At 44.2% G+C, this 57,671-nt stretch carries 50 protein-coding genes (1 of these 50 running past the window's edge); 6 read left to right on the top strand and 44 right to left on the bottom strand.

Annotated elements, in window-relative coordinates; genetic code table 11:
* Nucleotides 1–485 precede the first annotated feature (485 nt).
* From whiA to FFM80_RS02915, 12 genes are all read right to left on the bottom strand, one after another.
* Nucleotides 486–1,424 carry a DNA-binding protein WhiA gene (gene whiA / locus FFM80_RS02860; protein WP_137639423.1) on the bottom strand — a complete coding sequence of 313 codons (939 nt, stop codon included), beginning with the start codon at nt 1,422–1,424 and terminating at the stop codon, nt 486–488.
* A gap of 11 nt (nt 1,425–1,435) precedes the next feature.
* The gene (locus FFM80_RS02865; protein WP_137639424.1) at nt 1,436–2,437 is read right to left on the bottom strand and encodes a gluconeogenesis factor YvcK family protein; all 1,002 of its coding nucleotides are present in this window, start codon (nt 2,435–2,437) and stop codon (nt 1,436–1,438) included.
* Nucleotides 2,434–3,318, bottom strand: coding sequence for an RNase adapter RapZ (rapZ, locus tag FFM80_RS02870; protein ID WP_137639425.1), 885 nt, complete (start codon nt 3,316–3,318; stop codon nt 2,434–2,436). The genes FFM80_RS02865 and rapZ overlap by 4 nt, the downstream gene beginning before the upstream one ends.
* A 159-nt stretch (nt 3,319–3,477) precedes the next feature.
* Entirely contained in the window at nt 3,478–4,014 is a 537-nt protein-coding gene (locus FFM80_RS02875) for an HdeD family acid-resistance protein (RefSeq protein WP_137639426.1), read from the bottom strand.
* A gap of 104 nt (nt 4,015–4,118) precedes the next feature.
* Nucleotides 4,119–4,439, bottom strand: coding sequence for a heavy metal-binding domain-containing protein (locus tag FFM80_RS02880; RefSeq protein ID WP_137639427.1), 321 nt, complete (start codon nt 4,437–4,439; stop codon nt 4,119–4,121).
* Between the two features lie 251 nt (nt 4,440–4,690).
* Complete coding sequence (argH, locus tag FFM80_RS02885) at nt 4,691–6,097, bottom strand: argininosuccinate lyase (RefSeq protein ID WP_137639428.1); 1,407 nt, start codon at nt 6,095–6,097, stop codon at nt 4,691–4,693.
* Nucleotides 6,097–7,332, bottom strand: coding sequence for an argininosuccinate synthase (locus FFM80_RS02890; RefSeq protein WP_137639429.1), 1,236 nt, complete (start codon nt 7,330–7,332; stop codon nt 6,097–6,099). Before FFM80_RS02890 ends, argH begins: the two co-directional genes overlap by 1 nt.
* Before the next feature lie 244 nt (nt 7,333–7,576).
* Nucleotides 7,577–8,053 (bottom strand): S-ribosylhomocysteine lyase, encoded by a 477-nt coding sequence (locus tag FFM80_RS02895; RefSeq protein WP_137639430.1) that lies wholly within the window; start codon nt 8,051–8,053, stop codon nt 7,577–7,579.
* A gap of 62 nt (nt 8,054–8,115) precedes the next feature.
* Complete coding sequence (gene uvrA, locus FFM80_RS02900; protein ID WP_137639431.1) at nt 8,116–10,965, bottom strand: excinuclease ABC subunit UvrA; 2,850 nt, start codon at nt 10,963–10,965, stop codon at nt 8,116–8,118.
* A gap of 11 nt (nt 10,966–10,976) precedes the next feature.
* Nucleotides 10,977–12,980, bottom strand: a complete 2,004-nt coding sequence (gene uvrB / locus FFM80_RS02905) for an excinuclease ABC subunit UvrB (RefSeq protein WP_137639432.1) — start codon at nt 12,978–12,980, stop codon at nt 10,977–10,979.
* Nucleotides 12,981–13,226: 246 nt separating this feature from the next.
* Nucleotides 13,227–13,862, bottom strand: coding sequence for a YfbR-like 5'-deoxynucleotidase (locus tag FFM80_RS02910; protein ID WP_137639433.1), 636 nt, complete (start codon nt 13,860–13,862; stop codon nt 13,227–13,229).
* Nucleotides 13,863–13,967: 105 nt separating this feature from the next.
* Nucleotides 13,968–15,164 (bottom strand): MFS transporter, encoded by a 1,197-nt coding sequence (locus FFM80_RS02915; RefSeq protein ID WP_137639434.1) that lies wholly within the window; start codon nt 15,162–15,164, stop codon nt 13,968–13,970.
* A gap of 168 nt (nt 15,165–15,332) precedes the next feature.
* Between FFM80_RS02915 and FFM80_RS02920 the strand changes: the two genes are divergently transcribed.
* On the top strand, nt 15,333–15,890 hold the full coding sequence (locus FFM80_RS02920; protein WP_137639435.1) for a M15 family metallopeptidase: 558 nt from the start codon (nt 15,333–15,335) through the stop codon (nt 15,888–15,890).
* 51 nt (nt 15,891–15,941) lie between these two features.
* On the opposite strand, the gene FFM80_RS02925 is transcribed toward FFM80_RS02920, so the two are convergent.
* A complete protein-coding gene (locus tag FFM80_RS02925) occupies nt 15,942–17,669 on the bottom strand; it encodes a phospho-sugar mutase (protein WP_137639436.1) in 1,728 nt (575 codons plus the stop codon).
* A 217-nt stretch (nt 17,670–17,886) separates the two neighbouring features.
* Between FFM80_RS02925 and FFM80_RS02930 the strand changes: the two genes are divergently transcribed.
* The 3 genes from FFM80_RS02930 to FFM80_RS02940 all read left to right on the top strand — a co-directional run bounded on the left by FFM80_RS02930 (nt 17,887) and on the right by FFM80_RS02940 (nt 20,014).
* Nucleotides 17,887–18,339, top strand: a complete 453-nt coding sequence (locus tag FFM80_RS02930; protein ID WP_137639437.1) for a DUF3290 domain-containing protein — start codon at nt 17,887–17,889, stop codon at nt 18,337–18,339.
* A complete protein-coding gene (locus FFM80_RS02935) occupies nt 18,339–18,971 on the top strand; it encodes a DUF421 domain-containing protein (protein ID WP_137639438.1) in 633 nt (210 codons plus the stop codon). Before FFM80_RS02930 ends, FFM80_RS02935 begins: the two co-directional genes overlap by 1 nt.
* A 101-nt stretch (nt 18,972–19,072) precedes the next feature.
* Nucleotides 19,073–20,014, top strand: coding sequence for a glycosyltransferase family 2 protein (locus FFM80_RS02940; protein ID WP_137639439.1), 942 nt, complete (start codon nt 19,073–19,075; stop codon nt 20,012–20,014).
* A gap of 124 nt (nt 20,015–20,138) precedes the next feature.
* Here the strand turns inward: FFM80_RS02940 and trxB are convergent, their stop codons facing one another.
* The 8 genes from trxB to FFM80_RS02980 all read right to left on the bottom strand — a co-directional run bounded on the left by trxB (nt 20,139) and on the right by FFM80_RS02980 (nt 31,112).
* The gene (trxB, locus tag FFM80_RS02945) at nt 20,139–21,077 is read right to left on the bottom strand and encodes a thioredoxin-disulfide reductase (RefSeq protein ID WP_137639440.1); all 939 of its coding nucleotides are present in this window, start codon (nt 21,075–21,077) and stop codon (nt 20,139–20,141) included.
* 100 nt (nt 21,078–21,177) lie between these two features.
* Entirely contained in the window at nt 21,178–22,035 is an 858-nt protein-coding gene (locus tag FFM80_RS02950; protein ID WP_137639441.1) for a GGDEF domain-containing protein, read from the bottom strand.
* The gene (locus FFM80_RS02955) at nt 22,028–24,253 is read right to left on the bottom strand and encodes a cellulose biosynthesis cyclic di-GMP-binding regulatory protein BcsB (protein ID WP_223877285.1); all 2,226 of its coding nucleotides are present in this window, start codon (nt 24,251–24,253) and stop codon (nt 22,028–22,030) included. The genes FFM80_RS02950 and FFM80_RS02955 overlap by 8 nt, the downstream gene beginning before the upstream one ends.
* Nucleotides 24,177–25,430, bottom strand: coding sequence for a glycosyltransferase family 2 protein (locus FFM80_RS02960; RefSeq protein ID WP_137639442.1), 1,254 nt, complete (start codon nt 25,428–25,430; stop codon nt 24,177–24,179). Before FFM80_RS02960 ends, FFM80_RS02955 begins: the two co-directional genes overlap by 77 nt.
* A 28-nt stretch (nt 25,431–25,458) precedes the next feature.
* Nucleotides 25,459–27,036 (bottom strand): hypothetical protein, encoded by a 1,578-nt coding sequence (locus tag FFM80_RS02965; RefSeq protein ID WP_137639443.1) that lies wholly within the window; start codon nt 27,034–27,036, stop codon nt 25,459–25,461.
* Nucleotides 27,033–28,529 (bottom strand): glycan biosynthesis hexose transferase WsfD, encoded by a 1,497-nt coding sequence (gene wsfD / locus FFM80_RS02970; RefSeq protein WP_137639444.1) that lies wholly within the window; start codon nt 28,527–28,529, stop codon nt 27,033–27,035. Before wsfD ends, FFM80_RS02965 begins: the two co-directional genes overlap by 4 nt.
* A 19-nt stretch (nt 28,530–28,548) precedes the next feature.
* Nucleotides 28,549–29,679 (bottom strand): glycosyl hydrolase family 8, encoded by a 1,131-nt coding sequence (locus tag FFM80_RS02975; protein ID WP_137639445.1) that lies wholly within the window; start codon nt 29,677–29,679, stop codon nt 28,549–28,551.
* 20 nt (nt 29,680–29,699) lie between these two features.
* Complete coding sequence (locus tag FFM80_RS02980) at nt 29,700–31,112, bottom strand: FAD-dependent oxidoreductase (RefSeq protein WP_137639446.1); 1,413 nt, start codon at nt 31,110–31,112, stop codon at nt 29,700–29,702.
* 411 nt (nt 31,113–31,523) lie between these two features.
* Between FFM80_RS02980 and FFM80_RS02985 the strand changes: the two genes are divergently transcribed.
* Nucleotides 31,524–32,207: an EAL domain-containing protein gene (locus FFM80_RS02985; RefSeq protein WP_137639447.1), complete on the top strand. Its 684-nt coding sequence runs from the start codon at nt 31,524–31,526 to the stop codon at nt 32,205–32,207.
* 207 nt (nt 32,208–32,414) lie between these two features.
* Here FFM80_RS02985 and galU read toward each other — a convergent pair whose 3' ends face one another.
* The 20 genes from galU to FFM80_RS03085 form a co-directional block, all read right to left on the bottom strand.
* Nucleotides 32,415–33,332, bottom strand: coding sequence for a UTP--glucose-1-phosphate uridylyltransferase GalU (gene galU / locus FFM80_RS02990; RefSeq protein ID WP_137639448.1), 918 nt, complete (start codon nt 33,330–33,332; stop codon nt 32,415–32,417).
* A 39-nt stretch (nt 33,333–33,371) separates the two neighbouring features.
* Nucleotides 33,372–34,388, bottom strand: a complete 1,017-nt coding sequence (locus FFM80_RS02995) for an NAD(P)H-dependent glycerol-3-phosphate dehydrogenase (RefSeq protein ID WP_137639449.1) — start codon at nt 34,386–34,388, stop codon at nt 33,372–33,374.
* Between the two features lie 17 nt (nt 34,389–34,405).
* On the bottom strand, nt 34,406–35,254 hold the full coding sequence (lgt, locus tag FFM80_RS03000) for a prolipoprotein diacylglyceryl transferase (protein ID WP_137639450.1): 849 nt from the start codon (nt 35,252–35,254) through the stop codon (nt 34,406–34,408).
* A 15-nt stretch (nt 35,255–35,269) separates the two neighbouring features.
* Entirely contained in the window at nt 35,270–36,220 is a 951-nt protein-coding gene (gene hprK / locus FFM80_RS03005) for an HPr(Ser) kinase/phosphatase (RefSeq protein WP_137639451.1), read from the bottom strand.
* Nucleotides 36,221–36,379: 159 nt separating this feature from the next.
* A complete protein-coding gene (locus tag FFM80_RS03010) occupies nt 36,380–36,733 on the bottom strand; it encodes a phage holin family protein (RefSeq protein ID WP_137639452.1) in 354 nt (117 codons plus the stop codon).
* A 15-nt stretch (nt 36,734–36,748) separates the two neighbouring features.
* Nucleotides 36,749–37,078: a PspC domain-containing protein gene (locus tag FFM80_RS03015; RefSeq protein WP_137639453.1), complete on the bottom strand. Its 330-nt coding sequence runs from the start codon at nt 37,076–37,078 to the stop codon at nt 36,749–36,751.
* A 99-nt stretch (nt 37,079–37,177) separates the two neighbouring features.
* Nucleotides 37,178–37,852, bottom strand: a complete 675-nt coding sequence (gene phoU, locus FFM80_RS03020) for a phosphate signaling complex protein PhoU (protein ID WP_137639454.1) — start codon at nt 37,850–37,852, stop codon at nt 37,178–37,180.
* An 11-nt stretch (nt 37,853–37,863) separates the two neighbouring features.
* Nucleotides 37,864–38,619, bottom strand: coding sequence for a phosphate ABC transporter ATP-binding protein PstB (gene pstB / locus FFM80_RS03025; RefSeq protein WP_137639455.1), 756 nt, complete (start codon nt 38,617–38,619; stop codon nt 37,864–37,866).
* A gap of 11 nt (nt 38,620–38,630) precedes the next feature.
* Nucleotides 38,631–39,443, bottom strand: a complete 813-nt coding sequence (pstB, locus tag FFM80_RS03030; RefSeq protein WP_137639456.1) for a phosphate ABC transporter ATP-binding protein PstB — start codon at nt 39,441–39,443, stop codon at nt 38,631–38,633.
* A gap of 10 nt (nt 39,444–39,453) precedes the next feature.
* Entirely contained in the window at nt 39,454–40,338 is an 885-nt protein-coding gene (pstA, locus tag FFM80_RS03035) for a phosphate ABC transporter permease PstA (protein ID WP_137639457.1), read from the bottom strand.
* Nucleotides 40,328–41,257: a phosphate ABC transporter permease subunit PstC gene (gene pstC / locus FFM80_RS03040; protein WP_137639458.1), complete on the bottom strand. Its 930-nt coding sequence runs from the start codon at nt 41,255–41,257 to the stop codon at nt 40,328–40,330. Before pstC ends, pstA begins: the two co-directional genes overlap by 11 nt.
* Before the next feature lie 10 nt (nt 41,258–41,267).
* Complete coding sequence (locus FFM80_RS03045) at nt 41,268–42,143, bottom strand: phosphate ABC transporter substrate-binding protein PstS family protein (protein ID WP_137639459.1); 876 nt, start codon at nt 42,141–42,143, stop codon at nt 41,268–41,270.
* 518 nt (nt 42,144–42,661) lie between these two features.
* Nucleotides 42,662–44,056 (bottom strand): two-component system histidine kinase PnpS, encoded by a 1,395-nt coding sequence (gene pnpS, locus FFM80_RS03050; protein ID WP_137639460.1) that lies wholly within the window; start codon nt 44,054–44,056, stop codon nt 42,662–42,664.
* Nucleotides 44,049–44,771 (bottom strand): response regulator transcription factor, encoded by a 723-nt coding sequence (locus FFM80_RS03055; protein ID WP_137639461.1) that lies wholly within the window; start codon nt 44,769–44,771, stop codon nt 44,049–44,051. The genes pnpS and FFM80_RS03055 overlap by 8 nt, the downstream gene beginning before the upstream one ends.
* 5 nt (nt 44,772–44,776) lie before the next feature.
* Nucleotides 44,777–45,952: a PDZ domain-containing protein gene (locus FFM80_RS03060; protein WP_137639462.1), complete on the bottom strand. Its 1,176-nt coding sequence runs from the start codon at nt 45,950–45,952 to the stop codon at nt 44,777–44,779.
* 200 nt (nt 45,953–46,152) lie between these two features.
* Nucleotides 46,153–47,269 (bottom strand): peptide chain release factor 2 gene (prfB, locus tag FFM80_RS03065; RefSeq protein ID WP_137634746.1). Its coding sequence is split into 2 segments (ribosomal slippage): nt 46,153–47,196 and nt 47,198–47,269, totalling 1,116 coding nucleotides; the frame shifts between segments, so codons are not numbered across the junction.
* A 96-nt stretch (nt 47,270–47,365) separates the two neighbouring features.
* Nucleotides 47,366–49,729: a preprotein translocase subunit SecA gene (secA, locus tag FFM80_RS03070; protein ID WP_137639463.1), complete on the bottom strand. Its 2,364-nt coding sequence runs from the start codon at nt 49,727–49,729 to the stop codon at nt 47,366–47,368.
* A gap of 257 nt (nt 49,730–49,986) precedes the next feature.
* Nucleotides 49,987–50,553, bottom strand: a complete 567-nt coding sequence (hpf, locus tag FFM80_RS03075) for a ribosome hibernation-promoting factor, HPF/YfiA family (RefSeq protein WP_137634748.1) — start codon at nt 50,551–50,553, stop codon at nt 49,987–49,989.
* A 133-nt stretch (nt 50,554–50,686) separates the two neighbouring features.
* Entirely contained in the window at nt 50,687–51,352 is a 666-nt protein-coding gene (locus FFM80_RS03080) for a ComF family protein (protein ID WP_137639464.1), read from the bottom strand.
* Nucleotides 51,315–52,667, bottom strand: a complete 1,353-nt coding sequence (locus FFM80_RS03085) for an ATP-dependent helicase ComFA (protein ID WP_137639465.1) — start codon at nt 52,665–52,667, stop codon at nt 51,315–51,317. The genes FFM80_RS03080 and FFM80_RS03085 overlap by 38 nt, the downstream gene beginning before the upstream one ends.
* A 65-nt stretch (nt 52,668–52,732) precedes the next feature.
* Between FFM80_RS03085 and FFM80_RS03090 the strand changes: the two genes are divergently transcribed.
* Entirely contained in the window at nt 52,733–53,371 is a 639-nt protein-coding gene (locus FFM80_RS03090; protein ID WP_137639466.1) for a YigZ family protein, read from the top strand.
* Nucleotides 53,372–53,470: 99 nt separating this feature from the next.
* On the opposite strand, the gene FFM80_RS03095 is transcribed toward FFM80_RS03090, so the two are convergent.
* The 3 genes from FFM80_RS03095 to FFM80_RS03105 form a co-directional block, all read right to left on the bottom strand.
* Nucleotides 53,471–54,373: a phosphate ABC transporter substrate-binding protein PstS family protein gene (locus FFM80_RS03095; RefSeq protein ID WP_137639467.1), complete on the bottom strand. Its 903-nt coding sequence runs from the start codon at nt 54,371–54,373 to the stop codon at nt 53,471–53,473.
* A gap of 312 nt (nt 54,374–54,685) precedes the next feature.
* Nucleotides 54,686–55,783 (bottom strand): glycosyltransferase family 4 protein, encoded by a 1,098-nt coding sequence (locus FFM80_RS03100; protein WP_137639468.1) that lies wholly within the window; start codon nt 55,781–55,783, stop codon nt 54,686–54,688.
* Between the two features lie 171 nt (nt 55,784–55,954).
* Nucleotides 55,955–57,671 carry the 3' portion of an APC family permease gene (locus tag FFM80_RS03105; RefSeq protein ID WP_137639469.1) on the bottom strand. It continues 119 nt past the right edge of the window, so only the last 1,717 of its 1,836 coding nucleotides appear in the window; the start codon falls outside the window, past its right edge; it ends in the stop codon at nt 55,955–55,957.

Genomic DNA, 57,671 nt, shown 5'->3' on the forward strand with positions numbered 1-57,671 from the left:
CCTCCCCTGTAGATTGGATTTAGTATACCATATTTAGCTTTCTTGGGGAACGTACGTTTCGATAAAAACTATTAAATACTGGCATTCATCCCGCGATTAAAATCGCAGGTTTTCTGCTTGGTTTTTAATAAAAACCATTGGCTCAGTATTATTCTGGATGATCAAGTCAGCGATGCGGAACTCTTACAACGATTAGCAGTTAGTTACGACTTAGCTCATTAAGTTTAGTCAACTGTAATCGACAAAAAACGAGCCGGAGATTGCATTATCTCTGACTCGTTTTTTGATTTTAGCTGATGTATTTAACTAAAAATCGAAATTAATAGCTAAATTTTTTAACACACATATTAGCACTGGGCGGACTGGATAACGCTCAACGATGCAATTTCACTTGGCTGAGGAGTCCCTAGTAAAAGCTAAGCTTGCAAAATCACCACGTTTCAGCGTCAGTCCCGACTAACCGTAGCGACAAGTTACCCCAGATATTAAGCATCTTTACGCTGTTGTAAGCCCTCAGCGAATCGATTAATCTTGCGTAACCGGTGATTGATACCGGATTTAGAAATCGGGCCACCGGGGACTAAAGTTCCGAGTTCTTTCAAGCTAACTTCCCGATGTTCCAATCGCGTCACGGCCACTTCTTGTAACTTCGGTGGCAATTGCTTTAACCCAACCGTTGCATCAATCAACAAGATATTCTCAATCTGCCGACTAGACGCATTAGCGACTTTATCCATATTGGCATTTTCACAGTTCACTAATCGATTGACTGAATTGCGCATATCACGCATGATACGGACATCTTCAAACTTCAACATTCCTGTTGTGGCACCAATCAACGACAAAAAGTCCGCAATCTTTTCAGCTTCCTTGATGTACGTGATAAAGCCGCCCCGCCGATCGGTAGTTCGTGAGTTCAAGCCGTACTGATTCATCATTTCAGAAATCATCTTATTATGTTCTTCATATAGTGAATAGATTTCCAGATGATAACGTGACGTTTCCGGATTGTTTACTGAACCGCCAGCTAAAAAGGCGCCCCGTAAATAAGAACGTACGGCCGCATCGTCCGTTAAGACTTCGGTCGGCGCCACTTCAATAATTTGAAAATCCTTTAAAATACCTAGATCAGCTAAGACCATTTCAGTCCCAGTCTTGAGGCGCACGATGTACAGGTTATTTTTATTTAATTTCATTTTGCGACGCACGATTAACTCACTGGTCACATCATAAAATTGCTTTAATAACCGATAGATACGCCGCGCGATAGCTGGATTTTCGGTCTGGATATTCAAGATGAAATGATGATTAGCTAGACTAATCGTCCCGTTCATTCGAATCAAAGCCATCAGTTCGGCTTTAGCATTCTCGCGATGGACAGCGAGGTTGGTTAGTTCTTTTTTAACTTCACTGGCGTATGACATGGGTGTTCCTCCTAACGTAAAATATCGGAATGGCCGACCAGATTCATCAATTCGGCAACGACTTGATCGCCATTATGAAAGGCACCGTTGTCCCGTAACTTCAAAAAGTTCGATGAAATGACCTTGCAGCCTTGATCCCGTAATCCCCGGAAGTCATGACTGACTTGCCGTGAGACTTCATTGAACTTATGGAAATCCATATAATTATCCGGCACTTTTTCCGTATTCACTAACACGGTATTGATAAAGTTCTCACCTAAATGGCGGTTTAAGACCCGCACGTGATCGGCATCCGAAAAGTTATCGGTTTCCCCTTTTTGCGTCATGATATTACAAATATAAACGACTTCCGCATCCGATTCGCAGACGGCGCGCCCGATATTATCAATCGTCAAGTTCGGTAGGATACTAGTAAACAAACTTCCGGGGCCTAAGACAATCTGATCAGCCGCCATAATGGCATCAATCACTGGTTGGACGGCTACCGGACGCTGACCACTTTTATCCGTCACCCAAACACGATCAAGTGATTTATGAGCGGCAGTAATCTCCGCTTCACCAACCAACTCAGAACCATCCTTAAACTTACCATGCAACGTTAACGCTTCATTAGCCGCTGGATAGACATGCCCGTCAACGTCCATCATCCGCGACAATTCTTGGACCGCATCAAAGACCCCTGACTTCATCTCTGTCAGCGCCGCAATAATTAAATTGCCAATCGCATGCCCGGCAAAGAATTGATCATCGCCCTGGAAGCGGTATTGGAAAATGTCTTTGTAAAGATGTGGTAAATTCGACAAGGCCACCATGACATTTCGAATATCACCAGGTGGCACCACATTCACATAATTACGAATAATGCCTGAAGAACCCCCATCATCGGCCACCGTTACCACCGCAGTAATATCAACATCTTGCTTACGCAAGCCATTGAGGACGACTGGCAACCCAGTCCCCCCGCCAATCACTACGATTTTAGGCCGTTGGGTCTTAAACGTATATTTTCTCATGAGCGATTAACTGTTTCCTTCCGTTTTTCCACATCGCGGTGACTGATATGGACTTTATAGTCTTTAGCTAAAGCTTCACCAATTCGTTTGGTCAATGCAACTGAGCGGTGTTGACCACCGGTACATCCAATCGCAATCGTCAAACTGGTCTTACCTTCCTCTTCATAACCAGGCATAATACTTTGCAACATGCCTAAGAATTGTTGGTAGAACTTTTCCGTCGCTGGTTGTGACATCACATAATCGTAGACTGGTTTATCCAGCCCGGTTTGATACTTCAACTCGGGGATATAGTAAGGGTTGGGCAAGAAGCGCACATCCATGACGATATCCGCATCGATTGGCAACCCGTATTTAAAGCCGAATGACAACATCTCAATATGAAATGTCTCATCGGCGCTAGTTTCAAATTTATCAAAGATTGATTCACGTAATTCACGCGGCGTTAACGTCGTGGTATCAATGACGTAAGACGCGCGATCTTTTAATGGCGCTAACAAGTCGCGTTCTTTGCGAACCCCGTCCATAATACGACCTTCCATCGCTAATGGATGGGCGCGCCGCGTTTCTTTGTAGCGCGACACTAATTCTTCATTCGAAGCATCTAAAAAGATAATCTTCACGGATACAAAATCCGTATTGTCCAAGTTCGCTAACATATCGATAATTTCATCATAGAACGCGCGTGACCGTAAATCGATCACTAACGCGACTTTGTCGATTTTACCGGATTCTTCAACTAGCTCGGAGAATTTTGGCAACAAAGCCGGGGGCATATTATCGATACAAAAATAACCTAGGTCCTCAAAGCTCTGAACGGCGACGGTTTTTCCGGCCCCGCTCATGCCTGAAATAATGACCAATTGCAATGATTCTGCCATAGTTTTAGTTGCTCCTTTTGAACATATTGTTGGTAAGTATAGCATACCGGGTGTGTCTTTTCTAGTTTACGACTTATTTCCGCGTCGCTAAGCACTAAAAATGGACTAAAACCCATCAGTTCTAGTCCATCGTTAACTCATTAACTTAACTAAGCAACCTTAATCTCGCCGGGCAAACGCAATCAAGATCGCGTTGATACCAAAAACGGCAAAATAGAAACTGACTAACACATTGAATGAGAACGCCGCCACTAATGGGTTGAAGAGTAGCATGATTGCTAAAATCAAACTAACCACGTCTAAGATGACCGACAAAATGAAGTAGCCCATCCCAAAAGTTCGTAAGTGTGACGCCACTACCAAACGTTCAATGGAGTCAATCAAGAACCAAAAAGCAAAGATATAGCCTAAAACAACGATGCCAGTTGGCGCATGGAATAAGAACAGCAATCCCACTAGAATATCAATAATCGCAAAAACTAATGCAAAGTTGGCCCGTAAGCCGGTTTCACGTTGCAACTTGGTATAACCGCCAATCGTGGTAATCCCACTAATAATCGCGGCAATCGCGAATAGGAAAACCAAACTTAGCAACGCCGCTTGGGGTTGTTTGGCAACAAAGTATGCGGCAATCAGGAAGACGACCCCCGTCATAAACTCGGTCCAGTCAAATCCCCAACGATGATCATTAAACATAAACGACAACATCTCCAATTTTCTTTAACTCAATCATACCAGTAAATGAAAGAGTTTCCAATTTTTCCAAAATAACTTTTAGCCGATTGAAATTTCAATTAGCTTTAATCGAATTTAACGGCAGTTCCATAAGCGGCAACGGACTGAATATCCGTGCCAATCGAGCCAGAATCAAAACGCATCATCACCACTGCATCAGCGCCCATGGCCGTCGCATTCGTTTTGAGGCGTTCAATCGACGCTTGTCGCGCTTCATTTAACATCTTCGTATAGTCCTTGACTTCACCGCCAACAACATTTTTTAACGAAGCCCCAATATCACGAAAAACATTTTTAGACTGCGTGGTCACCCCAAAGACTTCCCCAATAATTGTATAGGTTTGGCCTGGAATATGTTCAGTTGTGGTTACTAACATCGCGATCATCCTCTTTTCAAATTAGTTTAACTTCTTAAATATACCGATGTTTCGACTTAACCGCAAGCGATTTCATTTTGATCTACCGCCCCCAAAAAACGGGGCACAAAAGGCGGCTGGTTCCTAATCATCGTCGAGAAGATCGAATGATTGGGGCCTGAAGCCGCACGTTTCAACTAGACCTATTCAACGCCACAAAAAAGAGCCTGGGCGGTTATCCCAGACTCCACAATATCAATGGTCAAATTGATAAACAAGTTTTAAGCTTCGCTGTTAAGCGACTGGTACTGCGCTAATTGTTGATTAGCCCGTTTGAGTTCGGCCTTGATCTGATCAAAACCCGTCCCGCCCAAGGAATGCCGCCGTTCAACGGCTACCTTAGCATCCAGATCATGATAGACATCTTCGTCAATTAATGGCGAGATTGCTTTGTATTCACTCAACGGAATATCCTGTAACGGCCGATTCTGCTTCAAGCCATCCAAGACCAGCTTACCCACAATCGCATGGGCTTGGCGGAATGGAATCCCCTTATTGGCTAAATAATCAGCCAATTCCGTGGCATTTGAGAAATCGTTTGTCGTGGCATTAGCCATGCGCTCTTCATTAACCGTTAACGTCGCCAACATCCCCGTAAAGACATGGAGACTAGTTAAAATCGTATTAACAGTATCAAAGGCGCCCTCTTTGTCTTCTTGTAGATCCTTGTTATAAGCTAACGGGATCGCCTTCATGACTGTCAATAAGCCCATCAAGTTTCCGTAGACCCGCCCAGATTTACCACGAATTAATTCCGCCATATCTGGATTCTTCTTTTGCGGCATAATTGAACTCCCAGTTGAGAATTGATCACTCAAACTCAAGTATTTGAATTCATAGCTACTCCAAGAAACAATCTCTTCACAAAACCGTGAGAGGTGCATCATTAAGATTGACGCATTACTCAAGAACTCTAAAACAAAGTCCCGGTCAGAAACGGCATCCAGACTATTATGGTAAACCTGACTAAAACCTAATAACTTAGCACTATATTCCCGGTCAATTGGGAAAGTCGTGCCGGCTAATGCTGCGGCCCCTAATGGCGAAATATCTGTATGTTGCTTATTGAATTCAAACCGTTCCATATCACGCTTAAACATCTGGTAGTAAGCCAACAAGTAATGGGCGTACGAAATCGGTTGCGCATGTTGCAAATGGGTATACCCTGGCATGATTGTTTCCACATTTTCGCTGGCTTTATTGACCAGCACCGTCTCCAAATCATGCAAACGATCTAAAACCTTAGGCAATTGGTGCTTCATATATAAATGGAAATCCGTTGCCACTTGGTCATTCCGCGAACGCGCCGTATGCAACTTCCCAGCAACGGGACCAATCTCATCGGTTAATAAGGCTTCAATATTCATATGAATATCTTCATTAACCGTTGAAAAATGCAACTCACCAGCTTTTAATTGTTGTTCTAACTTTTCCAAACCAGCCACGATTTGATCGACATCGGCAGCATCTAAAATACCGGTCTGCTTTAACATCTTAACGTGCGCTAATGAACCCGTGATATCTTCCGCAGCTAGTAATTGGTCAAACCCAATTGAAGCCCCAAATTCATCAACGTACTTGGCACCGGTCTCGGTGAACCGGCCACCCCATAATTTGCCCGTACTCATTAGGCATGTTCCTTGGTTGACTTAGCTTCGGCTTGAGCCTTAGCTTGCACTTGGGCGTTAACTTGAGTTGGTAAGCCCCAAAGCTTGATAAACCCAACGGCAGCTTGTTGATCGAATTCGTCAGCGGCCGTGTAAGTGGCTAAGTTCTGGTCATATAAGGAGTTCGGTGACTTCCGACCTTCTGTAATGACATTGCCTTTGAAGAGTTGGACCCGAACCACACCGTTAACAACTTGTTGCGTCTGCTTCAAGAAGGCCAACATGGCGTCCATCAATGGTGAGAACCAGAGACCGTTATAAATCGTATCGGCTAATTTTTGTTCAATAATTGGCTTGAAATGCGCTAATTCCCGTTCGAATGTCAAATCTTCCAAATCTTTGTGCGCCTTTAATAAGACCGTTGCGGCTGGTGCTTCATAGACTTCCCGGGACTTGATACCGACTAACCGGTTTTCAATATGGTCGATCCGGCCAATCCCATGTTCACCAGCAATCTTATCCAACTTAATGATTAAGTCAGCTAAGTTCAGCTGTTCACCATCTAGCGCTACCGGTACTCCGGCTTCAAATGTAATTTGTAACGTGGTTGGCGTATCAGGCGTATCCGCTAAAGCTGCTGTCCGATCGAACGCATCGGCAGGGGCGCCTTCCCAAGGATCTTCTAAAATCCCACATTCGTTAGCCCGGCCCCATAAGTTTTCATCAATCGAGTAAGGGCTGTCCAAGTTAATCGGTACTGGAATATTATGCTTCTTAGCATAATCAATTTCTTCTTCACGTGACCAGTGCCAGTCACGAACTGGGGCTTCAATCTTAATATCTGGGGCTAAGGCATGAATGGCCACTTCAAAACGAACTTGGTCGTTACCTTTACCGGTACAACCGTGCGCAATCGCAACGGCGTGTTCTTGCTTCGCTAAGGTCACTAACTTCTTAGCAATCAAAGGCCGTGACAACGCCGATACTAATGGATATTCACCTTCATATAACGTATGCCCTTGTAAGGCAATTAAAGCATATTCTTCAGCGAATTCTTGCTTGGCATCGATCATGTATGACGCCACCGCCCCTAATTTCAAGGCCTTGGCTTTGATTGCATCCATATCTTTACCTTCACCAACATCAACGCCACAAGCAATAACGTCGTAACCTTTGTCAGCTAACCAACTAATTGCCACTGACGTATCTAAACCACCAGAATAAGCGAGAATAATTTTATCATTTTGTTTGACCATTGACTTGTACCTCCAAAATTTATTGTCGAATTTCTCAATGACAGTATCGTACCACCTGATTTAACTTTATGCAATGTTTTTCGAGTAATATTCGTATTTTTCAAAATATTCAGTCTTTTATTGCATTTTTATACATTTATACAGTATTTTTTGTATTTAGCGTCTCATTTTAGACCGCAAAAAAGCGTTATACCCGGTTGGATATAACGCTTTGATTAGTAATCTCTAATTTTTCAGTTGACCCTTATTCAACGACTTTCCGGACGAATGGATCGGAGGAAATGCCTTGAGACAAGATCAATTTAGCCCATTCTTTAGCTGAGAATAAGGAATGGTCTTTGTAATTCCCACAGCTATCGATGGTCGTTCCTTGCACATCAGACCACTTAGCTGGGCCAGCGATGAATTCTAAGGAAGACTTCAATGCTTTGGCCACTTCTTCCGTACTGTGTTCACCCCAAGTAATCAAATGGAACCCAGTCCGGCAGCCGAATGGTGAACAGTCAATCACGCCGTCCATCCGGTCACGCAATAAACCAGCCAACATATGTTCAATCGTATGCAAACCAGCCGTATCAATGGCAGTCTTGTTAGGTTGAACTAACCGTAAATCAAAGTTGGTGATGGCATCGCCCTGAGGACCATGTTCCACCGTGATTTTACGAACATAAGGTGCTAAAACTTTCGTATGATCTAATGTAAAACTTTCTACTTTAGCCATTCAAAAAACACTCCTCTATTTAGATAATCAGTTAACAAGTCTAGTGTAGCACAACTCCGACGTTATTTGGCAGCCGCCATGCGCGCCCGGTCCCGTTCTAGTACCGGCTTCAAATACTGCCCGGTATAACTTTCAGGCACTGCCGCAATGGCTTCGGGGGTCCCAGTTGCAATGACCGTTCCGCCACCAGCACCACCTTCTGGCCCTAAATCAATCAAATAATCGGCGGACTTCACAACATCTAAGTTATGTTCAATAATCAAAACGGTATTACCAGCATCGACTAAGCGTTCCAAAACGCCGATCAAGCGCCGAATATCTTCACTATGCAACCCAGTGGTGGGTTCATCCAAAATATAGAAGTTCTTCCCTGACTGTTGCTTATGCAATTCAGAAGCCAGCTTCATCCGTTGCGCTTCCCCACCAGAAAGGGTCGTAGCCGGTTGGCCTAGCTTGACGTAACCCAAGCCAACATCCACTAAAGTTTGTAATTTTCGCCGAATCTTAGGAATCGGTTCAAAGAATTTCAAGGCTTCGGAAGCCGTCATCTTTAAGACGTCCGCGATATTCTTGCCTTTATATTCAACTTCCAAGGTTTCAGAATTATATTGCTGACCATGACAGACTTCACACGGCACAAAAACATCTGGTAAGAAGTTCATTTCAATCTTCAAGATACCATCGCCATGGCAAGCTTCACAACGGCCGCCTTTGATGTTAAAGCTAAAGCGCCCCTTCTGATAGCCCCGTAGCTTGGCTTCATTGGTTTGGGCAAACAAGTCCCGAATATTGTCAAAGACGCCAGTATAGGTGGCTGGATTACTCCGGGGCGTACGCCCAATCGGACTTTGGTCAATATTAACTAACCGTTCGATATTCTTAACACCACTGATGGACTTGTACTTCCCTGGTTTTTCAGAATTATTATTGAGCTTTTGCGCTAAAGCGCGTTTCAAAATATCGTTAACTAATGTTGACTTACCAGAACCAGAAACCCCTGTCACCACGACGAATTCACCTAATGGAAAATCAACGTCAATCTGCTTGAGGTTATTTTCAGCTGCCCCAGTAATCCGAATCTTTTTTCCATTACCTTGACGCCGCTCCGTGGGTACCGGAATAAACCGTTTGCCAGCTAAATACTGGCCAGTTAACGATTTGCGTGACCGGGCCACTTGCTTAGGCGTCCCGGCAGCCATAACTTCACCACCGTTTTCACCCGCACCAGGACCGATATCAATAATATAATCAGCTGCCCGCATCGTATCTTCATCATGTTCAACGACAATCAGCGTATTCCCAAGGTCACGCATCTTCTTCAATGAGCTAATTAAGCGGTCATTATCACGTTGATGCAACCCAATTGACGGTTCGTCCAAAATGTACAATACCCCAGATAAGTTCGACCCAATCTGTGTCGCTAACCGAATCCGTTGTGCTTCCCCACCAGATAAGGTCCGAGCAGCTCGACTTAACGTTAAGTAAGCTAAGCCAACGTTTTGCAAGAACGTCAATCGGTCACGAATTTCTTTTAAGATTGGCTGGGCTATCACGAGGTCTTTTTCAGATAAAGTCAGCTTTTCAAAGAAGGCTAATTCATCACCAATCGCTTCATCAGAAACGGTCCCGATATGTTCACCGCCGACTTTAACGGCTAAAGCTTTGCGATTCAACCGGAAGCCATGGCAAGTCTGACATGTGAGTTCAGTCATGTATTTCCGCATCACATCCCGGGTAAAGTCACTGCTCGTTTCACGATAACGGCGGTCCACATTATTGATGACCCCTTCAAAGACGGCATCGACATCACGAACGCCGCCAAAATCATTTTGATAATGAAAATGGAATTGTTTGCCGTCAGAACCGTATAAAACCGTCTGTTGGTCAACCTTGGATAAATCTTCAAATGGAACATCTAACGGAATATCTAATTGTTCACAAGCTTGCTTGAGCATTTCTGGATAGTATTGCGAACTAATTGGATTCCATGGTGCTAACGCGCCTTCAGCTAAGGTTAAGCTCTTATCTGGAACTACTAAGTCTTCATCAACTTCCAACTTCATGCCGAGACCTTCACAGTCAGGACAAGCGCCTTGGGGGGCGTTGAATGAAAACAACCGTGGTTCTAGCTCACCAACTGTAAACCCACAAACTGGGCAAGCATAGTGTTCGGAGAAAAGAATCGGGTCGCCGCCAATCACATCAGCAATTGCGTAACCGCCACTCAAACGTAAAGCGGCTTCAAAAGAATCGAATAACCGTGACCGGTCACCAGGTTTAACCACAATCCGGTCAATCACAATCTCAATCGTATGCTGTTGATTCTTGTTGAGGTCAAAGCTTTCACCAATATCATGAATCTCGCCATCCACACGGACCCGGACGAACCCTTCACGCTTAATTTTTTCAAAAATCTTTTTGTGTTCACCTTTTTTTTGCCGCACAATCGGTGATAAGATTTGTAACTTCGTCCGTTCCGGCAATTGTTGCACCCGGTCAACCATTTGTTCAACCGTCTGGCTGGCAATTGGCGTCCCATCATTGGGACAAATCGGCTGGCCAACACGGGCCCACAACAAACGTAGATAATCATTGATTTCAGTCACCGTTCCGACCGTGGAACGCGGGTTCTTCGACGTTGTCTTTTGGTCAATCGAAATGGCCGGACTAAGCCCATCAATCGAATCAACATCAGGCTTTTGCATTTGGCCTAAGAATTGCCGAGCATAAGCTGACAAACTTTCAACATAACGCCGTTGCCCTTCCGCGTACAGCGTATCAAACGCCAACGAACTCTTGCCAGAACCGGACAAGCCGGTAATCACGACTAATTTATTACGGGGAATCGTGACATCAATATTTTTTAAGTTATGGGCGCGTGCGCCGTGAATGATAATTTTATCGTTCGCCAAAGAATTGCCTCCTAGCTAATCTGTGCTTTTAATTCCATGACCGTATCCCGTAAAGTAGCGGCTTGTTCAAAGTCGAGCTTCTTAGCAGCGGTCTTCATCTGTTCTTCTAACTTGCTGATCATATCTAATTGTTGTTCATGCGTCATATCATCAAAATCAGTTTCCAAGAAGTCATCTTTCTTACCCGCATCGTCGCTCACCTTCGTTGAGGCAATCAAGTCCGGAATGGCTTTCTTGATCGTATGTGGCGTTATATGATGATCCACATTGTACTTTTCCTGAATCTCACGCCGGCGAGCCGTTTCATCGATGGCCGCCTGCATGGAATCCGTGGTATGTTCCGCATACATAATGACGGCCCCGTGTTCATTACGGGCCGCACGACCAATCGTTTGAATCAACGACCGTTCATTCCGCAAGAAACCTTCCTTATCGGCATCCAGAATCGCCACTAAAGATACTTCGGGCACATCGATCCCTTCACGCAATAAGTTAATCCCAACTAACACATCAAACTTACCTAGCCGGAGATCACGAATAATCTTCGTTCGTTCCAACGTCTTAATATCACTATGCAAGTAACGAACTTTAATCCCTAAGTCCTTCATATAATCGGTTAAATCTTCGGCCATTTTCTTCGTCAACGTCGTCACAAAGACCCGTTCATTTCGCTCAATACGCAAGTTGATTTCGCCAACCAAATCATCAATCTGTCCCATAATTGGTCGCACTTCAATCGTTGGATCGAGTAAGCCCGTTGGTCGAATAATTTGTTGAACCACATGCTTGGTTCGATCCATTTCATAAGGCCCCGGCGTAGCTGACATATAGACCACTTGATGGATATGTTGTTCAACTTCAGCTAATTTCAAGGGCCGGTTATCTAGGGCACTTGGTAATCGGAACCCATAATCAACTAACATTTGTTTCCGCGCCCGGTCACCATTGTACATCCCGCGAACTTGTGGCATCGTGACATGCGATTCATCGACGACCATTAAGAAATCTTTCGGGAAGAAGTCCAATAACGTATACGGCGGTTCACCTGGTTTTCGACCATCCATAAACCGCGAATAGTTTTCAATTCCACTGGTGTAGCCCATCTCACGCATCATTTCAATATCATAAGTGGTCCGTTGCTTTAACCGCTGGGCCTCCAGCAACTTGCCATCGTCATTTAATTCTTTCAGCCGGGCATTCATTTCAGCTTCAATGCCATTAATAGCGTGTTCCATGGTGTCTTCATTAGTCATAAAGTGAGTCGCCGGGAAGATTGCCACATGATCGCGGTCACCGACAACTTCACCCGTCAACGCATCGATCTCACGAATCCGATCAATCTCATCACCGAAGAATTCCACCCGTAAAGCATGATCGTCACGAGAAGCCGGGAAGATTTCGACAATATCGCCGTGAACCCGGAACCGCCCCCGTTGAAAATCAATATCGTTACGATCAAATTGAATATCGACTAATTTCCGTAACAAGTCATTCCGATCGAGCTGCATGCCCACCCGTAAAGATACCACGTGATTCTTATATTCAGTCGGATCACCTAAACCGAAGATGCTGGATACGGAAGCAACCACAATCACATCGTTACGTTCGAGTAACGAACTAGTAGCTGAATGCCGCAATTTATCGATTTCATCATTAATGGCGGAGTCCTTCTCGATATACGTATCACTCGAAGGAACATACGCTTCCGGTTGATAATAATCGTAATAACTCACAAAGTATTCCACCGCATTATTCGGGAAGAACTTCTTAAATTCACCATATAGTTGACCTGCTAAGGTCTTATTATGCGACAAGATTAATGTCGGCTTGTTGACTTGGGCAATCACATTAGAAATCGTAAACGTCTTCCCAGTCCCGGTCGCCCCCATTAAAATCTGTTCTTTTTCGCCCGCATTAAGTCCAGCTGTGAGCTGTTTAATCGCTGCTGGCTGGTCCCCGGTTGGTTGATAGTCTGAAACTAAGTCAAACCGATTATTATCAATTCGATCGATCAAGGTGACTCCTCCTTTTTTATCTCGTTTGTTTTCCGAAACGTGTTCGTCAAAACTGGCAACTCCGCTTGCTACGTCTACGGGCCACAGCCAGGACCGCTGTCACCCGTAGACTAGGCAATGCTCATTGCCAACCCGTTTTGACTCACACTCTAGCACAAAAAATAGGCAAGCCACAGCCTCCCTATCAATTACAAAACCGCTATTCATTTTAGCACATCGAACATACTTTCGCCATTAAACAGGTTGCTAATCCGTCGTTAATATTTCATGCGTTAATGCTTGTAACTTATCCTGATTAGTAAACGGTTCCGCCAACATTTCTGGTAAAACGGCTTTTAAGAAATATTGCACACTGGCGAGTTGTTTAAAAGCCACAATCGTCTTTAAACTCTCTTGATAAATATCGGTAAAGACTGGTTCTGGATTGCCTTTTTGAATCTCGCCAAAGGATTCATACAGCAAATCGATTTTATCAGCGACTGATAAGATTTGACCTTCCAAGGTGTCATCCTTCCCCTCAGAGAGCCGCCGTGAATAAGCCGCTTGAAATTCGGTGGGAATTTCGTTTTGCACAAAGTTTTGGGACAACTTATGTTCCACATCTGCCAGCATCCCGCGTAACGATTTCGTGGCGTACTTAACTGGCGTCTTGATGTCGCCGATAAACCGTTCATTATAATCATGGTTCAAAGCTTTCTCATACAGTGACCGCCAATCAACCGGCTGGCCAGCATTTTCTTCGACGTCGCCTAAGAATTGTGCCGTTTCAGCCACTTTGAATGAATGCGCTGCTACCGAATGATTTTGATATTTAAAGAATCCCGGCGCGCGTTGAATCGTTTCCAAGTTACTTAAACTTTGTAAATATTGATGCATACCCATTAGTTATCGCTCCTTCTGAACTTAATTAAATTGCAACTAGTGTATCAGAGCTAGCTAATGGACGCAATGAAAAAGCAATGCTCAACCGAACATTGCTTTTTCAGCTTATTTGGGTGTTGCCATTTGACTCGGATGGCGCAACGTGAATGCCATGACATACGACACAATCAAAAAGACTGCGACCACGAGATAAGGATAATGATAATTCATATCCAACAACATCCCGGACATAATTGGTCCCACGATATTCCCCACACTCGTTAGTGACATGTTCAACCCATTGATTAGCCCCTGATTGGACTCACTCGCCTTCGTCAACAACGTCGTAATCGCTGGCCGTAATAAATCAAAAGCTGAGAAGACGACTAACGTGGCAATAATCACTTCCCACTTGGTATGCGCCTGCGTAATCCAAATCGTACAAATAGCGGCGGACGCAAAACACACGCGAATCACCCGACGTTCGCCAAAGCGTTGCACAAAGGTATCAAATAACGCGACTTGTAAGAATAATGAAATTAACCCATTAAGTGTTAAAACTAAGGCAATATTGCTTAAACTAAAATGAAAGACTTCATTCACATAAATACTATAGATGCTTTCAAACCCCTGTAGGCCAAATGATGAAACTAAAATCATCGTAAACAGGATGATAATCGGCACGGTCCAAAACGCCCGTGTCATTGGATGATTAGGGGCCGGTCGGTCAGTATTGGCCGGTTCCAAATCACTTTGCTTCACAATGTCACGGTCGTTCGGCAATTGAGTAATTAGAACAACCGCACTCAATAAGCCTAGTGTCCCAGCAACCCAGAACGGCGTCTTATAACTAATTCCAGCCAAAATGCCACCAATCCCAGGACCTAAGATTAACCCGCCACTAAAGGCCGCGGACAACCAGCCAATCACTTTGGCCCGTTGCCGCTTCGTTGTAATATCGGAAGCCATCGCCATCGCAGTCGGCACCACCATCGCCGCGGATAAGCCCCCAACGACCCGTGAGACGTTAAAGACCCATAGTTGATTAGTCAATGCAAATAAGACTTCGGAGACCATATATAAAAACAGGCCCGCAGTTAAAACGGGTTTACGGCCAATTTTATCCGACACCCGACCAATGATTGGTGACGCGACAAACTGTGCTAACGCAAATAACGCGTTCATAATTCCCATATCCGTAGCCGTCAAATGTAAGTCATTCTTAATGAATGGCATAACGGGAATCACTAAACTAATCCCCAAACAGACCAGAAACTCACTAAATATTAAAATAAAAATGGCTCGTTTAGTTTGACGTGTCATCGGTTGCACCTCACTTGATTTTTTTCACACAGTAAGGCTATCTTAACAAGTTTAACTAACAAAAGTCTAGTCACAGACCCTTTCGCATTGGTCTAATGCACCATCACAGACAAAACCCCCGTGATTACGTACAATAGAACTAAGATTAACTAAGGAGGTCCAGGCATCATGTCCCCAGAATTAAGCGGTTTCACAAATATTCAAAAACTCGATCCAAACATTATTGTTGAGTTACGTTATGCGACGACAAATAATTTTACCCACAAAAAAATTTATGACTTCAATACCGCCATCGTGCGCACCGGAACAGCCCACAAATTAGCCCGTGCAAGTGCCGCCGTTCAAGCCCAGGGCTATCGTTTAAAAATCTGGGATGCGTATCGCCCGGTCAGTGCGCAGCGACGCTTGTTCGAGGTTTATCCAGATCCTGACTTTGTCGCCAAACCCAATCCTAACTTTAGTCATCAAAAAGGCGTGACCCTAGATTTAACCTTAACCGATGCAGCCGGCCACGAGTGCCCGTTGCCAACCGCCTTTGATGACTTTACCCCACTGGCACACCGAGACGCCCCCCGAACCGCGATTCAAGATCAGTATTATCAACTCTTGAACACCGCGATGCTACAAGCTGGCTTTGTCGGCTATGTTAACGAATGGTGGGATTACCGTGATGCTGATATGGATGACTACCAGCCCTTACAAGCTGATCCTAATGATTATGCCTAACCAAAAACGCCGCCCACATCATTGTGGACGACGTTTTTGGTTAACACTCTTTTAGGCTTTAATAAAAGTTTGTAAAGCAGCTTCAAATTGATCAAGCTTTGTATTTGCTTGGTCTAATGAGTCGCCTAACGTACCAATGTAGAACTTGATCTTTGGTTCCGTCCCAGATGGGCGAATAGCAATCCAAGTACCATCGTTTAACTTATACTTCAACACATTCGCTTGCGGTAAGCTGATTGGTGCCTGGTGACCATCCGCAAAAGTTTCAACTTGGGACTGGAAGTCTTCAGTCGAGACCACGTCAAACCCATTAAAGGCTTTTGGCGCTTCTTCACGGAACTTCGTCATCAAAGCAGCAATCTTATCACTACCGCCGACACCATCAAACTCTTCAGAAGTCGTCTTTTCACGGAAGTACCCATATTCAGCAAACAATTCTTGTAAACCATCATACAAGTTCTTACCTTGATGCTTGTAATAAGCAGCCACTTCAGCCAATAAGACCGTCGTTTGAATGGCATCCTTATCGTGCACGAATGGCTTGATCAGATAGCCATAGCTTTCTTCAAAGCCAAACATATAAGTATGCTCGCCACTGGCTTCAAAGTGTTCGATCTGTTCCGCAATGTACTTGAACCCAGTCAAGACGTTGATCATGTCAACGTGATAAGAAGCCGCAATCTTAGTGGCAAACTCACTTGACACGATTGACTTAACGGCCGCCGCATTGGCTGGTAACGTCCCAGCATCTTGGTTGGCTTGTAAGATATAATGTAACAAGACGGCCGCAATTTGGTTCCCGGTCAACAAGACATAGTCACCATTAGGTTGCCGAACCGCCGTGCCTAACCGGTCAGCATCCGGATCAACCGCAATCAAGACATCCGCGTCTTCTTTTTTACCTAAATCAATCGCCATCTTAAAGGCTTCCGGAAATTCAGGGTTCGGGAACTTAACCGTTGAGAATTCAGGATCGGCAACAGCTTGTTCTTTAACCACACTAAAGTTCTTAAATCCTGCGTTCCGCAAGGCTTTTTCACCTAACATCCGCCCAGTCCCATGTAATGGCGTGAAGACTAACTTCATGTCTTTACCATCTTCATCGACTAATTTTTGATTGATCGTGACGGTCTTAACTTTAGCTAAGTAGGCTTGATCGACATCATCACCAATAATCATCATCGTCTTATCTGCTAATAGTTGGGCTTCATCGGCAACTTTAATTGCAAATAAATCCGTAACTTTACGAATATAAGACGTAATCAAATCTGATTCCTTGGGTGGCATTTGTCCACCATCTTCGCCATAGATCTTATAGCCATTGTATTGCTTAGGATTATGACTGGCGGTGATCATGATGCCGGCATACGTATGTAAATGCCGCACCGTAAAGGAAAGTTCTGGTGTTGGTCGTAAACTCTCAAACACATACGACTTAATCCCATGTTCACCTAAAACGCGGGCCGATTCATGGGCAAAATCCGTTGAATGGTGCCGTGAATCAAAACTAATCGCGACCCCGCGGGCTTTAACGCTGTCATCTAACGTATCCATAAAACGTGCTAACCCTTCAGTTGCTTGCCGAACGGTATAAATGTTCATCCGATTGATCCCAGGTCCTAAGACGCCCCGCATCCCGGCAGTCCCAAACTCCATTGGTTGATAGAACGCATCCTCCAATGTCGCATCGTCGCCTGCTAAGGCGTTTAATTCATTTTTAAGGCTTGGTTCAAGGTTTGCTTGATTATTCCAAGTTGCATAATTATCTTTCCAACTCAAATCGGCCATCCCCATTCAATATAGTTGTTAGTGCTTACAAAAACAGTATACAACATGTTATCGCTTTACCAAGTAAAATTTACTGAAAAAAGTCGGCTTTTCATTGGTTTCTTAGTAAAGTTTACGCTAGTTAGGCTACTCACCGAACAGAACTGTAGGTGTGATTAATTAATTCACTGGCCAAACTTGGTATAATATTTTTAATAGGAGGTTCATTATGACATTTTATTCTTACGCCTACTTAACCCACCAAAATAGCCATCACACCCTGTTACAGCTCACCGTGATTGGCATTATCGTTTTAATTATTGCTGGTTTAAGTTGGCTCTGGTATCGCCACAAAACTGATTTAAAGTATCGCGACCTATTCATCATCATGGTGTTAATTTTATTCTTACTAGTTGGCATTCAATATAATGAATTTCAAAGTTTGCGTTCAAGCTTTTCACAAAAGTCGCAAGTCACGCAAATTATGCAACGTGTCGCTGAAGAAAAAGGGGTTGCTACGACCGCCGTCTGGTCGAATACCGCCACTGTCAGCAGCGGTATGCTGATTGCCGTCCGACACCAGATCTACAATGTCACCCTTAATCCAGATGGCAACAGCTACACGTTGACTAACGCCACCCCGATTACCAAACCAATCAAATACGTGAAAGAAGGCCAATAATGTTTTCTTACTGGGATGTCACGATTAAGCTGGCTTTAGGCTTGCTAACGATTATTTTACAAATCAACTTATCAGGTAAAAGTAACCTGGCCCCCATCAGTGCGCTCGATCAAGTTCAAAACTATGTGCTTGGGGCGATTGTCGGCGGCATGATTTATAGTACCAGCGTAACGGTTTTGCAATATATTTTAGTGCTCTTAATTTGGACCATTCTAGTCTTAGTGTTGCGCTTCATGACGCATCACAATCGCTACCTCAAGAGTCTGATCGACGGTAAACCGCAATTGCTCATTAAAGATGGTGAATTAATGGTCGCGACGGCGCTCAAAAATGGGATGAGTGCGAATGACTTAGCCTTTCGCTTACGAACTGAAGGTATCACTGATATTCGCTACGTTAAACGCGCTGTTTTGGAACAAAATGGGCAACTAACGATTACCCAAGTCGGCGATGATACCATCAAGTATCCGCTCATTATTGATGGTCAGTTAAATGCCGACGCCCTGGCAACTAGCGACCATGATTTAGCTTGGCTGACCAGCCAACTCGACGCCAAGCATTATCAAATTAGCGATATCTATTTGGGGACCTATACGAATCATCAGTTATTACTCTTTCCTTATCAACATTAAACCCATGTTTAAAGCGGTAACACCTAAAAAATTGAACCACCGAATGACCGTTTATGGTAAGCTAAAGAAGTGTTCAAATCTATATTTAGGGGGCTTTAATCATGCCCAAAATCAGTTTAATCGTCCCTTGTTTTAATGAGGAACTGACTTTAGAAATTTTTTACAATGCTGTGGAAAAGGTCTTTAGTCAACATGCCACCACATTTAAAAATATCACTCATGAATATCGGTTTATTGATGATGGTTCCAGTGATCAAACCTTAGTTGAATTAAAAAAACTACAGACTCAGCATCCTGACACCGTTCATTACTTATCGTTTTCACGAAACTTCGGTAAAGAAGCAGGTTTAGCCGCTGGACTCCAGCACGCTGACGGGGATTACATCGCTGTCATGGATGTCGATCTCCAGGATCCGCCAGAGCTATTGCCCAAGATGCTGACGACGTTGCAACAAGGCAACTATGATTGTGTCGGAACGATGCGTTCTGACCGACGTGGTGAACCGGCGATTCGGTCATTTTTCTCGCGGGCTTTTTATTCAATTATTAATAAAATTTCAAAAGTACAAATTATTCCCAACGCCCGCGACTATCGTTTAATGACCCGCCAGATGGTTGACGCCATTTTAGAATTACCAGAATATAATCGTTTTTCTAAGGGAATCTTCAATTGGGTCGGCTTTAAAACCACCTATCTCACCTTCGAAAATGCCCCCCGTTCTGCCGGCGAGTCACATTGGTCCTTTTGGCAATTACTCAATTACTCCATTGAAGCGATTGTGGACTTTTCGGAAGTTCCGTTAAAAATTGCCACTTTTATTGGTGGCCTATTCGCCTTTCTATCGGTCGTCGGCATTATCTTTATTATTATTCGGAAGCTGATCTGGGGGAACAGTGTTGGTGGCTGGGCCTCATTAGTTTCCATCATGTTATTCATCGGTGGCATCCAGCTATTTTGTCTGGGAATCATTGGTAATTACATTGGCAAGATTTACTTAGAAAGTAAGCATCGGCCATTATATATCGTTAAAGAGCAAAAATAATCCGTCCGACACGCGATGCTAGCTGAATTAAACTGGTTATCGAACGTGGTGTCGTTGGTCACCATCTTTCAAAAAGCGAAACAAAAAAAGTCGACTGGAAAATTTTCCAATCGACTTTTTTAGGTTAAACGCGAGCTTTATCGCCTAACGCTGTAATATAATTATAAACTTGTTGGCCGGCAGTCCCGCCTTCACCGACAGCAGTTGCAACTTGACGTAAGTCTTTCTTACGAACATCGCCTACTGCAAAGATACCAGGGACTTTAGTCTCCATATGGTCGTTAGTTTCGATCCAACCATTTTCGTCCGTGATACCTAAGTCCGTGAAAGGTGCGGTAATTGGGTTAATCCCAACATAGATAAAGACACCATCAACCGCAATTTCGCTATCTTCACCGGTCTTATTATTGTTCACTTTAACTGCTGTAACCTTCTTATCGTCACCAACAATTTCAGTCACATTGCTATTCCAGACAAATTCCATCTTGTCATTGGCAAATGCCCGGTCTTGTAAAATCTTTTGTGCCCGTAATTGATCCCGACGGTGGATAACCGTTACTTTGTCGGCCAATTGCGTCAAATAAGTGCCTTCTTCAATGGCTGAATCGCCACCGCCAACGACGACCACGTGCTTATTGCGGAAGAAGGCGCCATCGCAGACCGCACAGTAAGAAACACCCCGGCCACCATAGGCATCTTCACCGGGAACACCTAGTTTACGATACTGTGACCCGGTTCCAATGATTAAGGCTTTCGTCTCAAAGGTATCAGAGTCGGTCTTCACAATCTTTAAATCGCCTTGGTCTTCGACTGAATCAACTGTCCCATACGCATATTCGGCGCCGAATTGTGTTGACGATTCATACATATCTTTCGCCAAGTCGGGACCTAATACGGATTTGAATCCTGGGTAATTTTCAATTGCGGCGGTGTTATTCATCTGACCACCGTAAATCCCGCGATCTAACATTAATACTGATAAGTTGGCGCGTGAAGCATAAAGGGCGGCGGTCATCCCAGCCGGACCCGCACCAATAATAATCACGTCGTAACGCTTTGCCATTTCTAAAAGACCCCTTTCACTAAAATACTATGTGCTTTAATATACCCTCAAAATTTACATTTGTCGACTATCTTGCTTGTACACAACGAAAAAGTTGGGTTTACCCCGCAACGTCATACTCTGTTTCTTTGATGCCAGTGTTCATGAAGTCATAGGGGCTCTTCATCTTATCGGGATCCCAACTCGCAATCCCGACCACCAGCAGAATTTCCAGAGAACTCAAGCTAACTGAATCGTTGAGTCGTTTTTCAAAAGCTGACTTAATCCGATTGGCCGCAATTTGAGCTCCGGGCGTATCAGAAAACAGTAAGATCGCCCAAGTCGGATTGTCTTGGTCCAACGAATACGTAATATCATTATCCCGTGTCGTCGCCGCAATTGTATCCGAAGTTAACCGCAAAAGGTCCGAAAACTGTTGATCATTCATCATCCGTTTAATTTCATTAAAATAACGAATCCGAATAATGACCGTTGTCACCGGTAACTGGAACCGCCGATTGGTTTCAATAAAGACCTGCGCATCTTGGATGTATGCTACCGTCGTCCGTAGATCGGTTCGCTCATCAAACGCGCCCCGCTTCATGATGTCACCGCGTAACTTAGCATTCGATGCTTGTAATAATGTTAGTCGCCGCGTCATCGCATAGAAAGTTGCTGACAATAATAACGGCATCACCAACCAAAAAATCATAATCATCGGAATCTCCGCGTGATGGGTCGAATTGATATAAATCATGACCACGGCCTGCACAAAAATAAACAATAGATTCGCCGTTAAACCGGTAACCGCTCCAAAAAAGTAAGTCATCAAGATCATGACCAGCGTGAGCCCTAAATAAATCGTATTCAACGTTAAGTTCGCCGTCAAGGTCATTAAGATGGCCGTGACACTGAAGAGTGCGAGAAACAGCAACAAGTAGACATCCGCTAAAACAGCCGACCGTTGATCATCACTCATGGTGCCGCCCCCTTTGCGCCATTAAACCGTTTTTGCGTAGAATGAGAAATGCCGCTAACGCCATCACCACGATCGCTGCCAAAGCAATCCCTAGATAGATTACCAATTGCGAATTACGCGTGATGACAGTCTTAATCGTCGTCCCGTCACCGACTGTTTTCTTCTTCTTAAATCGGTAGTCATAATGATGATTATCATGGTCAACCACAATCGCATCGCCCGTATATTGCTGAATATTACGTTGGAAATTAAGCTGCGTTGACGCTCGGTAAACATCAGCTGATTTACCCGCGGTCACCACTAGTAACCCAGAACGGACATTGTAAGGAGATCGTAGCAGTTGCGCCGTGCCAATATTTTGACCATATTGGTGTTCAATACTTAGCTTTTCATTCGACACAAAGCCATGGCCACCCTTGCCATATTGAAAATACAATTTTTTATTCAATTGCTTAATAAACGCATTTTGTTGTGGCGTCCCAAAGGCAATCACATTCTTGTTTTTTAAGACCGCCTTACTTGGCCGTTGTGTATAAAACTGCACATCCCCAGTATTACTCTGCGCATAATTTCCAATCAAATTAAAAATATTAGTTAATGTCTGGTAATCATATTTAGTCAATACTTTGGGCCGAACAACCGCAAGCTGATTGAACGTATCGTTTTTTAAAAATAAGTTAGGATAATTCGTAAACAATAAATCACTGACCGGCTTCGACTTAATATAAGCTTTCGAGTCGGATTCAATCGTGGCCCAAGGTGTCTGTGTATTATCAGAACTCGACTGGTCATGCATCTCCAAATCAAAAGCGACTCGAATCGTAAAGCTATGTCCTAAAGCTTGACCCTTCGGTAACGTGACCGTCAGACTGTCATTATCAGCATGTGCTGCACTCAACTTCTTACTCCCCAACGGGCTCCCGTTGAGATAAACCGTAGCGAGTGCCCGCTTGAAGTTCAAGTTTTTAGCATACCGAAAATGTATCCGGATTTGAGACCCATCCGCATTTGTACGGTCAACGGGTAAGCTGACAAAATACGTACTTGATTGATGTTGCGCCCCGGTCAGGGTATCATCACGACTCGTCAACTGATAACTGCCATCATACTGTAATTCCGAAGTTTCAGTCCGCGCCTGGTCACCAATATATTCCGTATGCGCCCGCGTTTCTTGCATTAATTCCTGATTAGCAATAAACCGACTGGCTTTTTTCAAGCGATTAGCCGTTAGCGCGGTCACAATCAAATAATGCTTATGGCCCGTATACATCGTCTTAATCACCGCTCGCTGCTTAAGCTTTGTCGCATCAATCACCCGCCGAAACCGGGCCGGTAAGTGCGCATAGATCGCCATCACTAATTGATAGTCCCCTTGCTTAGCTGCCGTATTATCAAAAGTCGTCACCTGAATCTGTGAGCTTTCGGTCGTAATCGTTCGAGCTTCTCCCGACAACGCATACATCGCTGCCGTCAGTTCACCATTGCTAGCTTGCTTGGGGGTCGTAATATAAGAATTCTGATACGCAATCGTGTCAGTCCCTGAGAAGTGGGCATAAAATGACTTAATTGCGTGCGTTGGCGGCTTTAACAAGTATTGAAAGTTCACATTAGCCCCATCATAAATCGTCAACCAATTAGCTGGTGTTTGCGCTAATTGTAACTTTCTAGACCCCGCTTGATTTAAAATCTGCCCGCTAATCTTTAATTGATTTTCACCTTGGACTAATCGCAATGGAACACTAATCGCCTTTGTTTGCAGACCGGTCCGCCGACTAGGTCGAAACGAATAAAACTTAGTCCCATTAAGTGACAACGTGATATCAGAAGTTGACCGTTGTGCTAATTGTGAAATCTGAAAATTCAAATTCAAGGTTACTTTTTTCAGTTGCCAATAGTCCATTTTAATAAAGTACATATTGGCTTCAACCGACTTACCAGACAGCGTTGTCGTCGCATTTTGAAACGGCTGCGTATAGGACTTCAACTGACTCTTTTTAGATTTGGATTTAGCTTTACGCTTAGTTTTAGCTTTAAATTGCTTCGCCTGCGCAGTCGTTTTAGCTTGACCCATCAGGCTAGGCATACTCAGCCCGCCACCGACCGCCATCAAAATAACCAATAAACTGATTAATAATCGCCAGTTACTGATACCGCTTGGTTTTATACCATTTTGCTTGTTGATGAAAGACTTGCTCACGAACATACCCCACCATTCCATGGGCTGCTACTGCTAACCACATCTGACTATAGACTAAGTACATAAAAATAATAATCATTAAATTGGCGAACGTCATCTCGCCTTTTTCAGTGGTAATCGTCACAAATGTACTTATCACGAAAGTTAACACCGCCATCAACCATAACACATTACTAAAACCCACTAAATCCGAATGGGCCACCCCGGCCACCGATAAGACAAACATTGTATCGGATAAAATAAGTGACGTCATTAATAAGAAATAAATGGATAAAAAGTAAAGTAAGTCAAAGCGAATCGGGCGGCCAGATTTCGTAAACAGTAACCGCGAATTTTTTAAAATCACATAAATATTACCTTTAACCCAACGTGTCCGCTGGTGAAACCAGACATCCAATGTCTGCGGTTCTTGTTCCCAAGTGACCGCTAACGGTTGAAAACGAATGCGATAGCCCATCCGGTAGACCCGAAAGCTAATTTCAGTATCTTCCGCTAAAGCTTTAACATCCCAACCGCCAATCTTTTCGAGAACATCCCGCCGAATGACGTAATTCGTGCCTGGAATTGTGCATAACTTAAATAACTTTTCGCGTCCCGCTTGCGCCATCCATTGAAAAGACAACGTTTCAATATTGATAAAGCGCGTCAACAACGACGCATTTTTATTCCGGGTTCGAAACTTGCCGATTACGGCTGCTAATCGATCATCGCCCATTAATTCAGCCACTAACAACCGCAATGCACTTGCTTGCGGCGTGTTATCAGCATCATAGATTGAGATCAATGACCCTTTTGCTTGCCGTAAACCGATATTTAAGGCATTCGATTTGCCCTTGCCACCAGTTTTTTTATCCGTATTGATGACCGTTAAGTTACGTTTTGGATACAAGGTTTGCATCCGCGACAACAACACTGCGGAATTATCATCAGAATTATCGTTAATCACAATAATCTCGTAACGGTCATGCGGATAATCGAAATTCAACAACGACTGCAACGTTTTAACAATCACGATGCCTTCATTGTGCGCCGGCACCATGATCGTCACAAACGGTACTTCTGCTGGCAACTGTGGCTCAGGGCGCCGAGCTTTTTGCAAATAATTTACATAGCCGGCAATCGTCAGAATGACATTTACGACTAAGATCCCCCAGATTGCCAGAATTGCAACGAATAAGAACCAATCTAAAACTGTGATTTGACTTCCCCCTTTAGCCTCGGTCCGATTAACGCTTAAACATGTTCAGATACAGGCGCCGTCCTAAGACAATAAACAACACGAAGACGATAAACGTGATACTGAAAAAGGCTAATAAAACCGTCCCTTGCGTTTTGAAGAACCGGTTTACCCAAGTCGTTTCCATCTTTACTGCAGCCAACTTTTTAGGCTGCGGCTGTGTATCGGTAATCGTCGTTGCCTGACCGTTCAAAAAATACGTCCCGTGTTGATAGCCAAATGAGACCGTACCGCTGGTGATCTTAGTCGGTGTGCCTTGAGTAGCGGGATTAAACCAGCGATAATTCAGCCGATCCAGCCGGCACATCAAATTCTGCAGACTACGCTGACTGTTGGGCATCGTAAACGTCACAGCCGTGGGAATTGGAAAATCAGTGGCCACTTTACCAAGCGTTGAACCCTGTGTCACCGTTTCCAGCGAAGCGGCATCCAAACCATAAAAACTTTGTTTAAAAGTCGTCGCGGTATTATCTTGCTTGGCATAGACCGGACTAGCCGGATTGGGCAACCACAACAAGTGGTCAGCTTTTTTAAGAGCATTTTGACGATAAATCACATCTTGATTCCAATAAGCTGACGCACTAATCCCAACTGGGTAGACTTGATTCTGCGCGAACTGAATCAGCTCATTATCGATCAACGTCGAGAGTCCTGGACCACTACTCGTTGTGACCCCACCAACTGCTGGCATCTTTAAGAACACCACGCCGCCACGATTCTCGACTAATCTCAAAACCCGGGCGAAGCGTTGAAACGCTTTAAAGTGCGCATGATTACCAACCGTAGTCGTACTAATAGCAAACGGGATGCCACGCTGGTACAACTTGAGGCTCAACCGCTCTAAAACGGCCATGTTCGTATAAGGCGTGACCTTCGTAATCGTGAGTAATGGCTGGTAATGCCCCGCCTGACTAAATAATGTGGCGATTGTTTGCGCCGCGAGCACAAAACTATAGCCACCAGTTGACAAGTAAGGCAGATAGCCTTGCTTCCCGACAATCGTGCCATATGGATAACGACGCTGATCAGCTGATTGTGACTTTAAATAACCAATCGTTTGCGCTTTAGCCGGTAATTGGGTTAGCGCCACCATCGTTTCACTGAACGCTAACAATTGATGCAAATACCCATTTTTATTTTGTAGCGTAAATTGCTGTTGATAAAGATTGGCACGTTTCGCGTGTAGTCCCGCTGCCTCATCAGCAGTCAGCCTGGGACCAATGTGCAACTTCATCCCGTTAAACCGGCGGCGGTCCCGTACAAATGCTGTATTATTCAGATCTGTTTGCGCCCAATTAATCATCGTGATGACCCCTTGATAGTGCCGTAAACTGCCCGCCTGATAATCTGCAGCAACTTCGGTCTTAACCCGGACTTGTATCCCGGTTAAAATCCGCTGCACCGCTGCCACTTTCCGTTGATCTTGCTGCGCCACATTTTGTGAATCATAAACTAATAAGACTTTTGGCGTGGTCACTTTGGCTTGCACCGGCAACTGCCATAACCAACCGCCAATTAGCAGGCCACTTATTAACCAACTGACCACGCGCCACCATTTAACTGTCATTCAGTGGTCGTCCCTTCTCGATAGGCATGCCACAAGCGATGGTTCAAAATATCTGAAATAAATAATAAGAATGTTAAATCCAAGCTCACCGGTACCATAAAGATATGCTTAGCCAAATCCGCATCGCCATCACCAACAATTGAGATGATGGGGACAAAGATAAAGATTGTCATGAGCCCTAAGACCAAGCAGAATCGAAGAACTCCTTCGATTTCATGCTGGCGCAAATCGTTATACATCCCGACAGCATAAACCATCACAAACGCGACAGCCAACAAACAATTAAAGGCAAATTTTTGCGGGAAGAAGGCCCCGGCGATCGCACTATACCCCGTAAAAAACGTCACTTGTTGTCCCGGGGAGGCTCCGGAAGCCTTAGTGTAGTCCCCAACTGCCTTAGTCTGTGTAATCATGACATCAGCAGCTGTTAAGTCCATCAGCTTGCCAAATTGTTTCAAGTGACCCATGTAATACTTCACAATCCAGACAAAGTTATACTTCGGTAACAAATTCTTCTCCACATAGCTTTGTGGTGGCTGAATCGCTGCGAACTGCTTGGCATAGTAATCTTGATCCTTCATCAGGGCATATTGCTCATCGATTCCATTTGTGGCAATTGCTTTGCTCGGATCACCAGTCTGGGTTAACACCCCATGTGAAAAGGCTTGATATTGATTGATACTCGTAAAGTTCTTCCCAATCAACGTGTAAGTCAAACCACCCGTGATTAGTAAAATCCCGATGCCAGCAAACAGGTACAATCGTTGCGCTTTAAAATGCGGTAAAAATAGCAATCCAAGCGCCACCACCGTGTAGCTTAAGGCTAGTGGTGCATTTTGCGATTTACTGGAAATCAGCAATAATGTACTCAACATAAAGACGAGTAACAACGGCCAACGCCGCCGATACCGTTGCCGCGCCAACAACATGATTGACGAGAACGAATATAAGGTCATACTCAACATCTGCGGTTCCGCGAAAAATGAATTGAAATACAACGTAAATGACGAATCCCCAAAAACAAAGACCACTAAGCCCGCAATCAGATAGTTACGCCAACGCTTCGATGGAAACGTCAACGCATCAGTCAGGAGATAAATACTACCGAGATACAGCCCATAATTGACTAAACCCATAAAGCGGATATCAAAAACCGTCCGACTATAAAACAATTTATTTAACCCAACCGCTAAGCGGACAAAGATTGGTTGGGACGAGAACGTTACAGAACGATACTCATTGTAGTATTTCATCAATCCAAAATGCTGGGTCACATAACCAAAGTAGTTATAGTGCGTTCCTAATAGCTTGTAAATACCATTACTGTACATCGCCCGATAAAAGTCCCCATTATCGGCTAACCCATTAATCGGCGGGATAAAAATTAAATAACCTGCTAATCCCGCACAGATCAGCATCGCCAACAACGGTGGTGGCATTAGTTTTTGAAAAACTCGCGCCACTTGTCCAAATCGTTGCTTTAAAATCGCCATCATTTGTCACACCTTAATCTCACTTATAAGCCGCATTCAGCGCCGTCAGATTATTGTACGAATAAGCCTGGTAAGTCGTTGCATCTCCAATACCACCAACAATTGCGGACTGCTTGGCCGTGACCTGCAGCCGCCAAACGGCCTGCATGGCTCGTTGATAATTTTTTTGATCATGCACCGCCGCAAAAATCATCGCCGCTAACGCGTAATTACCAGCAGATTCGCCCTTCACACTAACGGTTCCAGTAGTCGTATAGCCATTAGCCAAGTTATGTTGCACTAGGCGTTGGCTTAACCAGCGCCGACTCGTGGCCTTTAACTGCCCCATCTCCGCCAAATGTAACAAGGTCTCGAGCGCTTCCGACGTATTCAAGTTGGCGCTGCTATATTTACTAGTCGTCCATTGATAGCTAGCCGCATACAAGGGAAAAACATCGCCCAAGTAGCCGCTCTTAACGACGGTTAATTGCTTTTGGTACGCCGCACGTCCCTTTTTAGAACCTTGTTCAAAGTAGTGTAACGTCTTTAAATCAAAATACGCCAAACTCCCCGTCGTGGTCGCCTTTTTGGTTTGCATATCATAATAGTTCACCAAATGCCCCTGCTTCAGGCTCGTATTAACCAGCGTCTGATAACGTTGCGTTGCTTCATGTCGATACGTGGTCCGATGATGCATTTGATCATACGCTAAAAGGGCGCGGATGAGTCGCAAATCATCAAGCGTCGCATTAACGCGGTACCGTTTTTTAGTTCGTGGATCATACCGATAGCTGAACTGACCATGATCATCAAACGTCTTTTTAGTCGCCTGATAGAATGTTCGAAATTGAGCCCATTGATGCGTAGTCGCCAAATACTGCAACCACATCCCCGATGATTCACTCAATAATTCATGACCAGTCGCTGCTCCGGTGGTCCGCTGCTTGGTATCAACATAATTGGTATACAGCCCTTGCTTGGTTAGCAACCCTTGTCTGATAAAGGTTGCGACCTGTTGACCATGCTGATGATCAGCCGTGGTCGCCAGTCGGCTAGGCGTGGCAAATGCCGTGGGCTCTTGAGTTGGCGTTTTAACAGTGACTTGTTTTTGACAGCCGCTTAAACCGAATAGAACCGGTACAAGTAGCCAAGTTAACCATTGCCAACGCATGACTCTGCCTCACTTTCTAATTACTTTAACGTTTGGTCATTTTCTTTAGCCCAATCACCGACCGCACTGATTCGGGCTTTACCACGACCATTTTGCCGTTCTTGTTCGACGGCCATTTGACCGACTAAGTTCAAATAATTAAATGGATCATCAAAGTTTGGTGAGAATAACATATCCACAAAGGCCAAGTCATCGATCGTATTGCCATTTTGAATAGCAATTGACAACGCATTAGCTGATTGTGCAATTTCGTGTGGACTCCATAATTGGGCACCCAAGATTTTCCGGTTTTCAGGATTATAAACTAATTCAATCGTTAATGGCGCCGTCGACTGCATGTAAGCCGGCCGCCAGTTACCTTTGAAAACCACCCGTTCTGCTGGAATCTTACTTTGTTTCGCAATTTCATACGTTAACCCAGTAGTCGCCAACGTGTGATCAAAGAGTTGCATCGCTGAAGTCGCTTGCGTCCCCATATAACGTTGGATATTACCAAAGATATTCATGCCGGCTAACGTCCCTTGCCGCACCGCATTAGTGGCCAATGGCGTGTAAGCGGAACGCCCAGTTGGGTTAAAGTTAACCACGCATGAATCCCCAGCTGCGTAAATATCAGGATCAGAGGTTTGAACATAGTCATTGATAATGATAGCACCATGCTTATCCATCTTCACTTGACCACGTAATAATTCAGTGACCGGCACAAACCCAGTCCCAACAATGGCTAAGTCAGCTACAAAGTCACCCTGGTTTGTTTCAATAACTAACTCACCATTATCGTTACCAGTAAAGGCGGTTACACGATGATTCAACTCAACCTTGACGCCATGCTGCTTCAATAAAGCAACTGCCCGATCAGACATATCTTTACTAATGTAGTGATTTAGAATCTGATCATGTGACTGGAATAAGGTTACTTCATGGTTCGTATTGGCATAGCTTTCTGATAATTCAGTCCCAATATACCCGGCCCCGATAATGGCAATCCGCCGATTATCTTTAGCTGTCTTGTAAATTTCTTGAGCTTGTTCATAATTTTTGCAGAGCAACACTTTCGATTCATCAATCCCAAAGATTAGTGGCACTTTAACTGAAGATCCAGTTGTCATAATCAACTTATCATAGTGGTCATCAAAGACTTCCCCAGTCTCCATATTGGCAACTTGTAACGTCTTAGTTGCCGCATCAATTTTTAACACATTATGTTTGGTCTTGACCGTGGCGCCTTGTTTCTCGAGCTCAGCAGGTGAAGAATAAAACATATCTTCTAATCGACCCACTTTACCCCCTAAATATAAATAGATCCCACAAGACAAGAATGAAATATTATCGTTTCGTTCATAAACCGTTACTTCTGATTCGGGATGATCCTTTAAGACTTGAGCAGCTGCCGCCGTCCCAGCATGGGTACACCCAACAATGACAATTTTCATGATGAAGCCTCCCGCTATTTTGTTATCCACTGATGAATCCGTAAATAATTCGCTTTGCCTAACTGTCTCAAGATAAGGTTAGTCGTCAGTTAGACCTGCGTACTGCCGTGACCAACCATCAGCTAATCGCCACTGATTCAAAAGTGAAGTTCCTGTACACTTTAAAATATAAAAAAATAAATATCGTGTCACTTTCATTATACGTTAATTACCAGTCACTGGGTGTTTTTTCAATAAAATTCACCACACAACTTTCCAACAGCCCGCTAAAAAATAGTGACACTGATGATTCAGGACCGTAACCACTTTAAAAATTTTAAGGCTTAATCATTCCGCTTATGCGCAATTTAGGTTACTATGGTAGTTAGGGGTATTTTTCGTACACACAATCTAAACATGAGGGGCCAGTCTATGTATCGCTATTTTATTCAGCCACAATTAGATAAGTTCAATAATTCATTAATTGGCTATGAGATGTTAATTCGTTATCGTGCTACAGAAGAAGATCGTTGGACCTTGCCTGATAATTTTGAAGCCATTCCCATCGATGTTCAAATTGATTTACTAAAAGCCACTGCCAGCGAACTTTCACTGAAGATTGGCTCGGTTTCGATTAACTTTAACCGCAAGCAATTCTTAAATCCAGAAATTACCGCTGCCGTTATCGAAGCTCAAACTAAGCTATTCCCGACTAAGGTCATTGTCGAAGTTACTGAAGAACCTGGGGAAGATAACTACGCGTTAGCCGATATGCAAAAACAAATTGAGCTCATTAAATCACACGGGTTACAATTCAGCTTGGATGACGTTGGTACTGGGATTAACGTCTATGATCATATCAAGCCACTATTGGGTTATGCTGAAGAAATCAAATTCGCCATGCAAAACTTCCGCAACGAAGAACGGGCCGATGAAATTCCCAGCCAACTCAAATTCTGGCGCGACGTTGCTGAAAAGTATGACATGCGACTTATCCTTGAAGGCGTCGAGAATGATGAAGAAGATCAACTCGCTGATGATCTTGAAATTCCGCTGCGTCAAGGCTATTACTATGGGAAGCCACATCTATTCAAACTCAAAGCTGATCACCAATAACCAATCAACCTTACTGCTAATGTGGTAAGGTTTTTTAGTTCCAAAAATAAGACTGGGCTAGCGCACACCTGTGGTCTGGAGACAACAACCATTCCGGTATCGTCGCTAAGTGGCAGTTAGGCCCTTTTAAATCTTGATTTTCACAATTTGGGACAAAAAAATGCCCAGCTGATCAATAAATGATCGACTGGACATTAACTTTACGCTTTATTTTTTAGGACTTTTCTTAGGTGCGGCGGCATTGTCTTCTTTGGTCAACTTGCTACCCAGATCCTTAATATAGGCCCGTAAATCATCCTTAACATCTGGATGGGTTAACCCATATTCAATCGTCGTCTTCAAGTAACCAAACTTATAACCAACATCATGCCGGGTGCCCTTGAATTCATGTGCAAAGACACGTTGCGTCTTATTCAAGGTATCAATCGCATCAGTTAATTGAACCTCGCCACCCTTACCTGGTTTTTGATGTTCTAGAACATTAAAGATTTCAGGTGTTAGCAGGTACCGACCAATAATGGCTAAATCACTCGGTGCTTCTTCGGGAGTAGGCTTTTCAACAAAATTGTTCACATTGTACAAGCCGGGTTCTTTTTCACTTTCAGGATTGATGACGCCATATTTTGAAACTTCTTCATGTGGTACCTTCATCACTGCCAAAGTTGAGGCGTGGGTCTTATCATAGCTATTCATTAATTGCTTAGTCAATGGCACCTTATCTTCCATCAGGTCATCACCTAACATGACCACGAATGGTTCATCACCCACAAAGGCTTTAGCCGTTAAAACAGCGTCACCTAAGCCACGTGGATGCGATTGACGAATGAAATACAAGTTAATGTCAGTGGTTTCTTGAACCAACTTCAACATTTCTTCCTTGTGCTTAGCCCGCAAGTTATCTTCTAGTTCCGGATTAGAATCATAATAATCTTCAATACTACGTTTGCTCTTCCCAGTAACAATGACGATATCTTCGATGCCTGATTTTCGGGCTTCATCGACGATGAATTGAATCGTCGGTTTATCGACGATTGGGAGCATTTCTTTAGGCATTGCTTTCGTAGCAGGTAAAAAACGTGTTCCTAAACCGGCAGCTGGAATAACCGCCTTTCTAACTTTTGACATGTGCTGATCCTCCTAAGAATATAAAGTCTTAAATTCAGCCTACTGAATTTCTGGTTTACCTTCACGTTGCATCAATTGTGGAATCACTTGCTTAATATCCGCACCGTTGTATAACACATCATAAATAGCCTCTGTAATTGGCATCTCAATGTGTTGTTGTTGGGCCAATTCGTACGCGGCTTTGGTTGAAGGAATCCCTTCAATGACCATGCCCATCGTATCAATGACCGTCTTCAACGCTTGACCTTGGCCAAGTTCGTTCCCAGCACGCCAGTTACGTGAATGAACACTAGTGGCGGTTACGATTAAATCACCGACCCCGGATAACCCGATAAAGGTCAATGGTTGGGCACCCAACGCAACACCTAACCGACTGATTTCAGCTAAACCACGAGTCATTAACGCCGCCTTAGCGTCATCCCCATAGCCTAAGCCATGCAGTGCACCGGCCCCTAACGCAATGATGTTCTTTAATGCGGCACCTAATTCGACCCCAATAACATCATTGTTCGTATAGATCCGGAAATAGTCGTTCATGAATAATTGTTGTACGAACTTAGCCGCATCATTGTTAGCACTAGCTGCCGTAATTAACGTGATATCGCGTTTGGCAACTTCTTCAGCATGACTTGGACCAGATAAGACGACTACCGCTTGGCGTAAGTTAGCCGGAATTTCTTCTGACAAGACTTCAGATAAGCGTTTGTGAGTTTCCAATTCAAGCCCTTTGCTGGCATGAATAATAATTGGGTGATTGTCAGTTTGTTTTAAAACTTCAGTCACTTGCTTGGCAACAATCCGAATAGCCCCAGTTGGCACCACGAATAAGATTGCAGCGACACCATCTAGTGCAGCCTTTAAATCGGTATAAGCTTTTAAAGACTCTGAGTAATGAAAGTCATGAACATAATGTTCATTAGTGTGGTTTTCATTTAACTCCGCCACTTGTTTAGGATTGTTCGACCAAAGTCGCACATCATTTCCATTGCTATCTAATAAATTGGCTAATACGCTGCCCCATGAGCCAGCGCCTAAAACGGCAATTTTTTCTGCCATACAAATAACCCTCTAATCTAATTTTTTTCTGCAGCAAATTTCTGACCAGAACCGTCTAAATACCAGCGATTCGCAGTTAAATGTCGACGCCGCCAGATGATCAACCCAATACTACCGACGAATAAGACCACTGACAACATCTGTGACACGCGAATCACATTGAATAACATCAATGAATCCGTCCGCATCCCTTCAGTAAAGAAACGACCAAAGGAATACCAAGCCACGTAGGTCAAGAACACTTCACCTTGCTTGTATAAGCCAGCGCGATGGCGCGTGGTCATCAGCAAGATAAAGCCTAAAATATCCCAAACCGACTCATATAAGTAAGTTGGTTGACGATAAGCACCATTGATGTACATTTGCGAAATAATCCAATTTGGCAAATGTAACCCTTGCAAGAAGCTCAGGCTAGTGACGCGACCAAAAGCTTCCTGGTTCATAAAGTTACCCCAACGACCAATTCCTTGTCCCATAATCACAGTTGGTGCCGCAACATCGAGCATCAACCAGACCGGAATAAATCGTGAGCGACAGAATAAAATCACGACAATGGCGGCCCCAATCAGGCCCCCATAAATCGCAATCCCACCATCCCAAATCCGAATGATTTCGGCCGGATGCTGGCTGTAATAGGACCATTGAAAAATGACATAATATAGTCGTGCCGCAATTAATGTAAACGGTAACGCCCACAGAATCATATCATAGATATCATCAGCACGAATACCGCGCTGATTACCTTCACGTACGGCTAGTGCGACCGCAATCACCACGGCCGTTGCAATGATGACCCCGTACCAATGTACTTCGATCGGTCCTAAACGTAACGCAATCGGGTTTAACGCCCCCAAGACGGTTTTCACGCTGTTGCCATCTCCTTAATGCTTGTGAGAATCGTGAGCCGAATTTTCTTTGATCAGGGAGTTCAAATTATCATCAAAGACCTTCGTCGCATCATAGCCCATGCTTTCGGCACGGAAGTTCATCGCCGCCGCTTCAATAATAATTGCCAAGTTCCGCCCAGTCTTAACTGGAATGGAAATTTCTGGCACTTCCACATCAAAGAACTTTCGAGACTGTTCTCCATTCCCTAGTCTATCAAATTGCTTATCAGGCGTCCAATTCTCTAAGTGAACGATTAAATCGATATCTGTGTCCTGCCGCACCGCACCGGCACCAAATAGATTCATCACATCAATAATGCCAATGCCCCGAATTTCTAACAAGTGATTTAAAATCTTCGGTGCTTCACCAACTAAGGTTTGTTCATCTTGTTGATAAACATCGACCCGGTCATCGGCAATCAAGCGATGGCCCCGCTTTACTAATTCCAAGGCTGTTTCACTTTTACCAACCCCAGAATCACCGGTAATTAATACCCCAAGGCCATAAATATCTACTAAAACCCCGTGGACTGATTGCCGTTCCGCCAGTTTACCTTCCAAGTAGTTCGTCATGTTACTTAAAATTCGTGATGACGTCATCTTAGTGCCCAAAATTGGCACCTTGTTTTCTTCACCGGCTTGCACTAATTCTTCTGGTACGGGTAGTCCGGTTGACACAACAAATGCGGGTGTCGTCAACTGACACATTTTCCGAAAAATCATTAGCCGCTCATCATGACTCATATTCTTAGAATAAGCGGTTTCAGTTTTACCCAATAATTGAACCCGCTCGCGCGGATAATAATTGAAATAGCCGGTCAATGCCAACCCCGGCCGTGAAATATCACTAGTCGTTATCTCTTTTTCGTTTAATAGCTTGGCGCCATGATAAACATCCAAGCGGGTATTTTTCACTAAATCGGCAACGGTTACACTTCCTGCCAAGTTAATCCCTCCCAAATCATTTCCATTGTTCAAAGAAAGTACGGCCGGCATGTCCATGGTTACTATCATAACCAGTTATCAAGCCGACCGTACTTTCTTGACTGAAATGGAGCATTCCTATCTTTCAATCTTAGCACTTTAAAGCGCTTTATTCACCTATTACTCGCTCTTTGCAAAAAAATTAGAGACAATCACATTAGCTAATGACATCAAGACTGAGACCAGCATGGCCATCCCAAAACTGGAAAAGCCGAAGTTAGCTCGTCCCACAACGGCCGACGTTAATTGCAACATCAACCCATTAATCACAATACTAAACAATCCCAGTGTTAACAACGTAATCGGTAAAGACAGTAACACTAAGAATGGTTTGATCGCGGCATTCAAAATTGCCAGAATAAAACTGGCTATTAAAGCCATCCAAATACTAGCAATGTGAAAGTTACTTTGAAAAAAGCCTGCAATAGCAACAAAGAGAACAGTATTAATTAAAATTCGTTTCCAAAAACCCACGTCGTAATCACTCCATTAGTCTTGATGGTGCGGTTCATCTTCTTCATGCACGTTATGAATTTCTTTACGCCCACGCGACCGTCGAGCAGTTGGCTGTTCCGATCCGGTTTGGCCAGCTTGTCGCATTTGTTCAAAGAAACCAGCGTTGCCTGGCTTACTTGGCATAATTGTCATAAGTAGCAAATAAACTAAGATACCAGCGCCATGTGACGCTAAAGTCAGCAAGACAAAGAGCACTCTTAAAACAGTGGCATTCCATTGGAGATACTCCGCAATGCCGCCCAGCACCCCGGCAAAAACGCGGTCGTTAGATTTGGTTAATTTACGATTAGTTTTAGTTTTCATAATTAGACACCTCAATAAGTTTAATCTAATTATATTTTACCGATTATAAAAGCGAGTTGCAAACTTGCAGAACTCGCCATCGTCATTATTTAGGATTCCTTAAACTAAATTGGAACTTTCAGGATTTAATTCAATGATTTTACCCGTATTCAAATATACGATCCATTCACCGATATTAGTGACCAAAGCACCAATCCGTAATAAGTAGCTGGCAACATTCAAATAATCAGTTGACCCCACGACAGTTTCGGGATGGCGTTCCATCTTTGAAATCCCTTTTTCATTGATTTTGTCGTACATTTCGCCTACCTTAGTATCTTTGGCGGCAACGGCCCGAGCAGCTTGGTCATCATTCTTAACATAGGCTGACAACATCGCTTCAACCATCTTTCGAACGCGGTTACCCATCTCAGATAATTCAGCTTCAATTTCGGGTACCCGGACGTGGCCCTTTACTCGAATCGTTGCATGGGCAATATTACGCGCATAGTCCGCAATTCGTTCGAGTTCTGAGACCGCCTTTAAAATTGTGACAATCTCTCGTAAATCAGAAGTCACCGGCTGATATAACGCAATCATTTCAAATGATTTCTTCTCTAATTCAACTTCGCGCTCGTTGATTTTGGCATCATTATCAATGATTTCTTGTGCTAAATCCCGATCATGATCAATAAAGGCTTTAACCGCTTTACCAATCGCGTCACTAACCATCATACCCATTTCTGTGAAGTTCGCATCAATATCATTCAACTCATCATCAAATAATCGTCGCATCGTTCATCCTCCTAGCCAAATCGTCCTGAAATATAGTCATTGGTCTCTTGTCTAACCGGATTCATGAAGATCTGTTTCGTATCATTGGCCTCAATCAATTCACCATTCAAGAAAAAGGCTGTTCGATCAGAAATTCGTGAAGCCTGTTGCATATTATGTGTAACAGTTATGATAGTGTAATCGTGCCGCAAATTCAATAGGGTCATCTCAATCATGTGACTGGAAATCGGATCTAGCGCACTCGTGGCTTCATCGAGCAAGATAATATCCGGCTCAACGGCTAAAACACGTGCAATACAAACCCGTTGTTGCTGACCACCTGATAAGGCCAAAGCATTCACGTGCAAGCGATCCTTAACTTCATCCCAGATAGCTGCTTGTTTTAAACTTTTTTCAACGGCGGCATCTAACCGTTCCTTATCCCGGACCCCCGCTAAACGCAAGCCGTAAACAACATTTTCATAAATTGAAAACGGAAATGGATTCGGTTGTTGAAAGACCATGCCAATTTCCTTACGTAACTTAACAGTATCGGTTGTCGGCGCATAAATGTCAGCTTGGTTGAATTCAACCTTACCGGTGATCGTCACGCCAGGAATTAAATCATTCATCCGATTTAAGCAACGTAAAAAAGTCGATTTACCACAACCAGAAGGTCCAATCAACGCGGTAATCCCCGTCTTATCAAAACTCATATTAACGCCCTTTAAGGCTTCTTTCTTACCATAAAATAATGATAAGTTTTCAGTAGTTAAAATTGTACTCATCCGCGACCCTCCTAGCCAAAGTTTCCGGAAATGTAGTCATTGGTCAAATCTACTTTCGGATTGGTAAAAATATCGCCGGTTTCAGCGTACTCTAAGGCTTTACCAAGATTAAAGAAAGCCGTATAGTCGCTAATCCGTGACGCTTGTTGCATATTATGTGTCACGATAATGATCGTGTAATTTTGTTTTAATTCTAATAACGTATCTTCAATCTGACTGGTTGAAACTGGATCTAGCGCACTAGCCGGTTCATCCAACAATAAAATGTCGGGCTTAATGGCAATGGCACGAGCAATGCAAAGCCGTTGTTGTTGACCACCTGATAAGGCTAACGCACTCTTATTCAGATCATCTTTCACTTGGTCCCACATCGCAGCCTGCCGTAATGAACGTTCAACAATTTCATCTAAGTCTGCTTTTTTATTCATTCCCCGCTGACGCAAGGCAAAAGCGATATTCTCATAAATGGATTTGGCAAATGGGTTAGGCCGTTGAAAGACCATGCCAATATGCCGGCGCATCTCATAAACATCGATATCATTACTGTTGATATCTAAGCCTCGGTACATAATCTTACCTTTTACCGTGGCAATCCGATCATTCATTCGATTTAAAGACCGTAAGTAGGTAGATTTACCAGAACCAGAAGGCCCGATCAGCGCTGTAATTTTATAACGTTCAAACTGCAAATCACCTTCTGAAATAGCTTCCGAATTGCCATAGAAGACATGTAAGTCCTCTGTTGACAGCGCAATCTCATGTGCTTGCGGATCAAAGGTCATAATATTGCGTTGATCAGTGGTCATTGTCTTGTTATCAGCCATAGTTGCCCTCCTATTCTGCCGTTAAATGTTTATACAAGCGTTTACCCAGCCAACGTGCTAAGAAGTTAAAGAGTAGCACGGCAATAATTAAAACGGCTGAGGCACCAGCTGACACTGCTTTAGCATCCGGCATAATTCCTTCAGAATTAATCTTCCAAATATGCACTGCCAGCGTTTCGGCTGGTCGTAACGGACTTAGCGGACTACTAATATTAAAGGGATTCCAATCGCTGAAATTCAACGCTGGCGCACTTTGCCCAGCCGTATAAATTAACGCCGCAGCTTCCCCGAAAATCCGACCAGCACTCAATACGACCCCGGTAATAATACTTGGTAAGGCTGCTGGAACGACAATCTTTGTCACCGTTTCCCACCGTGATAACCCTAGCGCATAACCGGCTTCACGTTGATTATCCGAAATATTCGCTAAAGCTTCTTCAATGCTCCGCGTCAAGATTGGTAAGTTGAACACCGTTAAGGCAAAGGCTCCTGACAAAATTGAGAACCCCAACTTGAATTGTACGACGAAGAACAAATAACCGAACAACCCAACAACGACGGATGGCAACGAGCTTAAAATTTCAATGGTCGTCCGGATCAAACCAGTTATCGTATTTTGACCGGCATATTCATTCAAATAGATCCCCGCACCTAATGAAATTGGCAACGAGATCAGCAAGGCTAAAAACAACAAGTAGAAAGAGTTAAACAACTGAATGCCAATCCCACCACCAGCCTCAAAAGATAACGCTGGTGAAGTTAAGAAATGCCAGGAAATTTCAGGCACCCCTTGTACTAAGATGTAGCCTAAAAGGGCAACTAAAATAATGACAACTAAGGCTGCAATCGCGTATAAAACCCCGGTCGCAATTTTATCAACTCGTTTAGCGTTCATGATTTAATTTCCCCTTTCGACCAATATAGCGAATAATTAAGTTAAACAGTAATGACATTAACAACAGAATCATCGCTAACGACCAAAGCGCATTGTTTTGCAGTGATCCCATGACCGTATTCCCAATACCCATCGTCAAGATACTGGTTAACGTTGAAGCTGGTGAAACTAAGTTATGTGGTAACAAGGTTGCATTCCCGATAACCATTTGAACGGCTAACGCTTCCCCAAAAGCCCGAGCCATCCCAAAGACAATCGCTGTTAACATACCAGGAATTGCTGCTCGTAAAACGACTTTATAAATGGTCTGCCAACGCGTCGCACCTAATGCTAAAGACGCTTCACGATAATAACGTGGCACAGCATTTAAAGCATCCGCACTCATGGACGTCACCGTTGGTAAAATCATGACGAATAAAACGAAGGTCCCGGAAAGAATCCCATAACCACTACCACCAAAAGTGTTCCGTACAAATGGCACCACGACTTGTAACCCAATAAACCCGTAAACAACTGAAGGAATCCCCACTAATAATTCCGTTACTGGGCGCAAAATTTGTGCACCGCGGCGTGGAGAGATTTCGGTCATAAAAACAGCGGTCCCAATCGCAAAGGGGGTCGCCACGATTGCCGAAAAAATGGTGATTAGAAACGACCCTACAATCATTGGCAACGCCCCTACAGCAGGTTGCCCATTAGTCCCGATCGTTCCTGGATTCCATTGGATGCCGCTTAAAAAATGCCATAAGTTAATATGATTTTGAAAAAAAGTCGCTAAACCACGGGAAGCGACAAAATAAAAGATTAAGAAAACAACTAAGATGATCAAGGCTAGGCAACTCAAACTCAAGATTTTTCCACGCCGTTCAATTTTAGTTGCGATTGATTTTTTTAATAAACTTGCTCGGATTTTGTCCATCGGCTCCCCCTCATTTCATTGTCGTGATTTTACCAGTTGCACGCCGCTGCACTTGCATGTCATGCACTGAAATATAACCCAACTGTTTCACTAATTTCTTTTGAACCGCACTTGATAAAATATAAGTAATAAACTTTTTAGTTAATTGATCTGGTTGTTTTTGTGTATAAAGATGTTCATATGACCAAATTTTCCACCGATTGGTCCGCACATTCGCTTCAGTCGGCGCCACGCGGTCAACTTTAAGGGTCGTCACCGAATGATCTAAATAAGAAAAAGCGACATAACTGACGGCACCTGGCGTACTAGCCACGATAGAGCGTGCTAGCCCAGATGAGTCTTGTTCTTGCGAATCAGCACTTTTTCGACCACCTAAGGCATAACTTTCAAAAGTCTTGCGTGTTCCAGAACCTTGCGCCCGATTAATTAACACAATTGGTAGATTCTTACCACCAAGTTCGCGCCAATTCTTAACCTGACCGGTAAAGACTTGGATCAATTGTTGCTTGGTCAAGTTGCGAATGCCAGTTTGCTTATTAATAATCGGCGCAATCCCAACAACGGCAACTTGATGATCTTGTAATTGCTTGGCATTAATACCGGCCTGTTCTTCAGCAAAAATATCGGAATTTCCGATAGCAACGGCACCTGACTGAATCTGGCTCAGGCCCGTTCCGGAGCCCCCGCCTTGCACGTTAATAAAAACACCAGTGTGTTCAGAACTGTACTGCTCGCCAGCTGCTTCCACTAACGGTTGTAAAGCGGTGGAACCAACTGCGGTGATTGATTCGCCAGCATCAGTATGGGCCCGGTTCGTATAACCGAAACTAATGCCAACGCCAACTAAGATCAATCCTAGTAATTGGATGACCCGACTTTTCTTCATAACAAAATACCTCCTACCCATTGCTCATTTATATATTACTAAGTTTGTGTAAATACTTAATATGCGTTGTGTAAAGATTGTGTAAAGGTCGAAATATTTTGATACGCTTGGGGCTGATTTGAAATTGCCGCCTGCCGGTTGAATGCTAAAATGCTGGAACGGCATGGGTCATATTGGAACCAACCTCTCTGCTAAATGACTGAACTGAGAATTATTAATTGTTAATTTTTAATCCCCGTTAGTTAACATCGGGCGAACCAGAATTGGCTCAGTGGTGTCGTTTACCTTGGTCGGTGCCTTTTCCAACTTGAATACCCCCGAGCTTGGAAAAACGCACTTGGACTTTCAAACACGGACACCACGTTCCAGCCGACTCTGGGCCAACCAGAGCGACATTTGATCCAACTAGTACCAACCTAGTCAACTCAGACAAGTAAACATGCTGAAGTTGGACCTAAAAAAGCGATTGAGCCGATTATTAACTGCAGTTAATAATCGGCTCAATCGCTAGATTTAACTTATTCACTTGGTTTTAACGGCAGTGTGACTGTCATCGTTGTCCCGACACCACGTTGACTAGTCACTGCAATCTGACCCTGCATAGCCGTCACTAATTCTTTGACAATTGCCAGGCCCAATCCCGTCCCGCTGACGACTTGTTGCGAACGCGACGGACTAGCCCGATAAAACCGCTCAAAAATCCGTTGCTGATCATCCGCACTAATACCGATCCCATTATCACGAACGCGTAAATACCAATGCTCAGTATCAGCCGTTGCGCTGATGGTCACCCGACCATTCGGACGATTATACTTGATGGCATTCGACAACAAATTCTTCACGACTTGGCTTAACTTTTGCACATCCGCCGTCACTTGAATTGCTGGATCAATATCCGTAATGACCGTCAGATGTTGATGATCACTCGTTTGCTGCAGTAACGTCTTTTCCTGATCAATAAGTGGTTTGAGCTTAACGGTCTGAACACTTAAAGTAGTCGTACTCTGTGCCCGAATTCGTGACAGTGAGAGCACATCTTGAATTAAGTCAATTAATCGTTGACTTTCATCTGAGATGATTTGTAAAAACTGTGTTAAGGTGGCCGGATCATCCTTCGCCCCATCAAGCAAAGTCTCCGTAAAGCCGGCAATCGCTGTAATTGGGGTTTTTAATTCATGACTGGCATTACTAACAAAATCGTCTTGCATCTGCTCAATCATATAAACTTCTGTAATGTCATAAAGCATTAACACAATCTGAAAATGCGCCCGACTATTTTGAATATATACCGTGGTGGCTTCCACTACTTGAGTATTCGGTGCTGGTGTCAGGGTAATCGTGGCGCGCTGATTATGCTGAGTCGTGATGGTATCTTCAATCACCTTGGTCAACGCGTATAACTGAATATCCTTAGTATACAAGTGGGCAACCGCGTTAATTGACTGTTGTAACAAGTCGCCCATCGCCGGATTCGATAGTTGCACTTGCCGATGATGGTCAATCACCATCACGCCGACTGGCAAGTAACGCATTATCATCATTAATTCTTTTTCTTGCAATTCAGCGCGTCGAGTTTGGTTGCGTTGATAAGACTCAAGTTGATTGACCGCTTGTGACAAGCTATAAAGCGGATCACTCTGTGGCAACAAAATGTGTGGCGGAAACTGCTGACTGCTCATTTGTCGCAGCTTAGCTTCCATGCGGTCAATGGTTTTTTGCCGTTCCTTTTGTTGAAACCAAACAAAACCAGCTTCGATTGCCGCTAATATAAACCACGCCAAAATTAGCGCTCCCACCAGCGCAGCCGACCACTTGATCGGCGAAAAGCGCTGCAGGACCACTAATCCTAAACCTAAAATTAACCCATTCTCCAAAGCCAGCAAACGCACCGTCTGCTGCCACTGATTATGCATGTTCATCACCTACGAATTCGTAGCCAAAACCGCGAACGGTTCGAATATAAGTTGGCTCTTTCGGATCAAGTTCAATCTTTTCACGCAAATGTGAAATATGAATATCAACAATACGCGTCTCACTCGCATAATCGTAGCCCCAAACATGATTCAAAATGGCGTCACGACTGAGCACTCGGCCTTCCCGTTCAACAAAATAAACTAATAGTTCAAATTCTTTAGGCGTTAAACTGATATTCTCACCATTACGAGTGACCCGATATTTATTTTGATCAATTCGTAAATTGCCAACAACGGTGATTGCTCGGTTAGTTGGCGGTGCGGCAACTGGGGTCACCGGCTCAGCGCTAGGTGCTACCCGCCGCATGACCGCTTTAATCCGTGCCAAAACCTCGCGTGGTGAAAACGGCTTGGTAATATAGTCATCAGCACCTAATTCCAAACCAAAAACCTTATCAAATTCATCATTTTTCGCCGTCACAATAATAATTGGCGTGTGTATTTTTTCTTGCCGTAATCGTTTGGTGACTTCCATGCCATCTAATTTCGGCAACATTAAATCTAATAAAATACACGTAAAGGTTCCGTGCAATGCCAAGTCCAACGCAACTTCCCCATCCGTTGCGGTGGTAACCTCATAGCCAGCTTGCTTCAAGTTATATGATAATAACGTTACGATGGCCGGTTCATCGTCGACTACCAAAATCTTATTCATGGTCGTTAATCCTCCTGATCAGTGAATAACACAATCCCTAACTCATGTGGTGCGCCACTATAAATGGCTGTTTCAGTAATAATTAATTCTTGCTGCCGGTTACGAACTTTTAAATGAACGTAAGTCGGACTTTTTAATAAGGCTGCATAAAACTGGGCCTCCGTATGCACCGGTTGTCGGTTACATTCTAAGATCACATCACCAATCTTCAAGTTTAGTTTATCAGCCGGTGTCTGTGGGCGCAAACCAATCACCCGCACCCCTTGATCCGTATCTGAATACCAGAACTGTTGATGGCGATCATGATAACGATGTTGGGCTAATAAAAGCCAAGTTGCTACGACAAGTACACACATCAATCCAATCAGCCATTGGGGGCTTAACGCCGTTAATTGGGCAATTAACGCACTACCCAGACTGATTGCAGCTAAAAACCAGTAGCCGGTTGCTAAACGCCGCCAAGCCAATCGTGGCAACTGCTTGTAGACTTGGACACTGGCCCCAATTAGTAAGGGTAGTAACAAAACCGAATACGTTTGTTGACCCACTTGAAAGACTGGCCACCAACTAAGCGTGGCGCGAATCCAATCACCCGGAATCAAAACCCCAACTGGCACAACCGCTAATTGATGCCATCGATAACGCACAATCCGTTTGCCCCGTTGATCAGGCTGAATCTGTGGTGAATTCAGCTGAGTATTCGATCGCGTTAATAACCAGGCCGTCCCCGCCAATAAGACAGCTAATAAGACGAGCCCGTTGATGATTACCCGACTACTGAGAGTCGTTGTTAACACGCCATGCGCTTGTAGTTGAGCGGCAATTCGGGTGGCATTGGGATTAAATCCCCAATAAAGCACCCAACTGAGCCCGAACACCGTTACCGGAACGAGCCCAAAAGGCACGATCACTAAACTAATGACCGCCAACAACTCATAAATCACGACCCAGACTGGTGACACAAAAATCCCCAGGGCTAACCCAATCACAGTAACGATGACCCCCAGTAACAAGCCGTCAGTTACAAAATGACGGCTCTCTAGGTAACGGGCATCAATGGCACTGCGAAAGTGATGCCGTTCATAATTAACGCGTCGCCGCGCGGATAAGATACTGCGAATCAGCCCAAGCCAGACCAATGGTTGTAAAATGAATAATTCCAATACTTTCAATAGCTGCATGCGTGTTACTCCTCACGTTAAACTCTGAAGTTAGTATAGCATTTTTACTGGTTCAGACCAATGCTGTTTATTGCAACATCAGCTTGATATAACTGTATTAATACTCATTCATTATACGGCTTATACTTAAAAAAATACTAAGTTGACTGGTAGATTGCTAAGTCAACTTAGTATTTAAAAGCACGCATCACCAGCAACAATTACTGTGGATTCTGTTGCGCTAATTTCCATTGTAAGTAGGCATCCATGAACGGATCTAAATCGCCATCCATCACAGCTTGACCGTCATGAGTTTCATAATTTGTCCGGTGATCCTTAACCATCGTATAAGGATGGAAGACATAAGACCGAATCTGCGATCCCCAACCGATATCAAGTTGCTCACCTTGAATTGCTGCCCGTTGTTTAGCCTTTTCAGCCTCTTCGCGTTCATACAGCTTGGCGCGCAACATATTCAACGCCGTTTGTCGGTTTTGCAACTGTGACCGTTGGGCCTGGCTGGCAACAACAATCCCCGTTGGTAAATGGGTGATTCGAACCGCTGAAGACGTCTTGTTAACATGTTGCCCACCAGCACCACTAGCCCGATAGACATCCACCTTCAAATCATCTGGTCGAATCTCAATATCCACCGTATCATCCAATTCTGGCATCACGTCGACACTGGCAAATGACGTATGGCGCCGACCAGCTGCATCAAATGGTGAAATCCGTACTAAGCGATGAACCCCTTTTTCAGACCGCAAATAACCGTACGCATTGTGACCACTGATCAACAACGTCACACTCTTAATCCCTGCCTCATCACCGGCTTGATAATCAACAGTTTCAGCTTTGAAGTTATGACTGGCCGCCCAACGCGTATACATCCGTAACAGCATGGCACCCCAATCTTGAGATTCGGTGCCCCCTGCGCCAGGATGAATTTCCAAGATTGCATTATTGCGATCATATGGTCCATCCAGCAACAGATTTAGCCGATACTGCTGTAACGCTTGTTGCGCTGTTTTAAAGTTCGTTTCAAACTCCGCTTGCATCTCAGCATCTGGTTCTTCACTCAACAGTTCATAGGCCACAGCTAGATCATCCACCGCACTGGCTAATTGTTGATAAGCATCAAATTTGTTTTTCAGGGCATTATTGTCATCAATAACTTTTTGGGCCGTTGCTTGATCATCCCAAAAACCTGGTTCAGCCATCCGTGCTTCGTTTTCTTGGATACTTTCATTCAAAGCATCTAAGTCAAAGCGACCCCCTAAAGTCGCTGACAGCACTTTGCATTTCTTCGATTAAATGTTTATATTCACTTAATTCCACAAAGAACCCTTCTTTCAACTTATTAATTTATTTATTTTGAAAAAAACGTAGTTGGCTGCATCAATCGCCCAACTACGTTTTTTATCGCTTGTTTAATTACCGTTGGATATTTTGACGAATTTCAGACTTCATGAAGAGCCGGGTCGTATCATAATCGATATCCGCAACCATTTCTTCAAACATCCGATACCCATCGCGTTGATATTCAACCAATGGATTTAACTGGCCGTAGCCCCGTAACCCGATTGACTGCCGTAACTGATCCATCGCATCGATATGATCGGTCCAATGTGAATCAACCACTCGTAAAACCACGACTTTTTCAAATTCCAACATTTGGTTATCATCATAGAGTTGTTTAGCCTTAGCGTCATAGACGTCCGCCACGCGACCCATCAAGTAATCTTCAATTTCAGTCTGTGACTTATTTTCTAAGTCGGCAACCTTAATTGAGTCTTCATTGACCATCGCTGCTTGAGCAAAGTCCACAATTGCTGCAAGATCCCAATCTTTTTGATCACCTTGCGTATGCAATTGCACAGTCCGTTCAACCGTCCGTTTGATCATCGGCATAATGACGGGTTTCAACGTTTTTTCTTCCATGATGACTTGTTGCCGTTCACCATAGATTACTTCCCGTTGTGCCCGCATAACATCATCATATTGTAAGACGTTCTTCCGTGAATCGTAGTTATTCCCTTCGACCCGCTTTTGAGCGCCCTCAACTTGCCGTGTAATCATCCGTGATTGAATCACCGCATCGTCATCTTCAACTTGCATCCGGCTCAAGAAGTTCTTAATTCGTTCAGAACCGAACCGTAACATCAAGTCATCTTCAAGTGACAAGTAGAATTGTGACATACCAGGATCACCTTGGCGCCCAGAACGGCCCCGTAACTGGTTATCAATTCGGCGAGATTCATGCCGTTCAGTCCCAATAACAGCTAAACCACCAAGTTCACGAACACCCGGTCCTAATTTGATATCAGTCCCACGACCAGCCATGTTGGTGGCAATCGTTACGGCCCCGCGTTGACCAGCGTTAGCGACAATGTCGGCTTCCTTGGCATGATTCTTCGCGTTTAAGACCACGTGCGGAATACCCGCATCGTCTAACCGTTGTGATAAGTATTCTGACGTTTCAACCGCAACCGTCCCGATTAACATTGGTTGCCCTTTTTCATGCAAACCAGTGATTTCTTTAACAACCGCGTTAAACTTACTCCGTAATGTTGGGTACAATAAATCTGGCCGATCATCACGAATCATTGGACGGTTGGTAGGTACGGTAATGACTTCCATGTTGTAAATTTCACGGAATTCTTCTTGTTCCGTCTTAGCCGTCCCAGTCATCCCAGATAACTTCTTATACATCCGGAATAAGTTTTGGTACGTGATATTAGCCATGGTCTTAGTTTCTTCTTGAATCTCGACGTGTTCTTTTGCTTCAATCGCTTGATGCAAGCCGTCTGAGAATCGCCGACCATCCATAATCCGCCCCGTAAAGGAATCAACGATCAACGCTTGACCGTCAGAAATCACATAATCCTTATCTTTGAGCATGATGTAGTTAGCCCGCAACGCTTCATCCAAATAATGGTTTAAAGCGGTGTTATCAGTGTCATATAAGTTATCCAAGCCAAAGTACTTTTCAGCCTTCCGAATCCCTTCGTCCAGCAAAGCAACCGTCTTAGATTCCAAATCCACTTTGTAATCTTCTTCTTTAGTCAACGTCTTGGCAAACCGATCGGCCCGTTTATACATCCCGGTCGTCCCTTCGGATTGTCCAGAAATGATTAATGGGGTCCGCGCTTCATCAATCAAAATCGAGTCGACTTCATCAATAATCGCAAAGTTTAATGGTCGTTGTACCATATCTTCTCGATAAACAACCATGTTATCCCGTAAGTAATCGAACCCGATTTCCCCGTTAGTTGAGTAAGTGATATCGGCGTTATAAGCTTCCCGTTTTTCTTCCGGTGACTTATTGGCGCCGTTAATCCCGACACTCATGCCTAACCAGTTATAGAGTTCTCCCATTTCAGTCGCATCACGCGCTGATAAGTATTCGTTAACGGTAACCACGTGTACCCCTTTACCTGAAATCGCATTCAGATAGACTGGCATGGTGGCGGTCAAGGTCTTCCCTTCACCAGTTTTCATTTCGGCGATATCGCCTTGGTGTAACACGATCCCACCTAAAATTTGGACATGAAAGGGATACAAGCCCAATACACGCTTAGCGCCTTCACGGGCGACAGCGAAGGCTTCTGGTAGCAAATCATCAAGGGATTCGCCTTCCTTATATCGTTCACGAAATTCTGGTGTCTTGGCTTGCAAGTCGGCGTCGCTTAGCTTAGCGTATTCATCTGCATAAGCTTCGACTTTATTCGCAGTCTTATCCAGACGCCGAATAATGCGCTTGTCGCTTTCAACCCAGCGTTTTAAAATGTTGGCCATTTACTTATCCTCTCCAAATAATAATTCTTAACTATCGATTAATTAGCATATTTTGAAATAAAATATCAACTGTCATTTTACCATTTTTCAGGCCTAATGAAAACCGCGCAATCCGAATGAAACCGATATCTAACGCTGAATTAACAAAATAAATCGTGAATCCGCCGCAAAAAACGTAAGCGTTTAACTGACTCGACTAAATTAGGCCGAAAAAAAAGGACTAGTCAATGACCAGCCCTTTCGATTACGCGTTGAGATTAATGATTGTCACCAGTTTCAATCAAACCATAACGACCATCGTTACGCCGATAAACAATATTGATGGCGTCCGTTTCAGCATCTTCATAGATAAAGAAGTCATGCCCGAGCATATCCATTTGTAAGATGGCTTCTTCGTTATCCATTGGCTTCAATGAAACCCGCTTCGTACGTACAACATCTAGCTTATCGTCCTGATCGTTTTCAGCAGCGGCAACCGTTTCGTCAGTCGCTGCAAAGTCAATCGCCTTGTAGCCTTTTTCGCGCGACTTACGGTTGACCTTGGTTTTATACTTGCGGATTTGGCGTTCGAGCTTGTCGGTTACCAAATCAACGCTCGCATACATATCAGGAGAAGTTTCTTCTGCCCGGAGAACTAAATAGGGAAGTGGAATCGTTACTTCGACTTTAGCAGTCTTGTCTGGATGAATCTTTAAGTTGACATGGGCAATTGAGTCAACGTCATTCCCAAAGAATTTTTGTAACTTACCCACCCGTTTTTGAACATAGTCACGAATGGCTTGAGTCACTTCGATATTTTCACCGCGAATATTAAAATTTAGCATAGATCTTCTCTCCCTTCACACACATTACTGTGTACCCAAAGTAATCAAAGGACCACTCTTTCATTACTTTGCTTAAATTCATTATAATAGAAAGCGCTATAATAAACAATCCAAATGCGACCTTTCCTAATAATTAACGAGCCAGTGTCAGCCCTGTGACTGAGTTGGCACCGTTTTCTAATATTAGCTGGGCCGCATGTCGCATCGTGCGTCCCGTTGTATACACATCGTCAACCAGCACAATTCGCTGCCCGGCCAACTCAATACCGGGGACTAGTCCAAACGGCTGCTGGGTCGCTAGGCGGGCTTGCCGATCTTTTTGTGACTGTGCCACCGTCTTGGTCACGGTCAAAATACCGTCATTAATCCCGGTCCCGAGCCAACCTGTCACTTGGTTGAATCCCCGAGTACCAATAGTAGCAGCCGTTACTGGAATCACCACTACGCGATCAGCCGTTAATTGTGTTAGTCGCTGCTGCAGCACTGGCTGAAAAACAGCTCGTAACCGGTAATCACCTTGAAATTTATAATGCTGAAAATAAGCCTGCATGGCCTCATTATACGTAAACAGGGCGACATTATGAAAAGCCGGCTGGGGGTCCCAGCGCTGACAATCGCGGCAAACTTGCCGCTGTGGTTGTGCACGACCGCACTGCGGACAAGCTGTAGCTAACGCAATCGGCTGAAATTGTTGCCAACAAGCAGCACAGACAACTGGTCGTGCCACTGGCTGCCAGCTCAATAGCCAAGTTAACGTTAACTTAGTTGTCAGTGACCGTTGGCAAAGTAGACACGTCATGCCGTAATCGCCGTCCTTTCCGATTAACTAATTTGATCTGTCGTTGGGCTTGTTTAATGGCCCGGGTATAGCTACCACTAACAAAACGCACCAACCCAGTCGGGCGTTGTTGACTACGCCCGACTCGGCCAGCAACTTGAACCAAGGCAGCTGTTGAAAAAACGGGGTCATCTGCTCCTAACACCAAAACATCGATTCCCGGGAAAGTTACGCCACGTTCCAAAATCGTAGTCGTAATTAAATATTGAACTTGCTCCTGCCGCATCTGTTGCACTTTATCTAAACGTTGGGGATCCGCCGAATAGACTGTTTGTCCTCGCATCGTTGGGAACTGCCGTTGAATGGCAGCTTGCACCACCGCTAATTGATCGATCCGCGGCACAAAAATAAGAAACCGTTGACCGCTAGTCGCATATGCCCGTAACCAGCGGCGCAATTTAGCTGGTAACCGACCTTTGACAATTACCGACCACCATTTGGGTAATAAGGTGACTTGAATCGTTGGCAACAAATGCTGATGAAACCGCAACGGCAAGTAACTCAGCTTTAATTGTCCCCGCCGCGTTTGTCGTAATAAGGCGGCACTGGGCGTTGCGGTTAGGTACAACACGGCCCCATTTGGTTTCACCGCATGGTCAACGGCATAGTACAGCTGTTGATTGGCAGCAAACGGAAACGCATCCACCTCATCAATGACCAAGACATCAAAAGCTGCTCGGAACCGCAACAGTTGATGCGTCGTACACACCGTCAGTTGACGATAAGTATAGGGCGCCGTTTGCCGGCCATGCAGCACCGCTACCGTCGTTCCCGCAAAAGCCGCCTGCAGTCGTGGTGCCAGTTCTAAACAAACATCCACTCGCGGTGAGGCAACCGCCACTCGCCACCCTTGCTGTAAAGCCCAGGCTAAACCTGGAAATAACATCTCAGTCTTCCCCGCACCTGTGACGGCCCATAACAAATGCCGTTCATGAGCAGCAAATGCCCGCTGCAAGTCGGCGGCACAAGCTGCTTGGGCAACTGTTAAGTGACCCGTCCAAGTTAACTTGGGCCGTTGTGGAAACTCATTGGGTTCCGGAATGTGATAAAGTGGAGTTAGACTACTGACGCGACCTAAATTCAAACATTGATAACAATAAAATTGGTTTTTCGGTAACTGTGCAGTTTGACGATCAAGGATGCTACCGCAGCGTTGACATTGAATCTGCGTCGCGGTAATCGTTAGCCCCGGCCGTGATTGAACACCGGCTGGCAACGTTGCCAGTTCAGTCGCCGTTAACATTAACTGCCGCCCATATAAATCCTTCGGTTGCATGTTTGCACCTCCTAACAGTAACTACGTCATTAATATTGATTTTAATTAAAAGGAGTTTCTAACCCATGTCCAAGCCTTATTACACCATTGCAACCGACGTCGTTGCAGAACAAACGATCAAAAAGTCACGTTTTATTGTCCATTTATATCGCATTAGTGATGAACCAATGGCCCAAGCAAAAATTGCTGCGGCCCGCGCAGCCGATCCTAAGGCGACGCATCACTGCTTCGCTTATATGCTAGGTACTGACGACCATATTCAGCGTATGAGTGACGACGGTGAACCATCCGGCACAGCCGGCGTGCCGATTCTAGAAGCACTCAAATTAAATGAACTCCATGATGTCTTAGCCGTAGTTACCCGCTATTTCGGTGGTATCAAACTCGGGGCTGGCGGTCTCATTCGGGCTTATAACAGTACGCCGGTTCTAGGGATTCAAACCGCTGGCAAAGTTCAGCGGTGTTTACAAACCAAGCTTGCCATCACCCTAGACTATAAAAACGTCGATTCCTTAAATTACTACTTAACCCAGCAACAGCTGACCACCTTGACGACTGACTACGGTGTCCAAGTTACCATCGTCATTGCAGTCAATACCGCCGCCAGTGCAGCCACCCAGACGGCAATTACCAATCTGTTGAGTGGTCAAGTTAGTTTTGACGATCAAGGCCAACAATTTACCGAAGTTCCCGTCACCGATTAAGATAACGCATTGATTAAATTGATAGCAAAAAAGCAGCGTTTCAGAAATGTAAAATTTCTGAAACGCTGCTTTAGTCAGGGGTTAACCCCATTTAATGATTTATTTTAAAGTGGTAATTTTACCAGACAACCCTCGGTCAACTTTCATTGACGTCAATGGAATGTAACCAAGCTTTTTAACTAATGACCCTTGAACTGACTTAGAGGTCATGTAAGTTAAGAAGTCGGCCAGTTCGCCTTTAGGTTGACCCTTAGTATACATATGTTCATATGCCCAGATCTTCCACTTGTTAGTCGCGACATTAGCTTCAGTTGGCTTAACGTTGTCGATTGATAACTCTTGCAAGTTAGACTTTACATAAGAGAACGCTAAGTAACTAATTGCGCCTGGTGTTGTCGAAACAATCTTTTGAACAGTCCCATTGGAATCTTGTTCTTGGCTAGTGGCAACTTTAGCGTTATTCAAGCCCCATTTTTCAAAGGTTGCGCGTGTCCCACTACCTTGTGCCCGGTTTACAACCGTGATTTTTTCACTTTTACCGCCAAGTTCTTTCCAATTAGTGATCTTGCCTTGGAAAATCTTCACTAACTGGGCTTTGGAAACATTCGTCACTCCGGCATCTTTATTGACAACCGGTGCCATTCCAACGACAGCAACCTTGTGATCAACTAGACCCTTGGTATCCAAACCAGATTGTTCTTGTGCAAACAAATCAGAGTTACCAATATTGACCGATCCTTTAGCAACTTGGCTCAAACCAGCACCGGAACCACCACCTTGGACGTTGATCGTCACATTGGCATGTTCGTTTTGATACTCTTGGCCAGCTTGTTCAACTAACGGTTGTAACGCGGTCGAACCCGTTGCTACAATTTTAGTGGTCTTGGCTTTGTTACTACTACTGCTAGTACTCTTGGTGCTAGTAGCGGAACTGCTTCCACAACCGGCTAATAAGACGGTCATCGTCACGGCCAGCGCCCCAAATGTCACTGCTTTTTTCATAATAGAAACTCCCCTTCTCCGTTTTACTATCATAATGAGAACAATCAACGCCACTCGAACAAAGAACGCAAGTCTGGGTAGGAAGTGCGGTGTCGTGATGCGAGCGTGCACACGCTTTGCTGGTTAGTGACATTGACTGCTGTTGGAACACTCTTAATACTACTGGTCATTTGTAAATTCAAAATGATGTTTGTGTAAATAGCTTGTATAGTTTTGGTAAAGGCCATTCAAATGAACTTTAAAGGTAGCCCAAATAAAAAAAGCCTATCCACGATTACTCGTAAACAGACTTGTAACAATTAATCAGTCTTTTTAATGGCTACTTTTGGACGTAAACCGCGCAACGGTTCGCTTAATCCAATTCAAAAGCGGCTGGCGATGATCGCCGGCTAAGCCGATTGCTTCCACGAAAAGTTCCAGTCCAAACAACAGCCCAATGGTTAACAAGATTGAGCCCCCGATTGAAGAAATGGGATATAGCAAGGAAATAAATGAGAAAATCAACGCAATCCCATAAATCACCATGACCGTTTGGCGATGCGTCAATCCGAGCTGCATCAAGCGATGATGTAAATGATGTTTATCAGCTTGGGAGATTGGCTTTTTATTCAAGATCCGCCGAATCATCGCATAGACCGTATCCGTAATCGGTACACCCAAAATCATCACTGGAATGCCGACAGAAATCAAGGTGACATTCTTTAAGCCAAACAATGAGAATACCGCCGTCATAAACCCAATAAATAGCGACCCAGTATCGCCCAAGTAGATCCGCGCCGGAAAGAAATTATAAGGTAAGAAGCCCAACATCGCCGCTACCAAAGTAAAGATCATCAGTGAGACGAAAGTGTTAGCATTTAAGAAGAATAAGCCAATCACCCCGGTCGTACTCAACGCTATAATGGAAACCCCGGTCGCCAAGCCATCCAAACCATCAATCAAGTTAATCGCATTCGTAATAGCTAAGATCCACAGTAATGTAATCGGCAAACTTAGCCAATGAAAATGAATCAACCCAACAAATGGAAACGTTAAGGTCGTCATCCGAATACCACCGATGAAATAGACTTCTAAAGCTGCCAAAGTAATTCCCAACATCTTTTGTCGGGGTTTTAATTCATAAATATCATCAATAATACCAGTCGCCAAAATAATCAGCTCGCCGCCTAATAAAGCGAAGAATATTCGCGTTGGAAATTGATGCATCAAATAAAGCATCGTTGAGCCTAACGTATACGCGATAAAAATCGCTAATCCACCCATCGTAGGCATCGGCACTTTATTAACACGACGTAAATTAGGTTTATCAACTGCCCCAATTTTAAACGCCAGCTTGCGCACAAACGGCGTTAAAATTGCAGAGAGCATCATTGTCGCCATTAGGCAGACTAAGATTTCAAATCTAATCATTGCGCGAGCCCCTCTTTCGTTAGTTACTGATAATTATACAAATGTCCGGCAACCTTGACAACTCGATTCACTAAAACTTAGTAATTCTCCTCGTTTTTACCCTAATTTAATCAAAAAAAGAGCCCCAAAAATTCTGAGACTCCTTTAGGATTTCCCCTCAATCACCGGGTACTATTCTTTAAGATGATAGTTATAAGTTGAGACAATAATATTTTCACGTGAATTTAACACGGCCCGTAACCGCAGACTCGTTTGGTTATGCAAGATATTTTGCCAAGGCTTTTTGGGCACAAATTGTGGCACTAAGACCGTTGTTGAGAAGTTACGTTCAGCCGCACGCTTAGCAATTACATCACAGAATCGTAAGGTCGGCGTAGCAATTGACCGATAGGATGAATGAATATCCACAAATCGAACATCTGGGAACGTCGACTTAAATTCAGCCGCCGTTTTATGTTCTTTTTCAGGATTTTCATCAAATGACACATGCATGGCAATCACGTAGTCCCCGATTGAACGGGCATAGTTAACTGCTGCAGTGGTTACCCGAGTGACATTTGAGACTAAGACAATCACCGTCGCGCCATCATAGTCATGCAGCTCGGCTTTTTCTTTGGCCACCACGCGTAACTGTGCAGCCACGCGATTGTAGTGAACGTGGACCCGATAGAACATGTACAACAAGACTGGCATCACGATTAAGTAAGGCCAAACATTGCCGAAATGTAGCATGAATAAAACGACCACTAAAAACAGTGAAATCAGCGCGCCTAACAAGTTAACCGCGGCCTTCATTCCCCACCAACGGCCGCGTTCCCGTAGCCAATGCACAATCATCCCAGATTGCGATAACGTAAACGGCACGAAGACCCCAACGGCATACAACGGAATCAATAACGTGGTTTTACCATGGAAGATGACAATCAACGCAATTGCCCCCACGGCCAACGAAATAATCCCGTTAGAATAACCTAAGCGATCACCACGATCCATATAGGCATGTGGCAGAAACTTATCTTTAGCTAGGTTGTAAGCCAAGATTGGAAACGCTGAAAAACCAGTATTAGCAGCGACAGCTAAAATTAACGCTGTCGATAATTGTAAGAGATAGTAGAATAAACCATGCCCAAAAACGGCCGATGCAATTTGTGACAATACCGTATTATCCGCTTGTGGTCGAATTCCTAAATAGTAACTCAAATAAGTAATGCCACCGAAAAAGGCTGCTAAGACAAGCGACATTAGTGCTAAGGTATTAGCCGCATTTTTACGCTTAGGCCGCTTAAAGTTGGGCACTGCATTACTAATTGCTTCGACCCCAGTCAGTGAAGATGACCCCGACGAGAACGCCCGGAAGAAGAGTAACAAAGTCATCCCTTTGACCGGTGCTCCGATGGCTGCCGATGCGTGGTAAGTTAAGTTACCGCTCGCAATGTTCACAACGCCCCATAAAACCATCCCAATAATCATAATGATAAAGAAATAGACTGGTAGGGTTAAGAAGGACGCCGATTCACGCATTCCCCGTAAGTTTAGCGCCATCACTGCAATCACGATCAGAATGGCAATTAAGACTTGATAATTAACTAATGCTGGAATCGCCGACGTAATCGCTTCAGTCCCTGAAGTAACTGAAACAGCGACCGTCAGCATATAATCAACCAGTAAGGATCCCCCGGCCACTAACCCAGCCGGCCGCCCCCAGTTGGTGCTGGCAACCACATAGGCCCCACCGCCAGATGGATACGCGCGAATAATTTGCCGATAAGACATCGTAATCGCGAATAATAAGACCAAGACTAACGCAGCCACGTATAATTGGTACATCAAAGCCGCAGCTGACAGGGTAATCAATACCGTTGTAATCTGTTCAGTCCCATAAGCCACT

Origin of the sequence: Lactiplantibacillus dongliensis, assembly GCF_005405105.1 — a bacterium.
Classification (GTDB): Bacteria; Bacillota; Bacilli; order Lactobacillales; family Lactobacillaceae; genus Lactiplantibacillus; species Lactiplantibacillus dongliensis.

Coding starts and splice junctions, on each gene's coding strand:
- whiA (WP_137639423.1), bottom strand. CDS start 1,424: ATGTCATACGCCAGTGAAGTTAAAAAAGAACTAACCAACCTCGCTGTC.
- FFM80_RS03055 (WP_137639461.1), bottom strand. CDS start 44,771: ATGAATAAGATTTTGGTAGTCGACGATGAACCGGCCATCGTAACGTTA.
- pstC (WP_137639458.1), bottom strand. CDS start 41,257: ATGGACAAAATCCGAGCAAGTTTATTAAAAAAATCAATCGCAACTAAA.
- FFM80_RS03045 (WP_137639459.1), bottom strand. CDS start 42,143: ATGAAGAAAAGTCGGGTCATCCAATTACTAGGATTGATCTTAGTTGGC.
- FFM80_RS02875 (WP_137639426.1), bottom strand. CDS start 4,014: ATGTTTAATGATCATCGTTGGGGATTTGACTGGACCGAGTTTATGACG.
- hpf (WP_137634748.1), bottom strand. CDS start 50,553: ATGCTAAATTTTAATATTCGCGGTGAAAATATCGAAGTGACTCAAGCC.
- FFM80_RS02910 (WP_137639433.1), bottom strand. CDS start 13,862: ATGGGTATGCATCAATATTTACAAAGTTTAAGTAACTTGGAAACGATT.
- FFM80_RS02965 (WP_137639443.1), bottom strand. CDS start 27,036: ATGACAGTTAAATGGTGGCGCGTGGTCAGTTGGTTAATAAGTGGCCTG.
- FFM80_RS02920 (WP_137639435.1), top strand. CDS start 15,333: ATGTCCCCAGAATTAAGCGGTTTCACAAATATTCAAAAACTCGATCCA.
- FFM80_RS03085 (WP_137639465.1), bottom strand. CDS start 52,667: ATGCAACCGAAGGATTTATATGGGCGGCAGTTAATGTTAACGGCGACT.
- trxB (WP_137639440.1), bottom strand. CDS start 21,077: ATGGCAAAGCGTTACGACGTGATTATTATTGGTGCGGGTCCGGCTGGG.
- FFM80_RS02915 (WP_137639434.1), bottom strand. CDS start 15,164: ATGACACGTCAAACTAAACGAGCCATTTTTATTTTAATATTTAGTGAG.
- FFM80_RS02935 (WP_137639438.1), top strand. CDS start 18,339: ATGTTTTCTTACTGGGATGTCACGATTAAGCTGGCTTTAGGCTTGCTA.
- FFM80_RS02865 (WP_137639424.1), bottom strand. CDS start 2,437: ATGAGAAAATATACGTTTAAGACCCAACGGCCTAAAATCGTAGTGATT.
- pstB (WP_137639455.1), bottom strand. CDS start 38,619: ATGAGTACAATTTTAACTACTGAAAACTTATCATTATTTTATGGTAAG.
- secA (WP_137639463.1), bottom strand. CDS start 49,729: ATGGCCAACATTTTAAAACGCTGGGTTGAAAGCGACAAGCGCATTATT.
- FFM80_RS03095 (WP_137639467.1), bottom strand. CDS start 54,373: ATGAAAAAAGCAGTGACATTTGGGGCGCTGGCCGTGACGATGACCGTC.
- FFM80_RS03090 (WP_137639466.1), top strand. CDS start 52,733: ATGTCCAAGCCTTATTACACCATTGCAACCGACGTCGTTGCAGAACAA.
- pnpS (WP_137639460.1), bottom strand. CDS start 44,056: ATGCATAATCAGTGGCAGCAGACGGTGCGTTTGCTGGCTTTGGAGAAT.
- FFM80_RS02940 (WP_137639439.1), top strand. CDS start 19,073: ATGCCCAAAATCAGTTTAATCGTCCCTTGTTTTAATGAGGAACTGACT.
- FFM80_RS02930 (WP_137639437.1), top strand. CDS start 17,887: ATGACATTTTATTCTTACGCCTACTTAACCCACCAAAATAGCCATCAC.
- FFM80_RS02975 (WP_137639445.1), bottom strand. CDS start 29,679: ATGCGTTGGCAATGGTTAACTTGGCTACTTGTACCGGTTCTATTCGGT.
- FFM80_RS03015 (WP_137639453.1), bottom strand. CDS start 37,078: ATGAAAACTAAAACTAATCGTAAATTAACCAAATCTAACGACCGCGTT.
- FFM80_RS02980 (WP_137639446.1), bottom strand. CDS start 31,112: ATGAAAATTGTCATTGTTGGGTGTACCCATGCTGGGACGGCGGCAGCT.
- FFM80_RS02955 (WP_223877285.1), bottom strand. CDS start 24,253: ATGGAATGGTGGGGTATGTTCGTGAGCAAGTCTTTCATCAACAAGCAA.
- FFM80_RS03060 (WP_137639462.1), bottom strand. CDS start 45,952: ATGCAGCTATTGAAAGTATTGGAATTATTCATTTTACAACCATTGGTC.
- FFM80_RS02995 (WP_137639449.1), bottom strand. CDS start 34,388: ATGGCAGAAAAAATTGCCGTTTTAGGCGCTGGCTCATGGGGCAGCGTA.
- FFM80_RS03080 (WP_137639464.1), bottom strand. CDS start 51,352: ATGACGTGTCTACTTTGCCAACGGTCACTGACAACTAAGTTAACGTTA.
- FFM80_RS02950 (WP_137639441.1), bottom strand. CDS start 22,035: ATGAGTGATGATCAACGGTCGGCTGTTTTAGCGGATGTCTACTTGTTG.
- wsfD (WP_137639444.1), bottom strand. CDS start 28,529: ATGGCGATTTTAAAGCAACGATTTGGACAAGTGGCGCGAGTTTTTCAA.
- phoU (WP_137639454.1), bottom strand. CDS start 37,852: ATGCGACGATTATTTGATGATGAGTTGAATGATATTGATGCGAACTTC.
- galU (WP_137639448.1), bottom strand. CDS start 33,332: ATGTCAAAAGTTAGAAAGGCGGTTATTCCAGCTGCCGGTTTAGGAACA.
- pstB (WP_137639456.1), bottom strand. CDS start 39,443: ATGGCTGATAACAAGACAATGACCACTGATCAACGCAATATTATGACC.
- FFM80_RS02985 (WP_137639447.1), top strand. CDS start 31,524: ATGTATCGCTATTTTATTCAGCCACAATTAGATAAGTTCAATAATTCA.
- pstA (WP_137639457.1), bottom strand. CDS start 40,338: ATGAACGCTAAACGAGTTGATAAAATTGCGACCGGGGTTTTATACGCG.
- FFM80_RS02890 (WP_137639429.1), bottom strand. CDS start 7,332: ATGGTCAAACAAAATGATAAAATTATTCTCGCTTATTCTGGTGGTTTA.
- FFM80_RS03100 (WP_137639468.1), bottom strand. CDS start 55,783: ATGATTAGATTTGAAATCTTAGTCTGCCTAATGGCGACAATGATGCTC.
- FFM80_RS02880 (WP_137639427.1), bottom strand. CDS start 4,439: ATGATCGCGATGTTAGTAACCACAACTGAACATATTCCAGGCCAAACC.
- argH (WP_137639428.1), bottom strand. CDS start 6,097: ATGAGTACGGGCAAATTATGGGGTGGCCGGTTCACCGAGACCGGTGCC.
- FFM80_RS02895 (WP_137639430.1), bottom strand. CDS start 8,053: ATGGCTAAAGTAGAAAGTTTTACATTAGATCATACGAAAGTTTTAGCA.
- rapZ (WP_137639425.1), bottom strand. CDS start 3,318: ATGGCAGAATCATTGCAATTGGTCATTATTTCAGGCATGAGCGGGGCC.